Annotated in this window: 47 protein-coding genes and 2 pseudogenes (2 of these 49 cut by a window edge); 24 read left to right on the forward strand and 25 right to left on the reverse strand. The window is 65.2% G+C overall.

Going from position 1 to position 56,615, the window contains the following annotated elements; translation table 11 throughout:
* Positions 1-473, reverse strand: the 5' portion of a protein-coding gene (locus ACYOEI_RS13170) for a Uma2 family endonuclease (RefSeq protein ID WP_462849961.1). Its footprint begins 169 nt before the window's first position; only the first 473 of its 642 coding nucleotides appear in the window; the start codon lies at positions 471-473; the stop codon falls past the left edge of the window.
* Between the two features lie 133 nt (positions 474-606).
* The gene (locus ACYOEI_RS13175) at positions 607-1,059 is read right to left on the reverse strand and encodes a MaoC family dehydratase (RefSeq protein ID WP_462849962.1); all 453 of its coding nucleotides are present in this window, start codon (positions 1,057-1,059) and stop codon (positions 607-609) included.
* A 264-nt stretch (positions 1,060-1,323) separates the two neighbouring features.
* On the opposite strand from ACYOEI_RS13175, the gene ACYOEI_RS13180 reads away from it, so the two are divergent.
* On the forward strand, positions 1,324-2,319 hold the full coding sequence (locus tag ACYOEI_RS13180) for a plasmid pRiA4b ORF-3 family protein (protein ID WP_462849963.1): 996 nt from the start codon (positions 1,324-1,326) through the stop codon (positions 2,317-2,319).
* 48 nt (positions 2,320-2,367) lie between these two features.
* A complete protein-coding gene (locus ACYOEI_RS13185) occupies positions 2,368-3,525 on the forward strand; it encodes a DUF6398 domain-containing protein (RefSeq protein ID WP_462849964.1) in 1,158 nt (385 codons plus the stop codon).
* Between the two features lie 6 nt (positions 3,526-3,531).
* Here ACYOEI_RS13185 and ACYOEI_RS13190 read toward each other — a convergent pair whose 3' ends face one another.
* Positions 3,532-4,353, reverse strand: coding sequence for a hypothetical protein (locus ACYOEI_RS13190; protein ID WP_462849965.1), 822 nt, complete (start codon positions 4,351-4,353; stop codon positions 3,532-3,534).
* A 582-nt stretch (positions 4,354-4,935) separates the two neighbouring features.
* On the opposite strand from ACYOEI_RS13190, the gene ACYOEI_RS13195 reads away from it, so the two are divergent.
* The 6 genes from ACYOEI_RS13195 to ACYOEI_RS13220 all read left to right on the forward strand — a co-directional run bounded on the left by ACYOEI_RS13195 (position 4,936) and on the right by ACYOEI_RS13220 (position 9,467).
* On the forward strand, positions 4,936-5,742 hold the full coding sequence (locus tag ACYOEI_RS13195; protein ID WP_462849966.1) for a plasmid pRiA4b ORF-3 family protein: 807 nt from the start codon (positions 4,936-4,938) through the stop codon (positions 5,740-5,742).
* Positions 5,743-5,921: 179 nt separating this feature from the next.
* On the forward strand, positions 5,922-6,461 hold the full coding sequence (locus ACYOEI_RS13200) for a rhodanese-like domain-containing protein (RefSeq protein WP_462850208.1): 540 nt from the start codon (positions 5,922-5,924) through the stop codon (positions 6,459-6,461).
* Positions 6,462-6,578: 117 nt separating this feature from the next.
* The gene (locus tag ACYOEI_RS13205) at positions 6,579-6,980 is read left to right on the forward strand and encodes a rhodanese-like domain-containing protein (RefSeq protein WP_462849967.1); all 402 of its coding nucleotides are present in this window, start codon (positions 6,579-6,581) and stop codon (positions 6,978-6,980) included.
* Between the two features lie 63 nt (positions 6,981-7,043).
* Positions 7,044-7,424: an IS1096 element passenger TnpR family protein gene (locus ACYOEI_RS13210; RefSeq protein ID WP_462850209.1), complete on the forward strand. Its 381-nt coding sequence runs from the start codon at positions 7,044-7,046 to the stop codon at positions 7,422-7,424.
* Between the two features lie 61 nt (positions 7,425-7,485).
* The gene (locus tag ACYOEI_RS13215; protein WP_462849968.1) at positions 7,486-8,544 is read left to right on the forward strand and encodes a DUF6398 domain-containing protein; all 1,059 of its coding nucleotides are present in this window, start codon (positions 7,486-7,488) and stop codon (positions 8,542-8,544) included.
* Positions 8,545-8,921: 377 nt separating this feature from the next.
* A complete protein-coding gene (locus tag ACYOEI_RS13220) occupies positions 8,922-9,467 on the forward strand; it encodes an NIF family HAD-type phosphatase (protein ID WP_462849969.1) in 546 nt (181 codons plus the stop codon).
* 255 nt (positions 9,468-9,722) lie between these two features.
* Here the strand turns inward: ACYOEI_RS13220 and ACYOEI_RS13225 are convergent, their stop codons facing one another.
* Both ACYOEI_RS13225 and ACYOEI_RS13230 read right to left on the reverse strand, forming a co-directional pair.
* Positions 9,723-10,043 (reverse strand): hypothetical protein, encoded by a 321-nt coding sequence (locus ACYOEI_RS13225; protein WP_462849970.1) that lies wholly within the window; start codon positions 10,041-10,043, stop codon positions 9,723-9,725.
* A gap of 39 nt (positions 10,044-10,082) precedes the next feature.
* The gene (locus ACYOEI_RS13230; protein WP_462849971.1) at positions 10,083-10,826 is read right to left on the reverse strand and encodes a hypothetical protein; all 744 of its coding nucleotides are present in this window, start codon (positions 10,824-10,826) and stop codon (positions 10,083-10,085) included.
* 268 nt (positions 10,827-11,094) lie between these two features.
* Between ACYOEI_RS13230 and ACYOEI_RS13235 the strand changes: the two genes are divergently transcribed.
* Positions 11,095-11,715, forward strand: a complete 621-nt coding sequence (locus ACYOEI_RS13235; protein WP_462849972.1) for a DUF4304 domain-containing protein — start codon at positions 11,095-11,097, stop codon at positions 11,713-11,715.
* A 183-nt stretch (positions 11,716-11,898) separates the two neighbouring features.
* On the opposite strand, the gene ACYOEI_RS13240 is transcribed toward ACYOEI_RS13235, so the two are convergent.
* The 4 genes from ACYOEI_RS13240 to ACYOEI_RS13255 all read right to left on the reverse strand — a co-directional run bounded on the left by ACYOEI_RS13240 (position 11,899) and on the right by ACYOEI_RS13255 (position 18,966).
* Complete coding sequence (locus tag ACYOEI_RS13240; RefSeq protein WP_462849973.1) at positions 11,899-13,134, reverse strand: DUF4419 domain-containing protein; 1,236 nt, start codon at positions 13,132-13,134, stop codon at positions 11,899-11,901.
* 284 nt (positions 13,135-13,418) lie between these two features.
* Positions 13,419-16,505: an efflux RND transporter permease subunit gene (locus tag ACYOEI_RS13245; protein ID WP_462849974.1), complete on the reverse strand. Its 3,087-nt coding sequence runs from the start codon at positions 16,503-16,505 to the stop codon at positions 13,419-13,421.
* Positions 16,506-16,712: 207 nt separating this feature from the next.
* Positions 16,713-18,266 carry an efflux RND transporter periplasmic adaptor subunit gene (locus ACYOEI_RS13250; RefSeq protein WP_462849975.1) on the reverse strand — a complete coding sequence of 518 codons (1,554 nt, stop codon included), beginning with the start codon at positions 18,264-18,266 and terminating at the stop codon, positions 16,713-16,715.
* A gap of 187 nt (positions 18,267-18,453) precedes the next feature.
* Positions 18,454-18,966, reverse strand: coding sequence for a hypothetical protein (locus tag ACYOEI_RS13255; RefSeq protein WP_462849976.1), 513 nt, complete (start codon positions 18,964-18,966; stop codon positions 18,454-18,456).
* Between the two features lie 317 nt (positions 18,967-19,283).
* Here ACYOEI_RS13255 and ACYOEI_RS13260 point away from each other — a divergent pair, with 317 nt between their 5' ends.
* A complete protein-coding gene (locus ACYOEI_RS13260) occupies positions 19,284-20,402 on the forward strand; it encodes a DUF1559 family PulG-like putative transporter (protein WP_462849977.1) in 1,119 nt (372 codons plus the stop codon).
* Positions 20,403-20,519: 117 nt separating this feature from the next.
* On the forward strand, positions 20,520-20,906 hold the full coding sequence (locus ACYOEI_RS13265) for a hypothetical protein (RefSeq protein ID WP_462849978.1): 387 nt from the start codon (positions 20,520-20,522) through the stop codon (positions 20,904-20,906).
* Between the two features lie 1,115 nt (positions 20,907-22,021).
* Here the strand turns inward: ACYOEI_RS13265 and ACYOEI_RS13270 are convergent.
* The 4 genes and pseudogenes from ACYOEI_RS13270 to ACYOEI_RS13285 form a co-directional block, all read right to left on the reverse strand.
* Positions 22,022-23,254 (reverse strand): annotated as a pseudogene (locus ACYOEI_RS13270) (IS701 family transposase); the annotation flags it as partial.
* A 245-nt stretch (positions 23,255-23,499) separates the two neighbouring features.
* On the reverse strand, positions 23,500-23,820 hold the full coding sequence (locus tag ACYOEI_RS13275) for a hypothetical protein (protein WP_462849979.1): 321 nt from the start codon (positions 23,818-23,820) through the stop codon (positions 23,500-23,502).
* Positions 23,821-23,853: 33 nt separating this feature from the next.
* A pseudogene (locus ACYOEI_RS13280) lies at positions 23,854-24,953 on the reverse strand (IS630 family transposase).
* Positions 24,954-25,044: 91 nt separating this feature from the next.
* A complete protein-coding gene (locus ACYOEI_RS13285) occupies positions 25,045-27,789 on the reverse strand; it encodes a sigma-70 family RNA polymerase sigma factor (protein WP_462849980.1) in 2,745 nt (914 codons plus the stop codon).
* Between ACYOEI_RS13285 and ACYOEI_RS13290 the strand changes: the two genes are divergently transcribed.
* A complete protein-coding gene (locus ACYOEI_RS13290) occupies positions 27,778-27,912 on the forward strand; it encodes a hypothetical protein (protein ID WP_462849981.1) in 135 nt (44 codons plus the stop codon). The genes ACYOEI_RS13285 and ACYOEI_RS13290 overlap by 12 nt on opposite strands.
* A gap of 410 nt (positions 27,913-28,322) precedes the next feature.
* On the opposite strand, the gene ACYOEI_RS13295 is transcribed toward ACYOEI_RS13290, so the two are convergent.
* Positions 28,323-29,435 carry a dienelactone hydrolase family protein gene (locus ACYOEI_RS13295; RefSeq protein WP_462849982.1) on the reverse strand — a complete coding sequence of 371 codons (1,113 nt, stop codon included), beginning with the start codon at positions 29,433-29,435 and terminating at the stop codon, positions 28,323-28,325.
* Positions 29,436-29,536: 101 nt separating this feature from the next.
* Positions 29,537-30,415, reverse strand: a complete 879-nt coding sequence (locus ACYOEI_RS13300) for a YiiX/YebB-like N1pC/P60 family cysteine hydrolase (protein WP_462849983.1) — start codon at positions 30,413-30,415, stop codon at positions 29,537-29,539.
* A gap of 733 nt (positions 30,416-31,148) precedes the next feature.
* Between ACYOEI_RS13300 and ACYOEI_RS13305 the strand changes: the two genes are divergently transcribed.
* Together ACYOEI_RS13305 and ACYOEI_RS13310 are read left to right on the forward strand one after the other, a co-directional pair.
* Positions 31,149-34,919 (forward strand): hypothetical protein, encoded by a 3,771-nt coding sequence (locus tag ACYOEI_RS13305; RefSeq protein ID WP_462849984.1) that lies wholly within the window; start codon positions 31,149-31,151, stop codon positions 34,917-34,919.
* Positions 34,920-35,016: 97 nt separating this feature from the next.
* Entirely contained in the window at positions 35,017-35,787 is a 771-nt protein-coding gene (locus tag ACYOEI_RS13310; RefSeq protein WP_462849985.1) for a sugar phosphate isomerase/epimerase family protein, read from the forward strand.
* 410 nt (positions 35,788-36,197) lie between these two features.
* Here ACYOEI_RS13310 and ACYOEI_RS13315 read toward each other — a convergent pair whose 3' ends face one another.
* Entirely contained in the window at positions 36,198-36,572 is a 375-nt protein-coding gene (locus ACYOEI_RS13315; RefSeq protein WP_462849986.1) for a VapC50 family PIN domain-containing toxin, read from the reverse strand.
* Between the two features lie 194 nt (positions 36,573-36,766).
* Positions 36,767-37,156, reverse strand: coding sequence for a helix-turn-helix domain-containing protein (locus ACYOEI_RS13320; RefSeq protein ID WP_462849987.1), 390 nt, complete (start codon positions 37,154-37,156; stop codon positions 36,767-36,769).
* A 398-nt stretch (positions 37,157-37,554) separates the two neighbouring features.
* Between ACYOEI_RS13320 and ACYOEI_RS13325 the strand changes: the two genes are divergently transcribed.
* Positions 37,555-38,889, forward strand: coding sequence for a DNA ligase (locus tag ACYOEI_RS13325; protein ID WP_462849988.1), 1,335 nt, complete (start codon positions 37,555-37,557; stop codon positions 38,887-38,889).
* A gap of 490 nt (positions 38,890-39,379) precedes the next feature.
* Here the strand turns inward: ACYOEI_RS13325 and ychF are convergent, their stop codons facing one another.
* Complete coding sequence (gene ychF, locus ACYOEI_RS13330) at positions 39,380-40,468, reverse strand: redox-regulated ATPase YchF (RefSeq protein WP_462849989.1); 1,089 nt, start codon at positions 40,466-40,468, stop codon at positions 39,380-39,382.
* 360 nt (positions 40,469-40,828) lie between these two features.
* Here ychF and ACYOEI_RS13335 point away from each other — a divergent pair, with 360 nt between their 5' ends.
* Positions 40,829-41,722: an alpha/beta hydrolase fold domain-containing protein gene (locus ACYOEI_RS13335; protein ID WP_462849990.1), complete on the forward strand. Its 894-nt coding sequence runs from the start codon at positions 40,829-40,831 to the stop codon at positions 41,720-41,722.
* A gap of 136 nt (positions 41,723-41,858) precedes the next feature.
* Here the strand turns inward: ACYOEI_RS13335 and ACYOEI_RS13340 are convergent, their stop codons facing one another.
* A complete protein-coding gene (locus ACYOEI_RS13340) occupies positions 41,859-42,551 on the reverse strand; it encodes a 3-keto-disaccharide hydrolase (protein WP_462849991.1) in 693 nt (230 codons plus the stop codon).
* A gap of 234 nt (positions 42,552-42,785) precedes the next feature.
* Positions 42,786-44,174 carry a Gfo/Idh/MocA family protein gene (locus tag ACYOEI_RS13345; protein ID WP_462849992.1) on the reverse strand — a complete coding sequence of 463 codons (1,389 nt, stop codon included), beginning with the start codon at positions 44,172-44,174 and terminating at the stop codon, positions 42,786-42,788.
* Positions 44,175-44,535: 361 nt separating this feature from the next.
* On the opposite strand from ACYOEI_RS13345, the gene ACYOEI_RS13350 reads away from it, so the two are divergent.
* Positions 44,536-45,231: a DUF4488 domain-containing protein gene (locus ACYOEI_RS13350; RefSeq protein ID WP_462849993.1), complete on the forward strand. Its 696-nt coding sequence runs from the start codon at positions 44,536-44,538 to the stop codon at positions 45,229-45,231.
* 159 nt (positions 45,232-45,390) lie between these two features.
* Positions 45,391-46,122 carry a 3-keto-disaccharide hydrolase gene (locus ACYOEI_RS13355; protein WP_462849994.1) on the forward strand — a complete coding sequence of 244 codons (732 nt, stop codon included), beginning with the start codon at positions 45,391-45,393 and terminating at the stop codon, positions 46,120-46,122.
* Between the two features lie 200 nt (positions 46,123-46,322).
* On the opposite strand, the gene ACYOEI_RS13360 is transcribed toward ACYOEI_RS13355, so the two are convergent.
* Positions 46,323-47,954: a sigma-54-dependent Fis family transcriptional regulator gene (locus ACYOEI_RS13360; RefSeq protein ID WP_462849995.1), complete on the reverse strand. Its 1,632-nt coding sequence runs from the start codon at positions 47,952-47,954 to the stop codon at positions 46,323-46,325.
* A gap of 215 nt (positions 47,955-48,169) precedes the next feature.
* Between ACYOEI_RS13360 and ACYOEI_RS13365 the strand changes: the two genes are divergently transcribed.
* The 3 genes from ACYOEI_RS13365 to ACYOEI_RS13375 all read left to right on the forward strand — a co-directional run bounded on the left by ACYOEI_RS13365 (position 48,170) and on the right by ACYOEI_RS13375 (position 50,015).
* A complete protein-coding gene (locus ACYOEI_RS13365) occupies positions 48,170-48,736 on the forward strand; it encodes a carboxymuconolactone decarboxylase family protein (protein WP_462849996.1) in 567 nt (188 codons plus the stop codon).
* A gap of 144 nt (positions 48,737-48,880) precedes the next feature.
* On the forward strand, positions 48,881-49,348 hold the full coding sequence (locus ACYOEI_RS13370; RefSeq protein ID WP_462849997.1) for a nuclear transport factor 2 family protein: 468 nt from the start codon (positions 48,881-48,883) through the stop codon (positions 49,346-49,348).
* A 46-nt stretch (positions 49,349-49,394) separates the two neighbouring features.
* Positions 49,395-50,015, forward strand: coding sequence for a pyridoxamine 5'-phosphate oxidase family protein (locus ACYOEI_RS13375; protein WP_462849998.1), 621 nt, complete (start codon positions 49,395-49,397; stop codon positions 50,013-50,015).
* A 173-nt stretch (positions 50,016-50,188) separates the two neighbouring features.
* Here ACYOEI_RS13375 and serC read toward each other — a convergent pair whose 3' ends face one another.
* The gene (serC, locus tag ACYOEI_RS13380) at positions 50,189-51,274 is read right to left on the reverse strand and encodes a 3-phosphoserine/phosphohydroxythreonine transaminase (protein ID WP_462849999.1); all 1,086 of its coding nucleotides are present in this window, start codon (positions 51,272-51,274) and stop codon (positions 50,189-50,191) included.
* Between the two features lie 226 nt (positions 51,275-51,500).
* On the opposite strand from serC, the gene ACYOEI_RS13385 reads away from it, so the two are divergent.
* Both ACYOEI_RS13385 and ACYOEI_RS13390 read left to right on the forward strand, forming a co-directional pair.
* On the forward strand, positions 51,501-52,052 hold the full coding sequence (locus ACYOEI_RS13385) for a DNA-3-methyladenine glycosylase (protein WP_462850000.1): 552 nt from the start codon (positions 51,501-51,503) through the stop codon (positions 52,050-52,052).
* 255 nt (positions 52,053-52,307) lie between these two features.
* Positions 52,308-52,514 (forward strand): hypothetical protein, encoded by a 207-nt coding sequence (locus tag ACYOEI_RS13390; protein ID WP_462850001.1) that lies wholly within the window; start codon positions 52,308-52,310, stop codon positions 52,512-52,514.
* Between the two features lie 213 nt (positions 52,515-52,727).
* On the opposite strand, the gene ACYOEI_RS13395 is transcribed toward ACYOEI_RS13390, so the two are convergent.
* The 3 genes from ACYOEI_RS13395 to ACYOEI_RS13405 all read right to left on the reverse strand — a co-directional run bounded on the left by ACYOEI_RS13395 (position 52,728) and on the right by ACYOEI_RS13405 (position 54,625).
* Positions 52,728-52,898 carry a DUF1328 domain-containing protein gene (locus ACYOEI_RS13395; protein ID WP_462850002.1) on the reverse strand — a complete coding sequence of 57 codons (171 nt, stop codon included), beginning with the start codon at positions 52,896-52,898 and terminating at the stop codon, positions 52,728-52,730.
* Between the two features lie 84 nt (positions 52,899-52,982).
* The gene (locus tag ACYOEI_RS13400; protein WP_462850003.1) at positions 52,983-53,144 is read right to left on the reverse strand and encodes a hypothetical protein; all 162 of its coding nucleotides are present in this window, start codon (positions 53,142-53,144) and stop codon (positions 52,983-52,985) included.
* A 221-nt stretch (positions 53,145-53,365) separates the two neighbouring features.
* The gene (locus ACYOEI_RS13405) at positions 53,366-54,625 is read right to left on the reverse strand and encodes an ankyrin repeat domain-containing protein (RefSeq protein WP_462850004.1); all 1,260 of its coding nucleotides are present in this window, start codon (positions 54,623-54,625) and stop codon (positions 53,366-53,368) included.
* Between the two features lie 469 nt (positions 54,626-55,094).
* Here ACYOEI_RS13405 and ACYOEI_RS13410 point away from each other — a divergent pair, with 469 nt between their 5' ends.
* On the forward strand, positions 55,095-56,615 hold the 5' portion of the coding sequence (locus tag ACYOEI_RS13410) for a tetratricopeptide repeat protein (RefSeq protein WP_462850005.1). Its footprint extends 1,470 nt past the window's final position; the window shows 1,521 of its 2,991 coding nt (coding positions 1-1,521); its start codon is at positions 55,095-55,097; its stop codon lies off the right edge, out of view.

A 56,615-nucleotide genomic window follows, 5' to 3' on the forward strand; every position in this document is an offset into this window, starting at 1 on the left:
GCGAAATAGTCGTCGAGCTTTCGGGTCATCTCCCGAGCCGTATTGCCCTTGCTGAGCACCTCGACGGCCAGGTCGGGGACGAGCGTCGGGATCGGCTCGGAGGGGATCCGGCGTCCGGGGAGGCGATCCCAGGAGACGAAGGAAACGTCCGGGATGCGCACCAGGCCGGGCGCGAGGCCGAGCATCCCGTCAGCACCGGCGACGATCCCCATGTCGTGTTCCCGGTTGAATCCGACCAGGAAGTAGGTCAGGAGGGCGGCAAGCGTGGATTCGGTGAATCTCATCGCTTTCTCCACGAGGACCCCGTCGATTAACTCGCAGAGACGTTTGTTTCGCACACTGATGTCAATCACGTCGTGTTCTGTGGCGGTCCCGGGGGCGGGGCGGAGCATCACCCGGCGAGGGGAGATGTCGCCGAGTTGCTCGAGCAGATCGGCCAGGGTCTGGGGCGCGGCGGTCGGAGACGTGGCCATGAGGAGATTCCCCCGGGTTTGTTGGGAGACTGCTCCTCTTATTGTCGTCCGGAGTGGATCGGAGGACAAGCCGAGGAATGTCGCCGACCCGGCGTGAGAGCTGGGAGAGTAGCCCGGAATTAGGATCTCGTCTTCAGGCCGGTCGACGTGGGGCGACTGCGCGGATCAAGGCCGACATGACGGGCTGATCGTCCTGGTTGAGGGTCGTGGTGCGGAGCATGATGATGCCGCGGTCGGGCCGAGACTGCGACGGGCGAACCTCCTCGACCGCGACATGGAGGTGGAGCGTATCCCCTGGGTGCACGGGGCGAGGCCACTTCAATTCCTCGACCCCGGCGCCGATGAGGCCGCCGACGACATTGAGCTCCGACCCGACAAGCAGCTTCATGGTGAGTGCGGCGGTGTGCCAGCCGCTCGCCACGAGCCCGCCGAAGAAGCTCGAGGCGGCAGCCTCCTCGTCGATGTGGAACGGCTGCGGGTCGAACTCGCCGGCGAAGTCCTTCATCCGCCCGGCCTCGACCTCGACCGTGGCCGACTCGAACGTCTGGCCGGGGGCGAAGTCTTCGAGATAGCGCCCGTTGGTCATCCTTCCTCGGCTCCACGATGATGTGGGGGATTCGCCGTCCCTCGCGGCTTTGCCTCTCCTGGTCTACCGCGAGCGGCGAACCAGGGATAGATTCTACGTAGATTACCATGTAACCCTCTGGGCATCCCCTGGCTCCTACCCGCACTCGTGTTCTTTCCCCTTCAGCCAAGCATCCAGCGGGTTGCTGCCCACGACCACGTATTCCTGGACCCTTGAGGTTCATGCGGATCTCGACGATTGGTAAGCCGAACCAGGAGAGACGCCATGGCCCGGAAGAAGTCAGGCCAACCCGAGGACGTGCCCCCTCCGGGCAAGTCCGATGCTGCCGGCATGCTGGCGACCTTCGCAAAGGGGGCCCTGAAGCACCCGGCAAGTCGAGCCCATGAGGTCTGTCTCGAGTTGAGCCGCTCCGAGCGTGCGATCCTGATCGACAGGCCTGGGTTGGACGGGGAATTGAAAGTTCGGCTCGACATTCCCTCGACCGGCGTCAAAACGTTCCCGTTCATGATGGACGAGCTGGCCCGCATCTGCCTGGCGTTGTCCGAGGCGCTGCTTGACGCCGAGGGCAGGCACGTCGTGACTCTGTTGAAGGTGACGGGCAAGGTCGCCGACCTGCTGGACCAGGCGATCGCCGAAGTAGAACGGGGCGATGAACCCAGGCGGCCCGCACCGAAGGGCGCGAGGAATACGGCAAGGACGGACGCGACGAAGTTGAAAGCGACGGGCACCGTCTACCAACTGAAGGTCAAGCTCAAGCACATCAGGCCGCCGATCTGGCGGCGGCTGCTGGTCCCCGACTGTTCGCTGGCGAAGCTGCACGAGATTATTCAGATAGCGATGGGTTGGGAAAGCCACCACCTGTACGACTTCGAGGTTGGCGGCTCGCATTACTCTGACTCCAGCGATATGTTCGACTCCGACAGGAAGGACGCCAGAAGGGCGAAGCTCGGACGGTTCGCCCCCGAGGGAAAGGTGAAGATCCACTACACCTACGACTTCGGCGACAACTGGCAGCACGATGTGCTCGTCGAGAAGGTCGTGCCGCCGGAGGAGGGGATGACCTACCCGGTGTGCATCGGCGGAAAGCGGGCCTGCCCTCCGGAGGACGTGGGCGGGCCGTGGGGCTACATGGAGTTCGCCGAGGCCATCCGAGACCCGGAGCACGAGCGGCACGAGGAGTATCTGGAGTGGGAGGACGAATTCGACCCGGAGGCGTTCTCCATCGAAGAGGTCAATGTGGAACTACGCCGGCACCAGTAACCGCATCGCCCGTGCCGGGGCGGTGAGCGGCCGGATGGGAGGCTCGGGATGCAGCTCCCGCTCGATGAAGTCAATCTCTTCTTTCGGCTCCACCGGTTGCTGATGTTCTTCGTGAACCGGCAACTTAAGTTGGTCCCCGAGGAGGTCGCCACGCCCGAAGCCTACGCGGGCCTCCCCCCGGAGGCCCGGCTCGAGGTCCACAAGGCACTCCTGGAGCACCTCGACCTGATCGACGCCTTCGTCGCCGAGAACCCGTTCGGCCTCGACGACGGCGACCTGGACGTCATCCGGTCGTGGAAGCACGCCGTCGCCGGAACCTTCTACGCCTTCCGCCCACTCCGGGACTACATGGTCTTCCTGACCTCGGCGGAACCGGTCGTGGCCTACGGAGTCGTCGCCCTTTTCGACCCGTTCGAGGTCGTGATCGGGCCGGACCTACCTCGGATGATCAAGACGACCCTCTTGCCGTTCAGAGGCCGGATCGTCTACGACGGGCTCGTCACGGCGTACAACGTCAGATTCGGCGGCGGGATCAAGCGGAGGCTCAACGAGAGCTACAAGGCGGCCAAGGAGCGGTCCGGGATCGTGACCCGGCTGCCGTTCGACGCCGGAAGCGCACGGGAGATCGAGGAGGAGTCGAAACCCAGGAAGCGGGCGACGACGGCCGGGAAATCCGGGGGCGAGTCCTCGACCAAGGAGAAGGCCCGACGGGCTCATGACGTGATCGTGGGGCTGACCGACGCCTTCTGCCGGGAGCACCTCGACGACGAGTACGGGGAATTGTGCCGAAGGCTGGCCGGGAAGCTGGCGCGCAAGCGTCCCTCGCCGCTGGCCGGCGGCAAGCCCGAGTCGTGGGCCAGCGGAATCGTGCGGGTCATCGGCTGGGTGAACTTCCTGGGCGACCCAAGCCAGCCGCACCACTTGAAGATGACCGACGTCGACGAGGGGTTCGGGGTCTCGGAGGCGACCGGATCGGCCAAGTCCAAAGCGATCCGGGATCACCTGAAAGTCCATCGCCTCGACCCCGATTGGACGCTGCCCGGCCGCATGGACGACAACCCGATGGCCTGGATGTTGGAAGTCAACGGGCTGATCGTCGATGTCCGGCAGATGCCCAGGGAGTTCCAGGAGGCGGCGTACCGGGAGGGCCTGATCCCTTACGTCCCCGGCGGACGGGAGGCGAGACAGACCCGACCTCGGGCATGAGCGCCGTCACTTGTGGAAGTAGGCCGGTCGGCTCCAGAGGCGCAGCTCCGTCGGCGACAGGATCGATCCGGCGAACTCGATGCTGATGCTCCCCATATCGAACAACGGATACTGGACCAGGGCGAACGCCGGGTGGGCCAGTTGCTCCTCCGGTACGGCCGTGTAGCAATTGCGGATGTAATTCTCGCAGTCGCTCGAATCGCCACCGATACGCTCCAACTCGCCCCGCATGAATCGGGCCAGCCGGGTCGTCAGCCCCCCCGGGGCAGAGTCGGATGGGATCCATCCCAGTCGCCCATCGTCGGTCGCCTGCGGCTCCGATCCGGTCACTACGGCCCTGATGCCGCGGAAGTAGCCGTCCTCGATCGGCCGGTCGGTCGATGCCTCCCAGAGCGAGAACGCCCGGTCGGCCGACCAGCCGAACCGTCCCAGCCACTCGCACAGGGCCGCCTCGCCCCCGTCCGGGACGAGCAGGGGCAGCGCCCGGCCTAGCAGCACCACGTTGTCCCCGTGCAGCCGGACCGGCGGGGAGGGAGGCGCATCGAGGTGGTGATACTTCCTCGCCCATCCGAGGCAACGGCTGGACCAGGCGATGTTGGCCGGCGAATCCCCGAGCCTCGTCTGATCGATCGTCAGGGGCACGTCATATCCGGTCAACAGGAGAGCATCCCTGTCAGCGAATCTCTCGACCTTGAGGTTCTGCAAGCCGGCAGGGGCAGTCGGCATCTGGTCGAACCGGAAATCGTAGTCCTGCTCCGGTGGCCGCTCGGGCGGCCCTCCGACGGGACGGGAGAGCAGGGAGCGGAGCTTCGAGAGGATGTACTGCACGTGAACACTCTCTCCGGGGCACATCCGGAGGCCCTTGCGTGACGACCTGGGAGACACCGCCGCCCCGTCCGGGACGGCGGTGCATCTGGCTCCGTTTCGGCCAGAAAATGGAGAGGCAAATCATCCGCAAGTGTACCACCTCGTCAATCGTTGCAGGGCTGGCCCGACAGTTCCTCGAACCCGCCATTGGTGAGCGACCTGGCATGCCTGGCTGCCTCGCCCATCGTGGGGAACTCGGCTACCCTCTTGCCATCCACGAAGACGTAGGCGAGCCGCCCGGCGTGGCGGACTCGCAATGGCGAGGACGGCGATCAGGTCAGGTTTCGCAGTGACACGTGTCATGCCGAGTACGACTTCTTTGGCACTTGCGGTCCATGCGGACCTCGTCGATCGCGAAAAGGTGACGGGCAAGGTCGCCGACCTGCTGAACCAGGTGGTCGCCGAAGCGGACAATCGATGCGATGACGGCGAAAGCAGCCGGGGCGTGGAGCCTGGCACGCCGAGGCATGGCTTGTGCCGCGGAAGTGGCGACAATGGGGACGTTAACGACCTCGTGGGACTGAATTGAATCGGGAGGGACTTGTGGCGAAGAAGAAAGGTGAGAAGAAGGAAACCAAATCGGAGTTCCTCCGCAGAGTCCTGGGCAGAAACCCGAACCTCGACTATTCGCAGGTCAATCGGCGATGGGCGAAGGCGGGGCATCCGGGAGAGATCAGCAACCCGCTGTACTACAAGGTCAGGGCCGAGTTGGGGATCAAGACGGAGTGGGTCTGGGTCAGGATGCCGGAGCCGGCATCCGCCTCTGTTCACGCCGAAGTCTACCAATTCAAGATCACGCTGCTGGACACCGACCCACCGATCTGGCGACGTATCCAGGTGGCTGACTGTACGCTGGACAAGCTCCACGAGCACATCCAGACGGCGATGGGCTGGACCAACTCGCACTTGCACCACTTCCGGATCGCCGAATCGCACTATGGCGACCCGATGCTGATGCAGGAAAATTTTGGGGAATTCCAGTACAAGGATTCTACTCGGACGCGGCTGAGCGACATCTTACCCAAAAGCGACCAGCCGTTTCGGTTCGAGTACGAGTACGACTTCGGGGACGGCTGGATGCACGAGATCCTCTTCGAGGGCCGCCCGGGGACCGAGTCGGGAAAGCGGTATCCGATCTGTCTGGAGGGAGCCCGGGCCTGCCCGCCGGAGGACGTGGGCGGCGTCTGGGGGTACGTGGACTTCCTCGAAGCTATCCTCGACCCCAAACACGAGCAGCACCGAGAGATGCGGTCGTGGATCGGCCGGAAGTTCGACCCAGAGGCGTTCAACCCGGCGGCTGCGACGAGGAGGATGAAGGGCGGCCTACCGGACTGGAGGGATTTGCGGTGAAGTTCGCCGAGATTCGATCGCGATCCCCCATCTCTGGAGACGGCCCCAGGCAGGGACCGGAAAACCGCATCGGATGGACGAGTTAGCTTATGAAGCCAATCCCCGGTGATCATCGCTATAAGGCAATGATCACCGACGAGGAGTTGCAGGGGCTTCCGGGGGACCTGGAGGACGGAGAGATGAGCGTCCGGACGATCACGCCGCAGGAGCTTGAGGACTTGCGGCGGCAAGGGCGAGGCGTCGATCTGATCGACGTGCGGACCCCCGTGGAGTATAGAGAAGTCCACGCCGAGGCCGCACGGTCGGTGCCGCTGGATCGGCTCGACCCCGGGGAGGTGATGGAAGCCCGCAACGGCTCGAGGGACGAACCTCTCTACACGATCTGTCGATCGGGGAGTCGGGGGCGGCAGGCGTGCGAGGCGTTCCACGCCGCCGGGTACACCAATGTGATCAACGTCGAGGGGGGCACGCTCGCCTGGGAACAGGCTGGGCTTTCCGTGGTGCGGGGCAAGAAAGTGGTGTCCCTGGAACGGCAGGTGCGGATCGCCGCCGGCTCGCTGGTGGCGCTCGGCACGATGCTGGGGGCGTTCGTCCACCCGGCCTTCCTCGGCCTGTCGGCGTTCGTCGGGGTGGGCTTGGTCTTCGCCGGGGTCACGGACACGTGCGGGATGGGGATGCTCCTGGCCCGCATGCCCTGGAATCGGACCGCTGCCGGCTAACCGAGCGGCCACGAACCTGGCGCATCGGCCGCTCCAGTCTGGCCAGGCATGGTTGGCACGACGTCTCGCGCGGCTCTTGGGCCGTGGAACACTCTCTTGAATACGGAGGATGAATTTATGAAGAAGGCATTTCCAATTATGGTGGCAATCTTCGGGCTGACGGCCGCCCCGTCTTTTGCTCGGGCGGCCGAGCACACCAAGGATACGCCGCAAGACGTCAAGACGGCGGTCGCAGACGACAAGGCCGTTCTTCTCGACGTGCGGGAGCAGGAGGAGTGGGACGCCGGCCACCTCAAGGATGCCCGCCTGCTCCCCCTGAGCGAGTTGGAAGCCGGCATCAAGCCCGACGACCTGGCCAAGAAGGTACCGAAGGACAAGGTCGTTTATTGTCACTGTGCGGCAGGCGTGCGGTCCCTCGATGCCGCCGAGCTCCTCAAGAAACTCGGCTACGACGCCAGGCCCCTGAAGCCCGGCTATAAGGCCCTGCTCAAGGCCGGGTTCAAAGCCGCTCCCAGCTGACGGCACGCGAGGCCGTGCGTGACCGACCGCTCGCCGGTTTCGCGTCGAGCTGCCTTCTTTGTGGTGACCATCCACAAGTCGACATCGAATCCACCCTCGTCCCATCGCCAGGTAGGCGACCACTGGCCTCACGAGGTGATCGTCGAGTCGGTGGTGTCGCCGGAGAAGGGGAGGGGCTACCTGGTCGATATTATCGGAAAGCGGGCTTGCCCGCCGGAGGACGTGGGTGGCTCGTGGGATTGCAATCCGTTCGCCGAAGTCCATCCGAGACTTGGCGCACGAGCCGCACGAGGAGTTCTTGGAGTGGTAGGGCGAATTCGATTCGGAGGCGTTCTCCATCGAAGAGATCAACGAGGAACTACGCCGGCACCAGTGATCGTGTCGTCCATGCCGGGGCGGTGGGCGGCCGGATGGGAGGCTCGGGATGCAGCTCGCGCTCGATGAAGTCAATCTCTTCTTTCGGCTCCACCGGTTGCTGATGTTCTTCGTGAATTAGCAACTCAAATTGGTTCCTGGGGATATCGCCACGCCCGAAGCCTACTCGGGCCTCCCCCCGGAGGCCCGGCTCGAGGTCCACAAGGCACTCCTGGAGCACCTCGACCTGATTGACGCCTTCGTCGCCGAGAACCCGTTCGGCCTCGACGACGGCGACCTGGACGTCATCCGGTCGTGGAAGCACGCCGTCGCCGGAACCTTCTACGCCTTCCGCCCACTCCGGGACTACATGGTCTTCCTGACCTCGGCGGAACCGGTCGTGGCCTACGGAGTCGTCGCCCTTTTCGACCCGTTCGAGGTCGTGATCGGGCCGGACCTACCTCGGAAGATCAAGACGACCCTTTTGCCGTTCAGAGGCCGGATCGTCTACGACGGGCTCGTCACGGCGTACAACGTCAGATTCGGCGGCGGGATCAAGCGGAGGCTCAACGAGAGCTACAAGGAGGCTAAAGAGCGGTCCGGGATCGTGACCCGGCTGCCGTTCGACCCCGGAAGCGCAGGGGAGATCGAGGAGGAGTCGAAACCCAGGAAGCGGGCGACGTCGGCCGTCAAATCCGGGGGCGAGTCCTCGGCCAAGGAGAAGGTCCGACGGGCTCATGACGTGATCGTGGGGCTGACCGACGCCTTCTGCCGGGAGCACCTCGACGACGAGTACGGGGAATTGTGCCGAAGGCTGGCGCGCAAGCGTCCCTCGCCGCTGGCCGGCGGCAAGCCCGAGTCGTGGGCCAGCGGAATCGTGCGGGTCATCGGCTGGGTGAACTTCCTGGGCGACCCAAGCCAGCCGCACCACATGAAGATGACTGACATCGACGAGGGGTTCGGGGTCTCGGAGGCGACCGGATCGGCCAAGTTGAGAGCGATCCGGGATCTCCTGAAGGTCCATCGCCTCGACCCCGATTGGACGCTTACCGGCCGCATGGACGATAACCCATTAATCTGGATGCTGGAGGTTAATGGCTTGCTGACGGACATCCGACTATGCCCGAGAGAGGCCCAGGTGGCGGCCTTCGAGAAGGGCCTGATCCCCTACATTCCAGCCGACCAGTCGGGCGATCCCGCCGAGGGATGATCCATGTCTCAAAGGTCCGATCGGGGCAGCGAGGCTCCCCCTGGTCGATCCCCCACTCCTGCCAGACGAACTCGAGGAGCACATAGAGGCTCGCCAGGCAGCCGGCCCGACGGATCGTCTCGGGCTGCTTCGCCGCCTCGATGCAGAGGTGGCTTGGTTGCGGGGTTTTCTCGACCCGCCTGAGGTCTGGCCGGTTGGGGCCGGGGCGGGCCCGGTGGGGTTGCCTTAACTCGTGGTTAGGCAGGCCGAACCGGGATGCGTGAACGGGTGTCATACGGATCTCCGGACCTCGATGATCGAGCGTTGAGGTGCCGATTGTGCGTAGATGTAGTGATCATCCGATAGGATCGACATCGCAGACCGGGGCTTGATGCATCATGGGGCCGGGTAACCCGATCCTTCTGATCCTGGATCTGGACGAGACGCTGATCCATGCCACGGAGCAGCCGCTCGGACACGACCACGACTTCGTCGTCGGCCCCTACGCCGTCTACCACCGCCCCCACCTGGCCGAGTTCCTCGACGCCTGTTCGACCTGCTTCAGCCTGGCCGTCTGGTCATCGGCGAGCGACGACTACGTCCAGGAGGTTGTGGGGCAGATTCTCCCTCCTGACTTCGCTTTAGCGTTCGTCTGGGGAAACAGTAAGTGCGTCGGGCGATTCGATTCCGAGACGTACGACACGGAATATCTCAAGGATCTGAAGAAGGTGAAGCGGCAGGGCTACGACCTCCGACGGGTGCTCATAGCCGACGACACACCCTGCAAGGTCCGGCGCCACTACGGCAACGCTATCTATGTGCCGGCCTTTATGGGTGATCCGAAGGACGAAGTTCTGCCCCGCCTGGCCTCTTACTTGATCTCGTTGCGTGACGTTCCCAATGTGCGTACCGTTGAGAAGCGGACCTGGTTGGCTCAAACCTAACTGGCGATCCACGGCCTACCTTCTGAAGGCTGGACGTCAACATCCTGAGCTTGCTGGAATCCTGGCTTTGGTAGCATCTTACATGAGTTGACGATTCGGTATCGGTAATAAATCTGATGAATCAATGAACCGGGAAACGCTTGTCGTCGATGAGAGGTTGATTGGGGTCAGGACGAGTCGGTAGCTACGGGCCAGGTCGAGGAGCCGCTTTTGCATCTCTCGATGCGACAACGAGAGGGGCGTTGGCTCTCGGCCTTAACGTGCGGTCATCACTCTAATGGCGAACACGATGGCCAGGAGGATCCCGAAACCCGAGGCGAATGCGACGAGGATCAGGGTGACGCGTTTAGCGGGATCGATCGCCAGACCCCGGCGGGACCGCCTGCGGAGCACGAGGAGCATGACCCAGACCGGGGTGAAGCTCACGAGCAGGATGGTCGTGATGAAGCCGAGCACCTCGAAGAACAGCAAGGTGCTGCGGTCCCAGGCCCGGAGTTCCGGGGCGAACAGGCCCACGAACAACGCCACCAGGGCCGTGACGAGCAGGATGTCCCTGATCTTGAACCGGAGCGTCATGCCATCGTCCGTCGCGTAGGTCCTCGAAGTCCGGGATGGTCAACACAAGCCCAAAGCCAGGTCCACCACCCAGCAGCCCCGGACGTGCGGGTGCGTGCTGCGGCAGTGCTCGATCATATCCCGGTTCAGGCAGCCTGCCTCGTCCAGAGCTTTGCCGAGGAGAGGCATACGGTCGAAGGCTCGGTCGTCGTAGATCATGCGGGCGAGATCGACGACCTCCGGGGTCAGCCAGGTGGGGCTGAAGAAGACGTACGGGAGGAAGGGGTCGCCGAAGACGCACCGCATCATCCAGGTTCCCGGCCAGGGGACTCTGGGGATGTAACAATGCCACCAGTCGTAGTCGAACGGGCTGCGACTGGCCGCCTCCTCCGCAAGACTGGCCGCCGCCAGCAGTCGGTTCCGCACCGCAGGATCGACCTCGGGCTTGTCCTCACTCAGTTGCGCCGTCGTGAGCGCACCCATCTCGACCAGGCGTCGGACGCTCTGGGGTACGGTCCCGTCGGGGTGCCAGCGCCGCCAGACTCCCGGCTCGAAGTCGTACCCGAAGGCCGTCCCCTCTGCCGAGTAATTCGCCATGTGCAGTTCTTCCGGAGTGGCAAGGCCGTCAGCGAATCGCTCGGCCACCTCAACCGCTCGGAGGCTGAGTTCGTCGAACCAGAGGTGTCCGATGGCCCGACAGCCTCCGCAGAGGTAGAGTCGGCCCTTGCGATCACCGGCCACGCCCTTCATCGCCTGGATCATCGTGGCCACGTCCTCGCAACGACACCACTGCCTGCTCGTCATGATTTGCTCATGCTGGGTTGGTGGAAGCGAAAGGTAATTCACGAGGATTGTCTATCATGCGAGTGAAGCGTTCGTTGTTCACCAGGTTTCAGATCGCAAATCACACGGGCCGACGCCACCGCCAAATAAGCGATCCATCGATCGCCGAGTTTCGGCTCCGAGTCGAGTAGTTCCTTTGGACCGCACGTCCAGCTTGCCAGGACACCGATTGACCGGACCCGCAGACTCGCCCGGTTTTGCCTCCAGGTTTCAGTGATGGGGAGATCCCATGGGGATTCGTGCCAAGGATATTATCGTCGATGCGATCGGCCGGGCCGTGGTCCCACTCCTGAAGGACGCCGGATTCCGCAAGACTGGGCTGCGTTTCCAACGAGCCATGGGAGGGATCGTCCAGGTCATCGACTTCCAGCTTTCGCAGTCCAACTTCGCCGATACGGGCCGGTTCTACGTCAACGTCGCCCTCGGGTTTGATCTCCTGTGGGGACTTGAGGCAAAGCCACGCCCGGTCCGCCCCAAACCCCACGAATGCCAGGTTTCCAAGCGCATGGAAGAACTCGTGGCCGGGACTCCCGACCGCTGGGATGTATCGGCTTCGACCGAAATTGACAAACTGGCGGAAAGGCTGTCGGTCTCGATCTCCACGCTGTTGATCGACCTGAACGGAATCACTTCGATCGGCTCCCTGCTAGGCAAGGGCTGGCAGGAAATCGGGGCGGACCTGATCACGAGATCGAGATTGCATTACGTGACCGGTGATTACGAAGCGGCCCTGGCTGACCTGCGACGGGCGTCCGAGTTCTTCTCCGATCGGCGGGGGATGTCGCTCAGAGAGCTGATCCGGCGGAATGGAATGAGCGAGCTTGCTGGCAGGATCGGTGATGCCGGATGATCGATCGCCCCTCGGCGTCTTGCGACGGTCAACTTCCGAGCTCCGCCTCTTCGTCGTGGGGAAGGCCGGTCCCGAAGCGGCAAGTATCGGACTTCCTTCGATAGACGACACGCTTTTGCACAAGGCCGAGACCGTCGATGCGATCGAGCCACTCCTCGACGTCTATTGTCGTCAACCGATGGATTACGATATGGATCGAAATCCAGGGTCATTCCCGGCAAGGTCTATCTCCTCCTCCGTTCCCTCCGCAACCTCACGTACAGCCCAGCCGATCTCTGGTCGCAAGGCCATCGTCTCCTGGTCCTGAGCCACCCCCACGAAGCCACCCAGGAACTCCATGTCGAACGTCTGTTGGAAGTAATGCCAGCGGAATGGAGCCCTGGAAAGGCCGCCGGGAATGCTCTCCATGGATAGGCCGTGGACGAAGCCCCAACGTTCCGAATCCTCGACAGGATAGAGCCTCCTCTCCAATCGCTTCCCCTCGCCACCGAAGAACCCTTCAACCGGATGGCTAGCTTGGCCGGTTTCATGATCCTTGAGGTAGGGGAAAAAGGCCGTGATCCATCCGGTAATCACAGGCCCACCGCTCTGGTCGTTGACCTTGTAGAGCGACCGCCAGAACGACGAGTCCACGTCCCCCTGTGAGGCCCGGACGAACTGTCGTAGGATTGGCCTTAGCGTCTCAATCCATCGGTCCAGTCCGAACCCGGCGAACGCATCGGCTTGCCTGGCGAGGGCCAACCAGTCCTCAGTTGTTCCCTCCAGCGTGATCGCCGGGATGCCGCAGCGGGTGTGGAGGACGTACTGGAAATACGATCGCATGGCGTCGAGCAGCACGACCTCCGAAACAATCCGTTCCACCGGCCCGGTGGTCGAGAAGGAGGGCGTGAGCAGGTCGATCTTCGGGCCGACGTGATCCCGCACCTTGGCCGAGAACTCGGAAAAGACCTCCGGCCACGGATTCTCGGGCGAGCCCTTCACGAAATCGTCCCGACGCACGTCGATGCGGACCTGGTCCTCGTGGCGGACGAACCGGGGCCTCAGTTCCTCGGCGTTGGTGTTAACGTGATTCGCCACCGCCTGGCAGATCATTAGCCAGATCATGTCGGGTGAGAGCCGCAGAGGGCGGTGGTCCATGAAGGCCGTGTGGGCGGCGGCCATGATGGGGTGGAAGTTCACGCCGCCCACAAGCAGGCCGTAGTAGCGGGTGCAGGCTTCGACCGGCCGACCGGGTGGACCCTGGGGAAGTTTGACTGAAGATCCCCGACTCGCCATCCGCTCGACTCTTTTGCGATCCGACTCGGGGATGGCGATCGTGAGTAGGGACTCGACGGCCTGCTTGTAGGGCACTTCCGGCAGTGGGGCGACGGCCCGCACGACTTCCGAGACTTCGAAGGTGGTTGCCGTGGCAACGTCCATGAACCCTCTCCCTTAACGTCTCGTACTCGGGAGGATCGATGCTGTCGGCGTCAGTATTGCTCCAGGATGGCCCTGCGGTTCTTGACGAAGCACCGGGGCCGGGCAAGGAGATCATAACCTCGGCTCGCCGGACGGACCACCTTCGCTCAGGGAGCGTCCTGATGCGATCCGCATGCGGGTGGTTGTTATCCGTAGTGAGGATGGGGAACGTTCAGTGGACTTCCAGGCTTTCTCTTACCGAAACCCCACCCTGTTCCGTTTCGTTGCCCGATCCACGAAGCCGATCAAAAGTCCGGCTCCCGTGACAACCTCTGCGCGAACCAGGGATAGATGGCGGGGAGGACGAGGGTCGTCAGCAGGGTGGAGGTGACGAGGCCGCCGATGACGACGGTGGCCAGGGGTCGTTGGATCTCGGCGCCGGGGGTGGTGGAGGTGGCCATGGGGATGAAGCCGAAGCCGGCGACGAGGGCCGTCATCAGGATCGGGCGGAGGCGGACGACGGCGGCCTCTCGTGCGGCGTCGTGCGGCTCGCGTCCTTCGAGTCGCATCTGCTCGACGGCGCTGACCCAGACGAGGCCGTTGAGGACGGCGACGCCGAAGAGGGCGATGAAGCCGACGCCCGCGGAGATCGAGAACGGCAGGTCGCGCCAGGCGAGGGCGAAGACGCCGCCGGTCGCCGCCGTCGGCACGGCGAGGTAGATGAGCGCGGCCAGGCGGAGCGAGCCGAAGCTGCTGAAGAGGAGGAGGAAGATCAGCGCCAGGGCGATCGGGACGACGATCAGGAGCCGTTGCGAGGCCGACTTCAGGTGCTCGAACTGGCCCCCCCAGCGGAGAATGTAGCCGGGAGGGAGCGTCACCTTGGAGGCGATGGCCGCCTGGGCTTCGGTGACGAACCCGGCGATGTCGCGGCCCCGGACGTTGACTCCGACGACCGCCCGGCGCTGGACGTTCTCGCGCTCGACCTCGCTCGGGCCTTCCTCGGCGATGACGTCCGCGAGCTCGCCCAGGGCGATGGGACGCCCCTTTGGGTCGACGACCCGGATCGTGCGGATCTTCTCGGCGTCGTTCCGCCAGGCCTCGGGCAGTCGGACCTGGATCGGGTGCCGGCGCTGGCCTTCGAAGACCGTGCCGACGGTCGTGCCGCCGAGCGCCGAGACGGCCTCGAGGACATCGGCGGCCTTGATCCCGTATCGGGCGAGTTGGTCGCGGCGGACCGAGACGCGGAGCATCGGCAGGCGGCCGGAGGTCGGCGTCTTCAGGTCCTGCGCCCCGTCGATCCGGCCCAGGACGCGCTCGATCTCGCCGGCCTTCTCGCGCAGGACGTCGAGGTCGGGGCCGTAGAGCAGGGCGGCCACGTCGCTCTTGACCCCGGCGACCAGCTCGTTGACGCGCATCTCGATCGGCTGGCTGAAGCCGAATTTGACGCCCGGGACGTTCTCGGTCAACGCCTTGTCCATCTGCTCGATCAGGGCGTCGCGGGTCAGGCCGGGCCGCCACTCGGCTTGCGGCTTCAGGAGGGTCCAGACGTCGGTCTGGTGGACCCCCATGACGTCGTTGGCGATCTCGGGACGGCCGGTCTTGCAGTAGACCATCCGCACCTCGGGGAAGGTCCTCACGATCTCCTCGATTTGGGTCGAGGCCGGCACCGCCCCCTCGAGCGAGGCGGAGGGGATCCGTACGGCCTCGATGAGGAGGTCACCTTCGTTGAGGCGGGGCATGAACTCGCCCCCGAGGCCGAGGGCGACGGGGACGCTCGAGGCGAGCAGGGCGATCGCCAGGGCGGTCGCGAGGAACGGACGTCGGATCACGGCGTCGAGCAACGGCTCGTAGATCCGCTTGAACCCCCGGACGAGCCAGACCTCCTTCTCCTGCGGCTTCGACCCGAGGCCGAGCGACGCGAGGACCGGCATCAGGGTGAGCGACAGCACCATCGAGCCGGCCAACGCGAAGATGACGGTCAGGGCCATCGGCCGGAAGAGCTTCCCCTCGGTCCCCTGGAGCGCGAGGATCGGCAAGTAAACGATGGCGATGATCAACTCGCCGAACATCGTCGGCTTGCGGACCTCGACGGCCGCGTCGCGGACGATCTCGAGTTTGGGACGGGTCCCCCCCTCGTGCGCGAGCCTCCGGACGCAATTCTCGATCATGATCACGCTCGAGTCGACGATCAGCCCGAAGTCGATCGCCCCGAGGCTCATCAGGCTGGCCGTGACCCCCGAGGCGAGCATGATGTTGGCCGCGAAGAGCATCGACAGCGGGATCGCGAGCGCGACGATCAGGCCCCCCCGGACGTTCCCGAGCAATGCCAGGAGGATCACGATCACCAGTATGCCCCCTTCGAGGAGGTTGTGGATCACCGTGTCCAGCGTCTGGTCGATCAGGTGGGTCCGGTCGTAGAGCGGCTCGATCGAGACGCCCGGCGGGAGGCTCTTCTGGAGCTTGGCGATCTCCTCCTTGACGTGCTCGACGACCCTCCGGGAGTTCTCCCCGATGAGCATCATCACGAGCCCGGTGACGATCTCCCCCCGGCCGTCCCGGGTCACCAGCCCGGCGCGGATCATCGGGGCCTTGCGGACCTCGGCGACGTCGGCGATCGTCACGGGGACGCCGTCGCGCTCGTCGATCACGATCGCCGCGATGTCGGCGAGGTTGTGCGCCTGGCTCTCGCCCCGGATGTACCGTGCCTCCCCTTCGTGCACGAGGTAGCCGCCGCCGGCGTTCGCGTTGTTCGCACGCAACGAGTTGAAGACGTCGGTCATCGAAAGGCGATAAGCCCCGAGCCTGTCGGGGTCGAGGGCGACCTGGTACGTCTTCAACTCGCCGCCGTGCGAGTTGATCTCGGTCACCCCGGGCACCCCGCGCAACTGATAGGCGATGAACCAGTCGAGGATGGTGCGCAACTCCATCGGCGAGATGCCCGACTCCGGGGTTGCTTTCACCTCGAACTGGTAGACTTCGCCCAAGGCGGTCGCGATCGGCCCGAGTGTCGGGGTCCCGTAACCGTTCGGGATCGCCCCGGCCGCCCGGGGGAGCCGCTCGCCGACGAGCTGCCGGGCGCGGTAGATGTCGGTCCCTTCGTGGAAGACGATCGTCACCACGGAAATCCCGAACTTCGAGATCGAGCGGATCTGCTCGACGTTCGGAAGGCCGCTCATCGCCCCTTCGACCGGGAACGAGAGCAGGGTCTCGACCTCGACCGGGCTGAGGGCGGGGGCCTCGGTGATGACCTGGACCTGGACGTTGGTCATGTCGGGCACGGCGTCGATCGGCAGGTTGAGCGCCGAGTAGACGCCCATCGCCGCGATGAGCAAGGTCCCCATCAGGACCATGAAGCGATTATTGAGGGCCGATTCGATGAGTGCGTTGAGCATATCGTGTGGGGGCGATCGGGGCGTCGGAGGATGACTTGGGGGCTAACTAATAAATTGTTGTAATAATTGCATGATTTGAAACCTGTTTTCTTCTTAGACAACGGGTTTCTGACGCGGTCGATGTCGCCGACCCCTCACGGGAACGCCGACGCCTTCCCCTCTCAGAAACCCGTTTTCTAAGAAGGAAACGTGTTTCGGGGAAGACACTCAGTCATCCCCCGACTCGTTCTGGAGGATCAGCTCGCTCTTGAGGAAGAACGCGCCCGAGGCGACGACGAGGTCCCCTTTGGCGAGCCCGTGGTCGATGACGCGGCGGCCGCCGGCGAGCCGGCCGAGCGTGACGGGGTGGAAGGCGAAACAGTGGCCGCCTTTGCTCTCGGGGAGGAAGAGGCCGTCCTTGCCTTCGATCTCGACGACGGCGCCCGAGGGGACGGTGAGCGCCTCCTGGGTGTTCGGGGTATCGAGGGCGATGTGGACGAACATGCCGAGCTTGAGGATGTCGTCGGGGTTCTTCGCCTCCGCCATGATCGGGACCGTCCTCGAGGCGGGGTCGACCGACGCGCCCACGGACAGGAGCTTCGCCTCGAAGGTCCGGCCGGGATAGGCGACGGCCGAGAGCCGGATCGTCCCTCGCTTGAGGACGGGGAGGATGGCGAAGTCCGACTCGGGGACGTTGGCCATGACCCAGACGGTGCCGAGGTCGGCGAGGGTGAAGAGGATGTCGTTGAGCTCGGCTTTCTGGCTCGGGACGACCGACTTCGTGAGGATCGTCCCGTCGAAGGGGGCGACGATCGGGTAGGCCGTGACATCCTCGCCCTTCGAGGCGGTGTTGTCCGCGGCGACCTCGGAGGCCTGCGCGAGCAACTGGGGGACGTCGACCGGGATCCCGAGGATGCGGAGGCGTTGAGCGGCGTCGACGACGGCCGCCTCGGCGAGCTTGAGCTTCTGCTCGGCCAGGGTCAGCTCGTGCGCGGCGTCGAACCGGACCTGCTCGAGTTGGGCCTCGAACTTCGCCTGGGCCCCCTCGCGTGTGTGGGCGGCCAGGAACGCCGGGTGCTCGCCCACGATCTGCTCGCGACGCAGGTCGCCGGTCTTCTCCGCTTCGTGCGCGGCGATCTCGAAATCGGTGTAGGCCTGGATCAGCAACGCCCGATTGGAGCCGAGCGGCCGGTCGGCATACGTCTTCTGGATCGCCGCGGCGGTGACGCCCTTGCGGAGCTCGGGGATCAGGGCGGCGACGTTCGCGGCGACCTGCGACTTCCATTGCCGCTCATTCCTCGCGGTCGCCAGCTCGATCTGCCGCCCGCGCAGGTTCAGCCGGGCGGTGCCGAGGTCGGGGCTCTCGAGGACGACCAGGACGTCCCCCTTCTTGACCTCCTGCCCGAGCGCGACCCGGACCTCGCGGACGACCCCCGAGGCTCGAGGGCGGATCTCGACCCGGAGGTCGGGGTTCGCCTCGATCTTCCCCGGCACGCCGACCTCGGAGGCGAGGACGTCGCTCCGCGCCGGCTCGAGCTTAATCCCCGCGGCCTTCCATTTCCCCTCGGTGAGGGTGATCGACCTCGCCGAGCCAGGGGCCGGCTCGGGGGCCGTCGCCACTTCCGCCGCCGGCTTGGTGGCCGTGAGTGACCTGGTGTGGAAGAGCCGGTCGTGCAACAGCAGGCTCGCCCCCAGCAGGATCAGGCAGGTCCCCAGGGCGAGCCAGGGGAAGTATTCTTTCAACGACCGCGAATGCAACGATTTCGATAAGGCCATCGACATGGGGATCGACCTCCCGCGCACCCGAACATCAAGGCGACGAGGTCCTCCCGGCGTTGGCGATGCAAGCCGGGGAACGGGTCGGGCGCGTTCGTCTTGGGATCAACTCGGCCACGCTGTTTTGACGGTGAGTCGGTGAGACCCGCGAGCTCGAAGGGGGGCCTCGGTCGCTCGAGGGGGCGTGGCCGGTTCAGCAGGTCCAGCGCTGGAGCTGGATCTGGAGGGACGCGCAAGGCGCAATGGTGGCGCAGGGCGTCGGTCCTCGGCTCAATCCGGGGTCGAGGAGGATCGCCAGACGGCCCGAGGGGAGGTCGAGCGGCGACAGGGGGGCGGGGAAGATCTGGCGGCCGTTGAAGCGCGAGGAGTCGTCTTCGAGGATCCGGGGGCCGTCATCCAGGGTCGAGGCGAAATCGTCCGAGACGTGCGCGTGCAAGGCAGGGCCGTCCGGCGCCCCCGAGTTGGATCGCTCCGACTGCGGGAGGAACCAGTGCCAGTGCAGGACCGCGACGTCATCGGCCAGGCTGGCGTTGGGATGCCAGCGGAGGAGGTGGTCGTGATGCTCGCAGACCTCGCCAGGCGCATCCTTGTGGCGGATGTTGTGGAAGTCCGGCTCCGGCAACGGAGTATGGACGAGGCTGAAGATCAGGAGGATGATCCCCAGGCGACGGCCATCTCGTGGTTGTGCCGGGCTTCGGACGCGCATGCAAGGGCCCCATCGCATCGAAGGGGGGAGGATATTAAAAAAGATTATCGGTCCCGCTTCGATCCGAGTCAAGCGAGGCATGAATCGCGTTCTCTCCACGCAAGTCCGTGGGATGCCCGCCGGACATGACATTTCACCTCCGGGGAAGTCGTTCGGAGAGGGGGATGCGGAGTCTCACGCCCGAGAATCCGCGAACTCTGTGCGCTTCTTAGAATTTTCGCAAAAGGTTCACACGGACCTCCGTCTCGACTTGCCAGAATCGCCGGACACTCCGGACAGGCCGGTGCGTGCCCCGATTTTCCACCGTTGAGGCTTTAATGAGACGACACGGTTTCACTCTGATCGAATTGCTGGTCGTGATCGCAATCATCGCGGTATTAATCGCCCTCCTCCTCCCCGCCGTCCAGTCCGCGCGTGAAGCCGCCCGCCGCAGCCAGTGCGTCAACAACCTGAAGCAGATCGGCCTGGCGTTCCACAACTACGAGAGCGCCAACAGCGTGTTTTCCCCCACGACGATCCTCGTGCCGAGCGCCAGCGGCGCCCCGGGCACCTGGAAGTTCCAGTCGTCCTGGAGCGCGTTCGCCCGGTCGGCCCCGTTCCTCGAGCAGGCGGCCTTCTACAACGCGATCAACTTCAGCCTGACCTACAGCGACCCGCCCAACACGACGGTCTCGAACACGCCGCTCGCGTTCCTGTTCTGCCCGAGCGACCCCGGCTCGCACATCGACGACGCCACGCTGGGCAAGACCCTGGCCGCCACGACGAGCTACGGCACGTGCGACGGCGACTGGTACGTCTGGTCGGTCAACTGGGGCGCGTCGAACTCGGTCGGCCCGATGAACCGCTCGATGTTCGGCCCGAACTACTCCCGAAGCATTGCCATGGTGACCGACGGCCTGAGCAACTCGCTGATGGCTTCGGAAGGCTACATCGGCCACGCCCAGATGCGGAGCTGCATCACCACCCCGACGGCGCCTTCGGATCCGATCACCGGGTCGTGGACCCCGACGAACGTGCCGGCCCCCGGCCCGGCCTCGGTCGCGGCGCTGACCTCGCTCATCGCCTCCTGCGGCACGGCCAGCAGCAAGATCAAGGCGGGCGGCCCGATCGGCCACACCCGTTGGTGCAACGGCGGCGTCTACTACTCCGGCTTCACCACCGCCATGACCCCGAACTCCAACGTCTCGGCCGTCAGCCGGTACACCGGCAGCGCCCTCGCCGGCCGGACCGTCCCCATGGATTGGGACTCGACCGACGAGAATGACGGCGGGCCGACCTACATGTCGCTCGCGGCGAGCAGCAACCACCCGGGCGGGGTCAACACCCTGTTCGGCGACGGCAGCGTCCGCTACGTCAAGAACACGGTCAGCCCGATTGTCTGGCGGGCCCTCGGCACCATCGCCGGCGGCGAAGTCGTCTCCGCCGACCAGTATTGATCGGCCCTCCTGACCTCTCCATCGATCCGTTTCTATCCAGGCACAAGCTTCACAACAAGAATCCCGCCTTCCCCCTCCTTCGGGGAAGGCGGGGTTTGTGCATCAAAGGGAGTCGCCATGAGATTCGGCACCGCCGCGACGATGACCGTCGCCCTGTCCCTGCTCCCGCTCTGCGCGGGTTGCAGCTCGTCATCGGCGAGCCAGGGTGCATCGACCCTGCCGGTCAAGGGTAAAGTGATGTTCAAAGGGCAACCATTGAAGAAGGGGACGATCACGTTCGAACCTGACGGCGCCGGGAAGGACGCCAGCGGCCAGATCCAGCCGGACGGCACGTTCGTGATGACGACCTATACCAAGGACGACGGTGCCGTCGTCGGCACCCATCGGGTTGCGATCGCCCACGCGGGCCGGTCCGTCCCCTTGAAATTCGCGAGCGTGTCGGCCTCGAAGATCGAGGTCGAGGTCACCGAGGGGAAGACCGACTACACGATCGAGTTGAAGTAAGGGCCGAGGGCCCCTCGCAGACGACCCCCGGGGCTCTTGAATCCGCGTTCGCCTTCGGGTGCGACCCGCGTGAAGGGTGGCGTCGCTGCTCGATTCGCTCGGATACTTCCCCGAGCTCGGCGGCTTCCTCGTCGTCACCGCGGCTGAGGACGCGAACAACGTCTTACACGGCAATACCCCCGGGTTCGTCGCCGACGGAATGGCCCGGCGCACCCGCAAGGTCAGGCTCTTCGAGGTGGCGATGAAGGCCGAGGGCCTGGCCATGCTCGGCGTCGAGAGGGGCGGCCGCCGTAACTCGGCCCGGCGGCTGATCCAATTACTTACGACGACGTCGCGCATACGACCAAGATACCGGGCCGGTATCAGCTCCGGATGCTCGTGCGAGAAACACTTTGAGCGAGCTCCTCCGGACCAACTCACCTCTGGCCCTGGTGTGTCACCCCGGGCCTTCTCGACGTTGCTGCCGTCGGGATTAGGTCACACAGCCGGTAGATACGAATGGTCCGGCCGACTCGTTCCCACGGCTGAAGGCGCAGGAGAACCTTGGCCAAGTTGTGGTCCAGCGTGGGGTAGGTCTCTCCGATCTTGACATCGTTCGTATTGATCTGATCCGCGTACAAAATCGCTTCGCTGACGGCGAGATAGGTGGCTTGAGGCCCCGGTCCTTGGCTGGAGAGAGCGTCCGGCTGTCTTAAACCGTAAGGATCTCCCCCTCCCGGGCCGTAGACGCAGACCCGCGTGCTCCCCCCGCCCCGGTGCCGGGAAACCCATGCGCCGAGCCGCGCCAAATCTTGCCCCCAATCGAGGCTGTCGCCAATCAAGGAGGGTTGCTCGCTGACGCGGCTCCAGATCCAGGCAACCTCGTTTTGTGCACCCAAGTGATCGGGGGCGGCAATCATCGCGTCTAGTTCTACTGTAACCGATGCAATAATCGCATGTCTTTTTAGCTGGAATTGAGTTGCGTGCGTCGTGGCGGATAAGTTTCGGTTTTTGCGTACCAATGGTAAATCCGCGATTCTTCGTTACGCCGCAACACTTGCGAGATTTTCGCTGAGATTTCCTCGGCACTCGGAGCTGGATGAATCAGTAATTTTGTGAACACCTGTCGAATCTGTGGCACTGTGATTGCTGCGGTTTTTCCCCCCGACTCGCCGTCGTTCCAGGCACAAAAACCACAACGCTACAAATGATAAAGTTATATGATGATGCCATCCAACCCATCCACCCGCCTCGTAATGATCGAGGCCCGCCTCGCCATTGCCCACCTCGAACATCTCCTCGATCCGATGCCGTTGCCGCTGGGCGCGGATTATCTCCGCCAGGGGGATCTCCGCACGGGCGTTGGTCAACGCGTAGTCGGTCCGCGACTCACCGACCGACCGGATCACGACCAATCGCTCTTCGGCGCCGATCCGATTCTCTTGCTTGGCACGGACCGGCACGATTGACGCGTCGACCACGAGCGGTCCCTTCTCACCGTCACGTACGGTGATCCGCTCCCAACGTGATTCCGGCTGGCTCGCGGCCCAATGGTCGGCCCTCACGAACGGGACCTCACGCCGACGGCCACGCCCGGCATGAGCACTGAGAGGGCGGCGTTGCTCGAGGTCACGCACCGTCGTATTGCAGGGCACGTCCAGGACGTAACGCTCATTCCGAGGCCGCAGTGCAGCCCGAAATTCCGCGGGTCGGCCCAATTCGTCATCGCCGGTAATCCAACCGTGGGGTAAGCCGGGCAGGCTTCGATCCAAGAGATCGAGCGCAATCCGCCACTTCTCCTGGAACTTGACCTCCGGTGGGACGTGGCATTTCTCGCGACGGATCTTGTCCGCGGCCCACTCCTTGGGGAGGTAAAGTTGCCGATCCAAGGGCGCATAGCCATTCGAGGCGGCGTAAGCCAGGAAAACACCGATTTGGCAGTTGTCGACCTTGCCCAACCGGCCGCACCACTGGCGATCAACGCCACAGGACTCGGTCCCTTTCTTGGGGAAGGCGCTAGGATCAATGACAACGACACCTTCGGATTCGGCAAGCTATTCAGTTATATGCTTACGTAATTCACTCATCACGGATTCGTCGTCCCACTTGCCAGAGCCGACGAAGAACTGGATCGGCTTTCGTGGCAGACCGGCCTGGATGGCAATGGGCTCGCTGGTCTTACGTTCGAGGCCACTGAGGTGACCGCGAATGACGAGAGTCGCGTTCTCGCGTTGTTCGGAGCGATGGAATTTCGGGAGATAACGTTGGAGAAAGCCGGTCAAACGGTCGGTACAGTCGAGGACGGTCTCAGGAGTGAGGATCGCGTCGTTCAAGAGCGCTTGGGCTTCGGGGTGATCCAAGATTGACATGCGGGGGTCTCGGTTCGGAATCCATCTCCTTGCCGAATAACAGGATATCGAATCTCAACTCAGTTGAAAAGCCATCGGTTACAGTAGAATTAGATTCGATCGAGATGCTGCATGCTTGATAAAACTTGTCCGCGATAAGCACTCGGGCCGAAGCAGGCTGGCATCCTCCGTATCGGATCGAGGCCACCTTTCGGCCGCCACCCCAGAATCCATCGTGAGCGTTTTACCATTGCCGACATCCTGGTTCAAGGAGATTGCATTTCGATCATCAAGATCGCATCTCGCGGAATGAAATAGTCCATTTTGCCCACCCGGACCGTGATCCAATCCCCCGTAGCTTTGACGAGGATCCCCTTCATGAAGACTTGGACCTCACCAATGGTGTCTGCGGTGGGCGAGGCAGGTGAATCCGCTCCCAACCCTAGCACATCTCGGCTGAAATAGACCTTGCACTGATTGCCAACTCCGAACGCGACGACGGGGTCTTCTGCCGGACGGCTGCCGGAACAACCCCAAGTTAGCATGGAGAGCGTGATGAGCCCGACGAGACGGTATTCTAATTTCATGATCGTTTGTCCAATCGTGCGTATCGCTTGTTGCTATCGATCGTCATGCTCGTGTCCCGAGTTGGAAATCCGCTCGCATACCCTCTTCACCCGATCCAGGATCAGATCCGCCGAGGCGGTCCACTTGAACGACGAGGGATTCTCATCGCTATGGGCCAAAAAGTCCATGGTGGCCTTCTCCAACGCCGCCACGCTCCGGAACGCCCCGCGTCGGATCCGCTTCTCCGTGGTCTCGGGGAAGAATCGTTCGATCTGGCTCAGCCACGAGGCGCCGGTCGGAGTGAAGCGGAGGCGATACTCCGGATGCCGCTCGAACCATCGCCTCGCCGCGGCCGTCTTGTGGGGCCCATAATTGTCCATGATGATGTGGATCTCGACCCCCGGCTCGCGCTCCTCTGTCTCGTCGATCTCCTTGAGGAACTTGAAGTACTCCTGGGGACGATGCCGTCGGAACCCTTGCCGATCACCCGGCCGGTCGCCACGTTCAACGCCGCGAACAGCGAGGTCGTGCCGTTGCGGACATAATCATGGGTGCCTCGCTCGGCCTCCCCGGGGGCCATCTTCAGGAGTGGCTGGGTGCAGTCCAGGGCCTGCACCTGGCCCTTCTCATCGACCGGCAAGACGATCGCGTTCTCCAGCGGGCTCAGATACAGGCCGACCGCGTCGCGGAGCGTCTCGACGAAATAGGGGTCGGTCGAGAGCTTTAAGGCCTCGCTCAGGTGGGGCTTGAGCCCGAATGCGTGCCAGACGCGGACGATGGCGCTCTGGGACAGGCCGACCGTCTCGGCCATCCCTCGGGTACTCCCGTGGGCGGCGGCCTTGGGCTTCTCCTCGAGGGTCTTGGTGACGACCTCCTCGACTTTGGCATCGGTGATGGTCCGAGGGGCACCCGGCCTGGGTTCATCGGCGAGGTCCCGGAGCAACCGCTGCCGCCACTTGCCGACGGTGACCGGGTTGACGTGGAGCCGGGCGGCGACGGCCTTATTCTCGAGACCCTCGGCGCAGGCGAGGATGATCTCGGCCCGCAGGCCCAGGCGTTGTGTGCTCTTGGGCCGGGAGGCCCAGTTCTCGAGCTTTTGCCGCTCGTCTTCGGTGAGGATCAGAAGGGCTTTGGGGCGACCGCCTTTGATCATCACGTGCCTCTTTTATAAGAGTCTATGATGAAAATTGCGATCGCGCAAGGTTGTTTTGCGAATTTCTAACTCGGGACACTAGGGAGACTCGTCATTGCGGCGGGACCAGCCGCACGTCACCCAGGTCTTTCGACAGGCCCGAGGGGGGGCCGTCGAAGGAGAGCTCGTCGATCCCGTTGGTGTCGTTGATGAGCCGGAACTCGTAGCCGGGCAGGAGGGATTCGACACGGAACTTGCCGTCCCGGTCGGTCTTGATCTGCTCGGGAGGGAAGTAGCGAAGGAGCCAATTGGGGCCGGCCTTCGGTTTGATCGAGAGCCGCAACGCGAAGCCGGCCCTCGGCCGCCCTTCTTCGTCGACCAGGCGGCCCGTGATGGTCGCGCCGGGCTGCAACTTGACGGTGATGGCGTCGCCCTTGGCCTTGGGCAACTTCGGGACGCCGACGAGCCCCGTCGCCGGGTGCTGGAAGAGGATTTCTCGAGGCCGGTTTGGGTTGAATCGGCGGACGGTGAACTCGGGGGTCTTCAACGTCTCGCGGGCCTTCCAGGCGCCGTTCCAACTGTCGAGGCCGATCCCCCAGGCCCCGGCCAGGGGCTTGCCGTCCGGGCCCAAGACGATGCCCTGGAACGACCAGCCCGGGTTGAGTGTCAGGTTCTGGGTGAACGGCCCGGCATCCAGGCTCGGGTCGATCCGGGCGAAGGCCCCGTAATTCATCAGGGGGAGGAACACGGTCGGGAAGAAAACGTCCTTCACGCCGAGTTCGTCGTCCCGTTCCGTCGACCGGAGGTAGTTTGGGATCGAGCCCGCGGTCAAGAATCCCGGCCCGGGCATGCCGGCAAGCCGGTACGTCCCGTCGTCGTTCGTTTGGACGTTGCTGGAGACGCTGCCCTTAAGCGCGTACTCGTTGATGTGCGGGTTGCCGGGCTGGGCGAAGTAGCTGATGTCGCTTCGCAAAGGTTCACCCGACTCCTTGTCGGTGAGCCTGCCCTCGATCCACAGGCCTCGCTTCAACTCGATGTCGAGCGTGACCGGGTCCAGGCCCCGGCTATCGGGGACCAACTCGAGACCGATGAGGTAGGGTTGGTCCCGCGCCGGGTAGATGCGGATCGAGTTGCCCTGGCCTTTGGGCATCCCCAAGAGGCGATAGCGTCCCTGGGCGTCGGTCGTGGTCCCGAGGAACTCGGTGCCGAACAAGGGGCGTGTGGCGATGGAATCGCTGCGGATCACGACACCCGGGAGCGGCGCCTTCGTGTCCTTGTCGCGGACGACCCCGACGACCGGCTTCGTCGGCGCGGCCGCGTGCCGGAATTCGGAACCGTAGCAGACGGTGACGAACCGAGGCCCGGACGTGACTTCCTGCACCTTGAAGGCCTCGCCCGGCCGCGTCAGGATATCGAGATATTCGCTGGCGATCCCCGGGCCGTCGAGCTGCGCGAAGACGAACCGGTCGCGTCCGAGGCCGGCGAGGCGGAACCGGCCCAGGGCGTCGGTCGTGACCTTCTCGGGCATCGCGATGGTCAGGCGGGGGAAATACTGGCGATCGATCGTCTGCCGGAGGACCTCCTTGCCTTTGGGGACCTCGAGCCAGGGGCGGAGATCCTCGCCGACGGCCGCCCGGATCTCCAGGGTCTGGAGCGTGGCGCCGACGATTGGCCTCCCTTCGAGGTCGACGACCTGCCCGGTGACCGGTTGGTCGGCCACGAGCCGGAGCGTCAGGTCGTCGGCCTTTCCCTTCGCGGGCACGTCGACCCAGGCGATCCCGAACCCCGGCGCCACCGCGGCGACGACGGTCTCGGCCATGCGGACCTTCAGATTCCTGAAGACGAACTCGATGGTCCGATCCGCGACGAACGCGAAGCGGCCGTCGGGCCCGGTCGTCGCGCACTCGGGCGACGCGTAGGGCATTCGGAGGTTCCCGGTCGCGGGCGTCCGGTAGATCTTCGCGCCGGCGACGGGCCTGTCATCCGGCCCGATCACTCGACCGGCGATGCGCACCTTTTCGGAGGCCTCGGCTGCGGTGTTCGGCGCGACCGGCTTTGTTCGGGGGGCGGTTCCTTCATCCTTGCTGCGCGTTGGGGCGGCGGGCTTCGCAACCACGGTTCTCGGGGGCTCGTCCCCCGCAGCGACCAGGGCAGCCGAGGCTCCCCAGGCGATCAGGCCGGCGGACAGGAGGATTGCTGTGGTGTAGGCGAGTTTCTGGATGAGCAGCATCCTGAGGACCTCATGGGTGAATTCCAGGGCCGCCGCCGACGCGACCCCGCGTCCCGACGCGGCGAGGGCCGCACGGACGGTCGCCTCGCTCCATGCCGAAGGCACCGCGCCCTGGGCCTCACGGAGCAAGATCGCCCCCAGGATCGCGCCCGTCGGGGCGAGCCCTCGGCGCGTCAGGCGGGCCTTGAGGCGTTGACGGGCCTGGCCGAGACGTCGCTGGAGCGTGCGCTCGGTCAGGCGGAGCTCATCGGCGGCCTGGCCTTGGGAGATACGCTGGAGGTCGCAGAGGATGAGCACGCTTCGGAATTTCTCGGGCAGCCGGGCGATCTCCTCGTGGAGGGCCTGGACCTGTTCGCCCAGGTCGCCCGGCCCCGACGTCGTATGCGTCTCGGCCATCTGTCCCGCCCGCCTTTCGCAATCCCGCCGTCGGGCGGCGGCGGCGTTGGCCTGGATCGCCACGCGATGGGCCACCCGGTACAGCCAGGGCCCCAGGGCATTCTGGTTGCGGAGCGTCCTCGATTTCTTGACCAGGATCAGGAAGGTCGCCTGGAAGGCGTCCTCCGCGTCGTTCGGATCTTTCAGGATCCCCCGGCAGACGCTCAGGACCATCGGCCCATGCCGAGCCACAAGGCCCTCGATCGCCCCAGCCTCCTGCCCCGAGGCGAAACGTTCGAGGAGCTCCGCGTCGGAGCAACCCGCGACGGTCCCCCTCCCGAACAGCCGGTTGATTTGCCGGATTGCGGCCCCTAACGACTCGATGGCCGTGCCTCCCGTTCACCTCTACGGTTGTCTCTCAACGCTTAAGAGACCCGGGCACGAGCGAGGCCGCCAACTTTTTTCGAGATGATTCCGAAGGGGAGTGAGGGGACACTGCGATTGGGCGTGGGACTAAGGCTGTGTCATCGCTAGAGGTTGGAGCTGTGAGTACAGATTTATGAAAAAAAGGACGAAGTGCTCCGCCTCGGCAACCCAAATCCGGGCTTGAAGGGGGTACTTGTTGTACGCCAACAGTCCCCCGATGGGTGGGGCGCTGTTGCCCCGCGGTATTCGCCTCGGCCCGCAGCAAGGACGGGGCAAGAGTGCCCCACACACCGGGGGACTCGTGCTTCCTCAACCAAAACGGGGAAATGGGGCAGGGGCCCGAACGGGTCGCGCCTGGGTTATCGCCGAGCCGCGGGGACGACGGCCGGGTCTTCTTTCATGGACCACTTGATAAGGCGGATGCCGTTGGTGGGGAAGACGCGTGGGATGGCGGAGAGGTCGTCGCCGACGATGGGGCGTTCGACGGGGCGGCCGTCGCTCCAGTAGCCGAGGTGGCGGAAGATTTCGCCACGGTCGGTGGCCTGGTCCAGGGTCATGCCTCGGAAGGCGGCCTCGATGGTGATGTCGGCGATTCGCCAGAAGCCGGCGAAGTCGAAGGCGTTGAGCTCGGCGCGACTCATCTGGAAGCCGCGGAAGACGCCGTCGCCGGTGTCGAACCCCCGGAAGGCGGCGGTCGGGGAGAGGTGGTCGGCGATCAAGGCGGGGAAGCCGTGGAGGTCGGTCCGGTAGAGGACGTACTTCTTCCGCTCCTTGGGGATCGCCGAGGCCTCGAGGAAGATCTGCCGGGCCCGGACGTCGCCCACCACCCGGTCGTCCTCGGCGGCGGCGACGACGAGCAACGTCGAGGCCGGGATCCGGGAGAGGCTCGGCTCCTTGGCCGGCTGGACCTCGCCCGGCATCAAGGCCACGACGGCCTTGGGCTCGGGGAGCTGGTACTGCCGCGCCAGGGCCGCCAGTTGCGCCGCCAGGTTGCCGCCGGCCGAGTGGCCGATCAGCGCGAAGCGATGGAGGTCGGGCCGGACGTGCGTTCCCGAGGTCGCGAGGACCTCGAGGGCGTCGTGGATGGCCACCACGGCATTGGGCAAGAATTCGGTCGGACGGGTCGAGACGTCCGTCTGATAGCGCGGGAAGATCACGATCTGGCCGCGACGGACCAGGTGGTCGATCCAGGCCCCATAGGCACCCGGATTGACGCCGAACCAGCCGTGATTGAAGACGATAACCGGCGCGGATTCGGGTTTCGGGTCGGCGGGTTCGAACAGCCAGTACGAACGCGCACCGACCCCGAATTCCTGGCGACGCACCGTTTTGTGAGGAAGGTTGGATTTGGCCGAGGGATCCCTGTCTGGCTCGTCGGCGCCCGAGGCGGAGGGCGGCGTCCAGGTCAGGCAGGCGAGCAGGACGACGATTCCGAGGCCGAAATGATTGCCGATCCGTGGCAAGCGTGACATGGGAGGCGGGCTCTCAAAAGACCAAGGCGCGATCCCAGCCAATCCATTAAGCTGGAAACGGCGATAGTCTGATCAAGTCCCGCCGAAAGTCAATCCCAGGTTCAGCTCGGGTTCGACGTGCGTCGCGTCGCGGTCTTCGACCCGGTCGTGGGCCGCTTCGGCTTCGGCCGGGCGCCCGCACCGTTGGCCGCCGAGGACGAGGACGAGGACGAGGATGGCGCCGGCGGGTAGACGGTCACCAGGTTGGGGGAGGACCAGATCCCGTGCCGATCGTTGCCGGGGAAGAACACCGCCTGGTCGAGCTTCAGCTTCGAGAGCTTCGCGAAGGCGAACATGCAAACCGGGAACTGGCTGGCATTCTCCATGTTGCCGAGCTGGACCGGCTCGGAGAGGGGCAAGCCGCTGGCGCGATAAGCCTTCTCGGTCATCTCCACGCAGTAGAACTTACTGTCGTCGAGGCCGAGGTCGAAGTCGAACGGGACCTGTTTCTCGAACGCCTCCTCGCAGAACTTGACCGCCTTGGCGGCGCGGTCCTTCAGGTCCGGCCGAAGGCGCTTCACGCCCAAGGGACCGACGTTATCGAGGATCCAGACCGCGAACGGCTGCCGGCGCACGCCCGACTTGGTCGTGTCGTAGACCTCCGGCTTGCCGTCGACGATCGTCACGATCCCGGTGTGCGAGTACTTGCTCCCGCTGACGTTCGCCGTGAACCGGCTGAACGGGAACCGGCCGAAGAGGACCCGGGCGTCGGCGCGTCGGAACACGATGTCGCCGTTGCGGAGGACTTGCGTCCCCCAGCGATCCCATTCCTTCATCAGTGGACTCATAATGATCGGCGGGAGTTCTCCGGTCGCCCGGGCCTTGGTCGCCTCGGGACCCCAGGGATTCCCCTTCCAGTTCGCGGGGACGAGCCGGTCGGTCGGTTCGAGTCCGTCGTGCCCGTTGAACAGCACCGTCATGTACCAAACGAAAGTCCACATGGACGCTTTCCTCTATGAAACATGGGAACGCAACTTTCCCCGGTCGTCCCATTTTTCGCCCGGGATCCGGGCCGACTGCCGCCCGGGCCGACTCGCCCTCGCAGGGCAAGGGTCCAATTCCTTTTGGAAGAACTCGGGGGAAACCGATGCGGTTGAAACGCTATTCGCCGCGCAGGCAGGTCGTGCAAGGTCAACGACGATTATGATCCGGATGAGGAGGGTCTTGCAATTCGAAATACCAACGGATGCGGGAGCCTCCTGTGTCGTTAGGGGGGCTTTGGCCGCTTCAGATTGACCTAATCCTTCCTGTCTGTGAAATAAGTCGCCCGGAAGTGGGCCTGCTCTTGGACGTTTTCGGAAAAAACTTGCGTGTCGGTCGGATTGATTCGGAACTTGAGCCGATCCGTAACTCCCGATTGCGCGGCGAGGTTCGCGGCGCGTTCGACCGGGAGGTCACGGTGATCTACGTCAGGGTTGGGGGTCTTTGGATTATTAGGCGGCCTTGGGGTTTTGGGTAGGGTGTTTGTTTTGGTGTAATCTGAAAGAGAGGCGTGACCTTTCGTTTTTTTGGGATTCGGCTTCAGTTTTGGGGCGACATCGCCGATATCTACCTGTCAGTACGGGAATGACGACTTCAGCGGCGAAATCTTTGTGACCGGCTGCTGGGCGTTGGCCGACAAGGATCGTGGGCCTGCGTCACGTCCGGCGAACTTCGGGGATTATGGTTTTCCGCATGCGCAATGGAAGGCGCAAGCTGTTGCTGGGCCTGACGGCGTTCCTCCTCGGAGCGTCCGCCATGGGCGCGCCTCCTAACGTCCCGCCCAAGACCGGGGGAGCTCCCGTCCGCTTGACGGTCGAGCTCACGTGGAAGGCGGTCGCCGTAGGGCAGGCTCCCGGTGCCGAAGACCCTTCGTTCGATCTCGAGCTCAGCGAAGGGCGAGTGCTCGACGCGGTCGCTGTGCCGGCTGCGACGGGCAAAGGCGGTCCTGAAAAGCAGGGGAAAGGCTGGAAGCTTGGCGTCGGGCCGTCGGGCCGAGTCCGGGCACGCGTCGAAGCTCCCCTCGCCGCGGTCATGACCTTCCGCTCGGGTGGAAAGCTTGTCCGGGTCCCGCTCCAGGCGGTTCTCGATGACCTGTCCAGGCCCGTGACGCAGGGGAATCTCGAGGTGACCGTCGAGCGGCTCGGGTGGGATGCACTCGAGGTCGACCTGGAGCGCGGCGACGGCACCGCCTTGCCTGGGGAAACGATCTCGGTGGCGGTCGGGTACAACGTCCTGACCCCTGATCCGACTGAAGTCTCGCTCCGCACGACGGCCGAGCTCCGCCCGATCGAGGGGGGAGAGCCGGTCTGGCGGCTCGAGCGCCGCGAGGTCGTGCGGACGAACGTCGTGGGGGCGCCCCGGAAGTCCTGGGACGTCGTCATGCCCCGCACCGAAGGGACGTACGTCCTGGAGCTCCATTCGACCTGGGAGCCGCTCGCGGGGCTGGAGGGTTCGAGGCTCGGGCGTTGGCTCCGAAGGCGTTGGAACCCGACGGTCACGTCCTCGATCCGGCGCCTGGCGCTATCGGTCGTGGGGACCAAGCCGATCGCCGCCGAGGGGGGAGCGGGGGCCGGCGCGGGCGGCGAAGAGGTGATGGAGACGATCGACTTCGCGAGGCTACGGGGCCAGCGTCCCTCAGCCTCGGGCCGCGCCCCATTGCTGACTCAAGGAGGGACACGTTGGTCCGTCCCCGAGGCGGCCCTGGTCGAGGCGACCCGTCGAGACCGGCTCCGAGGGTGGATCACGCACGCCGGCTCCGAGACGGCCGTTCTCGCCCCCTCCGACGCAACCGGCCTGGCCTGGTCGGCCTTGGGGCTCAGGGTGCCGAACCCGGGTCGTCCGCACCGACTGTCGCTCTCCGTCGTCGGCGGCCAGCCTTCCGCGCTCGGTGTGGCCCTGGTCGACTCCGGAGGCCCCGCGGGGCGCCCTCGCGTCCTGCTCGACGCCTGCGCGTCGGGTCCCCCGATCCTCGAAGGGGGGCCCGCGACCTCGTTCTCGTGGCTGGTCTGGCCCGACTCCCCCGACCCGGTCCTCGTTCTCGTCAATCGCGACACGCTCGCCCCGGTCCACCTCGGGACCGTGGTGCTCGCCGAGCTCGACGAGGTCCCCGCCGCACCGGCGATCGTCGAGCCGAAGGCCGAAGCCCGGAGCCTGGGCCTGACTCTCTCGACCCCCGACCTCCTCGACCGGTTCGGCGGCGTCGAGACGTCTCCCGCCGACCCGCTGGCCCTGGCCAAGAACGTGACCCGCTACCTGACCTACTGTGGCGCCTCGTCGCTGGTCGTCGGCGAAGGCCTGGCCGACCGAGGCCGCCGACGGGCGCTCGACGGGCAGGCGTTCGAGGACTCGACGGGCCCGGACCGCCTCGACCTGCTCTGCCGGATCCTGGGGCGTCAGAAGTATTCCTGGTGGCTCGAGCTGGCCCTCGACGGCGCTTTGCCGGGCCTCCCCGGCCCCGAGACCGACCGGGCGAAAGAGCGGGGGCTTCTTCGGGTCGACCGTCGAGGGCTTCCCGACGGCGTGGCGTATCACCCGCTCCACCCCGAGGTGCGGGACGCCCTGGTTCGTCGGGTGTCCGAGACTTCGGCGTCCCGGAAAGGGCGTGAAGGGTTCGCCGGACTCCTGATCCGGCTCGGCTCGGGCCCGACCTTGCTCGGCGGACCCGACACCGGTTTCGACGACGTCACGTTCGCCCGGTTCGTTCGCGAGGCGTTCGCGCCCGAGACCACGGCGAACATCCCCGGCGTCGGCTCGAGCCAACCGAACCGGATGGCCGCCCGGCTGCAATTCGTGGCGGGGCCGGGGCGGATGCCCTGGCTGACCTGGCGTTCGCGAGCGATCGGAGCCCTCTACGGCACGCTCGCCGAGGCCGCGCGACGAGGCGCTCCGGGGACGTCGCTGGCCGTGGCCACGCCTGGTCTCGACGCCGGCCCGGCCGGTCACGAGGCGAGACGCGTCGACCTCGCGGGCCTCGCCCCCGGCCATGCCTGGCGAGCGGTCGGGCTCGACCTCGAGACCTGGCCCGGCGGCGACGACGCGCCGATCGTCTTCCGAGGGGCCGGACTCTCGCCCGATGCCCTGGTCCATGACCTCGCCACCAGCCCCGAGCTAGATGCCCAGGTCGTCGCCCGGCCCCGCCGCGGCCTGCTGATCGACACGGCCGAGCCGGGCCCGCGGGCCGCCAACCGAGGCTCTCGATCGTCGACGGGCTGCGGGCTATACCTCGAAGCCTCGCCCTTGCCCGAAGGGGCGGCGGCCGACGAGCTCATGGGGCATGCGGTGGCCGCGCTCGACGCCCAATGGGTCATGCTGGCCTCGTCGTCGGTCGCGGGCCACGAGGAGCGGGTTCGCCGCTTCGCTCGGGTCTTCCGGGCCCTTCCTGGCCTGGCGAAGGTCTCCTCTCCCGTGGACCGGCAGCCCTTCGGAGTGGCCGTGCGGACCTTGCGCTCGGGGACGTCATCCTACGTCTCGCTGGCCAACGACACGCCCTATCCGATCCGACTCGAGACGATCCTCGGCTCCACCGAGTCGGCGGCGATCGACGACCTTGGCCGAGGCCTGCGCCTCGCCCCGGAATCGGTCGCCGGCGGGGGGAGTCGCCTGGTCCTCGACCTGCTCCCGTTCGGAGTTGCCGCGATCCGGGTCGGTTCGGCGAAGGTCCAGGTCGGTTCGGTCACGCCCTATCCGTCCGACGCGGTCCTCGCGGGGATGCAGGCGCGATACGAGGAGCTCTCCACCCAGCTCTCGAAGCTGAATCAGGATCCCGGCGGCGGCCTCGGCCCGGCCAATCCCGGCTTCGAGCCGACCACGTCCCCGCTCGTGCAGTTGGCCGTGGCCCGGGGCACCACGGCGCCCAACGGCTGGCAGGCCGCCGGGGGGATGGGGCACACGATCGAGATCGACCCGGTCCGTCCGCACTCGGGACGAGGGAGCTTGAAGCTCAACACACCGACGGGCCCGGCGTCGATCATCAGCGAGAGCTTCGTCGCCAAGGCGCACCCGACCTTGACCGTCCAGGCCTGGTTCCGCTCGGCCGCACCGGGGACCAAGGTCCGGACCTGGATCGAGGCGGAGGCGGCCGGTCAGCCCTATCTGCGCTGGTCGGAGTTCGCCGTGCCGGCCGAGTGGTCCCCCATGACGATCCGGGTCGGCGAGATCCCCGCGGCGGGCCTCGAAGGGGCGCGGCTCCGGTTCGAGCTCCTCGGCCCGGGGACCCTCTGGGTCGACGACGTGGCCGTGTCGGGGCCGTCGCTCACCGAGCCCGAACGGCTCAACTCCCGGAGGGTCCTGGTCGCCGCCCTCCATGCCTACCGCGAGAAGCGGTTCGCCGACTTCGCCCGGCTCGCCTCGTCGCACTGGGCGAAGCCCCCCGGGTCGGCCACGCTCGGCCTCGAGGATGAGGCCGAGGATGCGATCCGGACCGGCAAAGCGACTGCCCTACCGCCCAATCGAGTCCTTCGGTAAGATGATCACCCGACCGTGGTGACCCGGGGATCGGTCGACTCCAGGTCGGCTCGCACCGACCGCCCGGGCATCCCAGGGAGGGTGAGGAGGGGTTCGGGTGTTCGTCGCCTGCAACACGCTTTGTTTCTCGAAGGAGCCGTTGGAATCGGCCCTTCGCCACATCGCCGAGCTCGAATTCGATAAGATCGAGCTGGCGATCGTCGAAGACAGCGGCCACATGAAGCCGTCGGAGGTCGCCGGGAACACCGAGGCGGCCTTGCATCGGCTCCGCCGGGGGCCGAGCCTGACCCCTGCTGCGATCGGGCTCGACTTCGGGGACTTGACCCTCGACAGCCCGATCCTCAGGAAACGTTTCGAGGCGATGTGTCGCCTGGCGAAACCCTTGACCGTCGCCGTGCTGACCATCTCCGCCGCGCCCCTCGGCACGTCCTTCGACGACGAGGTCATGCGGCTCACCGGCCTGTCCAGCTACGCCATGCGCGAGGGCCTGGTCCTGGCCGTCGAGACCCACTCGGCGACCTTGACCGCCGACCCCGCCGCGGCCGTCGCCCTGTGCAAGGCCGTCCCGGGCCTCGGCCTGACTCTCGACCCGAGCCACTACATCCAGGGACCCCACAAGGGGGCCGACTTCGACGAGGTCTACCCCTTCGTCCAGAACATCCATCTCCGCGATACCGGCAAGAACCCCGGCGAATTCCAGGTCCGCGTCGGCCAGGGCGAGATCGAATACAACCGCGTCGTCAACCAACTCGCCCGCTACGGCTACGACCGCGCCCTAACCGTCTCGATCCTCGACCTCCCCGACAACACCTTCGACGTCGAGGTCGAAGTCCGAAAACTCAAGCTCCTCCTCGAGAGCTTGCTCTGACCGGCTGATCCGAACCCCGGCTTCCTCCTCAAGGCCGGGGTTCGGCCTTCAACGTCGACCCCTCTCCGAGAGCCGTGCCTTCGACCGCAGGATTCCGGGCCGGTATCCTAACCCGTCGGCAGTTCTCGACATCGGCCAGCTCCGAAGCCGTTAGCGTCCCTTCCTGGGCTTTGAGCGAGAGTTCCCGCACGCGCGCTTGATCCCGCTCGCTCAGATTGGAGGCTCAGAATCTCTCGCGCCAGTTCGGCCGAAAAGTCGCCGTCGTCAGGCTTCATGAGCCTGCCGACGATAGCGGCTTCGCTTGAGGGGATATGATTTTCTTGCATATTTGTATGATTTGTATTTCGGCTGTCCATTTGCTGAATTTTGCGGCCGCAAGGAACCCGGCGGCCGAACGGAATCCTGTTGAGCTATAGTTTCTCTTCGAAGGCCCGAAGCAGTGATACCGCCCGGTCGAGTCCGATTTTTTCTAATGTGGCCAAGTGTTGCGCCGTCGTCTTGGGCGGATTCCTGAGGAGCCCTCGCTGACGCTGTACGGCCAAGCACACCTCGTTCTCGAATTCGTTGAGCAACTGAACGAGGAATGCGTCAGGGTGAATGGCGAAGACTCCGTGCGGCTGGGTCTGTTTTTCGGGGAAATCCTTGAGGTTGAACGTGACGATGTTCTCGACGCCGGCGTGAATCGCCGCTGCCAGAACGTGCCGGTCATCCGGATCGGGAAGAGTGAGACCGGAGATGAGCGGCTCGTATCCGGTCACCAGACAATTCGGGACGGCGGCGTCCATCAGTTGACAACACCGGGTGAGACTCTCGGCTCTGACGTTGAACCGCGCGGCCAAGACGCTACGTGTCCATTCTTCGTGAACGGCGACGGTCCATCGCGGGCGGCACGCCCCGGTGATCCCCAGCTAAACCAGGAGATCTCGAAGTGAGGGTGGGAAGAGGACACACGAGTCGTAGATGACGGCAGGAGCTCGGCTCATTTCGGATCAGCGTCGTACAGACCGAGGTCTTCGGTCAGAGCCGCCAACTCCTCCATCGACTTCACCTGCTTGGCGTACATCGCGTCCTTGTAAGCCAGCACGTCGCTCAAGAGCAACCGGCGGTGAGGTCCGACTTTGCGGGCTGGCAGCGCGCCCTCGTCCACCAGCTTGGCGACATAAGGGCGGGAGACGTTGAGGATGTCCGCCGCTTGTTGCGTGGATAATTCGGCGGCGACCGTGGTGACCGCGACCGCTCGCCCTCGCCCCATCTCTTCCAACACCTGGAGCAATGCCCGCTCCGCCGATGGTGGGATGGCGAGCGTCTCACCCGTGTCCGCGTCTCGGACCTCGAGAGAAGATTGGCCCCGCTGGAGGCGCGAGGCCAATGCTCGACCCGTTTCCCGGGCGATTGGCACTTCCAAAAGCCCTGGTTCAATAATCTCGTGTTTGCCGTTTGGCATGGTTCGCCTTCCCTATAAACTCTCCATGGATTTTACCACTGGTTGCGAAGCCAACGCGACAGACGAAACAAACGAAACGCGGCTTGAACGGTGGTTCCGGTGGCATTGGGGGTAGCACTGGTATCCCGACGCGGCTCGGACTTCGAGTCTCCTTATCGGCGGTTTTGTCGATTGGTTAATCTATGTTTAATTGTAAATTATTTTGTTTCAATTTGTGTGTGCGCCCGCTCAGGTTCTCGCGTTGCATCGATCGTTGATCGGTGTTAGAACGTTCACGTTGTGAGGCGTGAGCTCCGGTGACGGGACGTTGAGGAGGCGAGCCGATGCCCGACTTGAATGACGGTGAGTCGGTGGAGATGAAGGGGTCGGGGGCCAAGCCGTACGTGCTGAAGAACGTCGGCGGGCTCTATTCGTGCTCCTGCCCGGCCTGGCGTAATCAATCGGTGGCGATCGAACGTCGTTCTTGCAAACACTTACGAAAGCTGCGTGGTGATGCCGCGGAGGATCTGCGGATCGGCCAGGACGCGACGGCGGCATCGACGTCGAGTGCGAAGGCCGAGTCGGGGGAAGAGGAGGGGCGTGAGGCGCCTCCGCTGCTCCTGGCGGAGCGCTGGGATAATGCGGCGGACCTCTCCGGCTGGTGGATGAGCGAGAAGCTCGACGGGGTCCGGGCCTACTGGGATGGTAAGGCGATCTTCTCGCGTCTGGGGAATATGTTTCACGCCCCGGACTGGTTCCTCGCCGGGCTGCCCGAGGTGCCGCTCGACGGCGAGCTCTGGATCGGCCGCAAGGCGTTCCAACGCACCGTCGGGATCGTCCGCCGCCAGGACAAGAGCGACCTGTGGAAGGAAGTGAGCTTCCTCGCCTTCGACGCCCCGGCGGCCGACGGACCCTTCGAGGATCGCCTCGCGCTGGTCCGTGACCATGTCACACGGCGGGGGGTGTCTTACGTCCGGGCCCATGAGCACGCGCCTTGCACGAGCCTGGCCCATCTCCGCGAGGAGCTTGCCCGGGTCGAGGCCCTCGGGGGCGAGGGCCTGATGATGCGCCAGCCCGGCTCGCGCTATGAGGTGGGGCGCTCGATGACCTTGCTCAAGATCAAGAGCTTCCGCGACGCCGAGGCCCGAGTCCTCGAGCACCAGAAAGGGGCGGGCCGGCACAAGGGACGCCTCGGGGCCCTCTTCGTCGAACTGGCCGATGGCACCCGGTTCTCGGTCGGCACGGGCTTCTCCGACGCCGAGCGAGGCGCGCCGCCCCCGATCGGCTCGATCATCACCTTCCGCTATCAAGAACTCTCCGACGGCGGCGTCCCCCGCTTCCCCTCGTACGTCGGCGTCCGCGAAGATGTCGCCGGTCCCTCCGGCACCCTGCCGGAGGCCGCGGAGGTCACAGCAACGGCTGTACCCTCCCCCCCACCTCCTTCGGAAGCCTCGTCGCCCGCCAGCCCTGCGGGAGTCCGCCGGTTCGAGATGGTCGAGGGGAGCTCCGAGAAGTTCTGGGAAATCGTCCGGGACGGCGTCCAGGTCACCGTCCGCTACGGCCGCATCGGCAGCAACGGGCAGGCGAAGACCAAAGCGTTCGCCGACGAGGCCGCGGCGCGGGTCTATGCCGACGGTCTCATCGAAGTGAAGGTCGGAAAGGGCTATCGCGAGGCCTGACCGCCTTGGTTGAGGACGGCCTGGCTCAGAACATGACCGAAACCCCGGTCTTTTCTTAAAAGGCGGGTTGGCTCAAGGGATGAGATCGGTGCTGTCACACACGTCGGCTGTGTGATGTCACTCCTGCGTTATCTGGGTAGCACCGGTTGGAACAACCGGTGTCGCGCAGCGACAAGAGGTCGTTGGCAAGTCGTCGAGATCTAAAGATTTTGCCAGGTAAGGACTTGCGTCTCGTTCTTGCCGGCTTGACTGTTCCGTCGACCGCATTGCCGGGGAGGCCGAGGTCATGATGCGGTATGCCTCTTGTCGCTGCGCGACACCGGTTGTGCCAACCGGTGCTACCCTTGATCCACCCTTCCCAGCACCGACTCCGCCCTATGATCCACCCGAGTTTCTGTGGGGGTAGACGATGACATCCAGGGAGGGTTGGCGGAGCCGAGCGCGTCAGAACCCCGGTTTTTAAGAAAAAACCGGGTTTCAGGACAAAGGCTCAATTGAAGAGGAAGTGACAGATGTCTCCGTCCTGCATGACGTAATTCTTCCCTTCGACCCGGAGCTTCCCGGCCTGGCGGATGTCTTTCTCGCTGTGGTAGGTCTCGAGGTCGTCAAGAGTGTAGACCTCGGCGCGGATGAAGCCCTTCTCGAAGTCGGTGTGGATGACTCCGGCGGCCTGGGGTGCGGTGGCGCCGATCGGGATCGGCCAGGCGCGGACTTCCTTCTCGCCGGCGGTGAAGTAGCTTTGCAGGCCGAGGACCCGGTAGGCCTCGCGGGCGAGCACCGTCAGCGCCGGCTCCGTGAGGCCGGCCGACTCGAGCATCTCGGCGCGATCGGCCTCGTCGAGCTCGACGATCTCGGCCTCGAGCTTGGCGCAGACGGGGACGACGGAGCCACCGACTTTCGCGGCGAACTCGCGGAGCTTCTGGACGAGCGGCCCCTTGCCTTCGAGGTCGCTCTCGTCGACGTTCGCGACATACAGGTTCGGCTTGGCCGTCATCAGCCCGAAGCTGGAGATCGTCTTGAGCTCGGCCTCGTCGAGCGTGAGCTTCCGCAGGGGCTCATCCTTGGCGAGGTGATCCATGCATTTCCGGATCGCGTCGGCCCGCAGCTTCGCCTCCTTGTCGCCGCTCTTGGCGGTCCGCTCCGCCTTCGGGAGCGCGTTCTCGAGCGTCTGGAGGTCGGCCAGCATCAGCTCGATCTCGATCGTCTCGATGTCGGCCAGCGGGTTGACCACGCCGGCGACGTGGACGACGTTCGGGTCCTCGAAGCAGCGGACGACCTGGAGGATGGCGTCCACCTCGCGGATGTGGCTGAGGAACTTGTTCCCGAGCCCCTCTCCCTCGCTCGCCCCCTTCACGATCCCGGCGATGTCCACGAGCTTCAGCGCCGTCGGGATGATCTTCTTGGGGACGATGTACTTGCAGATCCGCTGCAGCCGGTCGTCGGGGACGCTCACGATCCCCTCGTTCGGCTCGATCGTGCAGAACGGATAGTTCGCGCTCTGCGCCGCCTTGGAGCTGGTCAGGGCGTTGAACAGGGTGCTCTTGCCGACGTTAGGCAGACCGACGATGCCAGCTTTCATGGTGCCACTGATTACCTAGCCAAGGGGGCTTGCAGGAAAGACGTACGCCCGACGCTCGCTTTGAACCGTCGCAACCTGTTTTGTGGCAATGCGATGGATCAGTCGAGCCCGTCGACGTTTCGTCCCGGGCGACGAGCCTCTGTTCAAACACGGCCCACATTATACACGCCACACGACGTTTCGTCTTGCCGGGGCCCTCTCGCCCTCGCGACTCTCCCGCAATCGATGGGCATGGCAAGAGTCCGCGGAGGTGTCTCCGAAATCCCGAGCGAACGTGCAAGAATGGATTGCGAAGTCGGGTGTACGACTCTCTCCTCGACCCATTGTTGGATCTCGAGTCTAAAATCTGCAGAGTAATTCATGCCAAGATTGACGATTTTCGCCTCCCTTTCGATCCTCCTCCTCACACTCTCTCTTACGGCCCGTTCCGCCGATGAGCCCAAGGCGTTGGCCGCCGATGGGGCCGCTCGGGCGGCCTCCAAGGAGATCGTCCATCTCGAAGATGTGGTCTATGGCCAGGTCCACGGGGCGGGGTTGTTGGCGGACATCGCCTACCCGCAGTCGAGCGGGTTGCGGCCCGCGATCATCTCGGTGCATGGCGGCCGGTGGACTCGCGGGAATCGGCGGGATAGTTCCGCGATCAAGGTCGACCAGTGGGCCGGCTTTGGGTTCTTCGCCATGGCGATCGACTATCGCCTGACGGGATGCACGCCCGTGCCGGCCTGCTACCAGGACGTCCAGTGTGCGATCCGCTTCGTCCACGCCAATGCCGAGAAGTACAAGATCGACCCCAAGCAGGTCTTCCTCATCGGCCAGTCGGCCGGGGGGCACATGGTCTCCCTGGCCGCCACCCTGGGCGATGGGCCGTATCCGAGGACCGGCGGCTGGGAGAAGGCGAGCAACGACGTGAAGGCCGTCATCAGCGTGGCCGGCAACTACGACCTCCTGGGCAAAGACTGCTGGGGCGACCTCTGGAAGCCGAACGGCGTGGAGTCCGAGGAGGCGAGGAAACTTGCATCGCCGATCCAGCATGTCAAAAAATCAATGCCGCCGATTCTGATCTTCCACTCGGACAACGACAAGTCCGTCCCGATCGCGATCGGGCTCCGGATGGTCGAGACCTTGAAGAACGCCGGGGCCTCTCACGTGTTCCATCACTACCCGACGATGGGACACATGGGCATCAATGACGAGGTCATCACGAAGTCGCTCGAATTCATCAAGGCCCTGCCGGACGCGCCGAGGTTGGATTGAGCGAGCGGAGTGAATCTCCGATCAAAGCGGGGAGGATTCACCACAAAGGTACAAAGAGAAAACAATAAAAGTAGTTGTTTTTGAAATTATTTGTGTCCTTTGTGCCTTTGTGGTGAATCCTCCCCTCCTCCCTCCATCAAGGGAGCGGTCGGAGCTTGATGTTGCGGTACCAGCAGTCGGAGCCGTGGTCCTGGAGGCCGATGTAGCCTCGGCGCGGGTGGAGTTTGTAGGGGACGTCGAACTTGTGGTCGGATCCGTCGGGGCGCTTGTTGGGGGTGGTCCACTCGTCGAGGTCCATGTGGGAGACGCGCCGGCCGTTGACCTCGATGACGATGATGTTTCGGTCGCAGGTGATTTGGAGGTGGTTCCACTCGCCGACGGGCTTCATGGGGTTGGTCGTCGGCTTGACGAGGTCGTAGATCGCGCCGGTGTCGTGGAAGTCGGAGTCGCGGGTGTCGTCGATGGCGACCTCGATGCCGTTGAAGCCGACGTCCTTGCCCGGTCGGGGGGTCAAGGGGGCGGTCCGGATGAAGACGCCGCTGTTGCACTTCGGGGTGATCTTGAAGTCGAGCGCGAGGACGAAGTTGTCCTGGGGTTTGTCGTAGACCAGCATGTATGAGCACGGGTGTGGGTTCAGGCTGCCGTGCTGGACATGAGCCTGGGGCAGGGGCTTGCTGCCGGTCGTCATCCAGCCCTGGGTGGTCCGGCCGTCGAAGAGGAGTCGCCAGCCGTCCTTGCGCTCTTGCTCGCTCAGGATGTTGTCCTCGGCGATGGTCGCGAGTGGTGTGCAGGCGAAGAAGGTGATGGCCAGGATCAGGTATCGGGGCATGGTGTAGTCTCGAAGGTGGGGCGATTCATGAGGAAGTCGGAATTTTCTGATACAAGCCCGAAGCGCCAGCGAGTGAAGCTTTCTTGATTGTTTTGCGGAAAGATTCACTCGCTGGCGCTTCGGGCTTGTAAAGACTGCTGGGCGAGGTGACTGATGTGCCTCATGAGGGCGGGTCGGCGATGTCGGTGTCAGAAACCCGTTATTTAAGAAAATAACGGGTTTCAGGAGAAGTGGTCAGAGAGCCCAGCCTTTGCGGTATTCGGTGTGGAGGTGGCGGTTGAGTTCGGAGGCGTTCTTGATCCGGAAGTTGGCGGCGTCCCACTCGAGGCGGGTCCCGGGGGCGCGGAGGGCCAGGACGCCGAGGAGGACGACCTCGGTCAGGGGGCCGGCGTAGTCGAAGTTCGAGACGGGGGCAGGGCCCCCTTTGCAGGCCTGGATCCACTCTTCGTAGTGGCCGGGCGAGCGTTTGAAGGTCTGGGGGATGGCCTTCGCCTGCTCGTGGAGGGAGGCCGGGAGCAGTGTGGGCATGCCGCCGTGGGAACTGTGGTGCATCTTCCCTTTTGAGCCGACATAAAGGACGCCGTTGGAGGGCAACTCGTCTCCCCTGGGCATCTCCGAAGGGGTGGGCGGCATCAGGCCCCCTTCGTACCAGGTCATCCGAACCGGCGGGAGTTTGCCCCTGGCGGGGAACTCGAAGGTGATGATCGACGCGATCGGGTAGGTCTCGAGGTTGGGCCGGTTCCCTTCGAGGAAGGACCCGTCGAGCGTCGAGCGGGCCTCCACGGACGTCGGGGCCCCCAGGCCGAGCGCCCAGACGGGGTGGTCGATGATGTGGCAGCCCATGTCCCCGAGGGCCCCGGTGCCGAAATCCCGCCAGCCTCGCCAGTTCGCCGGGACATAGGCCGGGTGGTAGGGACGCTCCTGGATCGGCCCCAGCCAGAGGTCCCAGTCGAGGGTCGGGGGGACGGGCGGGGTGTCCTTCGGCCGGCCGACCCCTTGCTTCCAGAGGTTCCCCGCGCGGTCGGACCAGACGTGGACTTCGCGGACCTCGCCGATCACCCCGGCCTGGATCCACTCGTTGGTCAGCCTCGCTCCCTCGGTGGCGTGCCCCTGGTTGCCCATCTGGGTCGCCACGCCGGCGGCCTTCGCGGCCCTGGTCAACTCGCGGCACTCGTGGAGCGTGTGGGTGAGCGGCTTCTGGCAGTAGACGTGCTTGCCCGCGCGGATGGCCGCCATCGAGGCGACGGCGTGCACGTGGTCGGGGGTGCCGACCGAGACCGCGTCGATGGACTTGCCCATCTCGTCGAGCATCCGGCGGAAATCTTTGAACCGACGCGCCTTGGGGAAGGCCTTGAACGAGCCGGCGGCGCGGACCTCGTCGACGTCGCAGAGGGCGACGATGTTCGCGCCGTTCCTGGCGTGCGTGGCGATGTCGCCGCCCCCCATGCCGCCGACGCCGATGCCCGCGACGTTCACCCGATCGCTCGGCGCGACGAACCCCGGGCCGCCCAGCACGTGGCGGGGGACGATCGTGAAGCCCAGGGCCATCCCGCCGGCCGCCGCCAGGAACCCTCGCCTCGAGTGATCCGCCGACGAAGTCCCGTCATCGATCACGCGCGTCATGGCCGCTCCTTCGTTGGCACGTCCTGCGCCCGAGGAATCGCCGACGCCTTGGCGGGAACCCCGTCAGGTTCGTGGCGGACGATGTCGCCGGACGGCTCGATTGTCTTTGCCCTTTGAGACCCCGGGCTGTGAGATCCGCATCGTAGCCCTCCCGAAGGCCGGGGACAAGGTCCCGGACCGTGTCGTCCTCGAGGGATGATGGGGCTGCTTTCGAGGTTGCGACCGGGTCGACATTTGTCATTGGAACGGCGGGGCGGGGACGGATAGACTCGAGGGACGAGACGGCGGTCGCGAGAACCGTTATGGAGAGGGCGTCTCTCCGCATCGACCGCCTCGAAGCTTGAGATTCGGAGGACGGGCGATGCGGAACGTCAACTTCGCCGAGAGGCGTTGGCTGTGGTCGGGGGCGTTGGCGGTCACGGGGCTCGCCGCGGCGCTGGTCGCCGGAGGAGCCCCGAGGGCACGCGCCACCGCGACCGAGGGCAAGACAGACGAAGTGGAGGCGACCGCCCGGGTCCTCGTTTCGCAATTGGAGGCCCGACTCCGGGCGACCGAGGCGAGCCTCGAGAAGGCCCGAGCCGTGGTGGCCGAGCTCGAGGGGAAGACCTCTCGCCCGGCCCCGATCACGCCGCCGGCCCCGGCCCCGGCCCCGCAACTGCGGCCCGGCGACGGCAAGGACCTCGAAGGGGTCTGGCGGCTCGTCGGCATCCGGAACGGCGAGGGCGAGACCTTCACCAAGGCGCCCTATGAACAATACAAGATCATGACCGTCGATCATTACCTCTGGATGTCATTCGAACCCGAGACCGGGAAGGTCCTCCGCTCGGGCGGCGGGTCGTACACCGTCAAGGACGGGACCTACTCGGCCCACGTCGATTACTCGAACAGCGAAGACCTCCGCGCGATCGCCGGGCAGGATTACACCTTCACGTGTAAGGTCGACGGCAACCTCTGGTACCACGCCGGCCCGATGCCGAACGGGGCCAGGGTGGATGACCTCTGGGAACGGATCAACGTCAACAAGGTGCCTGTGGCGGTCCTGGAACAGCCGCGCTGAACGGCGTCTCCGAGGCCCGGGGAAGCCCGGTCGGTGCAGGCTCGCCGACCCCTCGGGCCCGTGGTATAACCCACGACGTGTGCGGAACCCCCCCGGGCGTCCCCGAGGGGTTCCTTCGACCCGTCGGGACGACTGATCCACGTTCGGAAGGCGACATCCATGAGAATGACGTCGAGTGTTCGCGTTTTGATGTTGAGCGGTTGGCTGGTAGGCCTGGCGACGACGGTCGCCCCCGCCGCCCCGCCCGAGCATGGCCGGGCCTTCCTGGACGGCACCGGGCCGGGCTGGAAGCCGCTCGGGGAGGGGGATTTCGTCAACGTCAACCTCGACCCCGGCACCTGGACCTGGAAGGACGGCGTCGCGCACTGCACCGGCCAGCCGGTCGGCGTGATCCGCTCCAAGGCCCCGGTCGGCAACTTCGAGCTCGTCGCCCAGTGGCGGCACCTGCGCTCCGGCGGGAACTCGGGGATCTTCGTCTGGGCCTCCGAGTCGTCCCTGAACGCCCTGAAGCACAACGGGCTCCCCCACGGGGTCGAGGTCCAGGTCCTCGACCACGGCTACGCCGAGAAATATGAGAAAGAAACCGGGAAGAAGCCCGACTGGTTCACCACCCACGGCGACGTCTTCCCCGTCGGCGACACCAAGATGAAGCCCTTCCCCCCCGTCGCCCCCGACGGCCGCCGCAGTTTCCCCTCGAAGCACCTCAGCAAGGGGCTCAACGAGTGGAACCACTACTACGTGCGCGCCATCAACGGCGAGGTCCGCCTCTGGGTCAACGGCGAGGAAGTCTCCGGCGGTACCGGCATCGAGCCCCGCTCCGGCTACCTCTGCCTCGAATCCGAAGGCTCCCCCGTCGAATTCAGGCACCTCCGCATCCGCGAACTCCCCTGATCTGAAGGGTACGAAAGTACGAAAGACTATCCGCAGATGACGCAGATTGACGCAGATGGATCTAGAAAATTTTAGAGATCTTATCTGCGCCAATCTGCGTCATCTGTGGATCAGATTGTCTTTTCTCTTCTGTCTCCTTTGCGCGGTCGTTGTCAGTCCGAGGTTTGTTTGTTGGACATGATCTGCCCTTTCCATCACACCTACGTGCCCTGCTCAATCCCTAGTGCCTTGATGCGAGACGTCAGTGTCGTCGGCTTGATCCCGATCAGCTCCGCGGCACCTCCCGGCCCGGAGATCTTTCCTCTGGTTCTCCGCAGCGCCGCTCGGATGTTGTCCGCCTCCAGACTACGAAGATCGGCATCCGTCAAGATCCGCTCGGCCGATTCGGACACGCCTCGGAATGGTGATGGCCCCGCCTGCTTTGTGGCCGATGATGGCGTTAGGGTGCTTGGGATTTCCAAGTTCAGGCGGGCTCCATCCGCGGTGATGACGGCCCGCTCGATGACGTGCTGGAGCTCGCGGACGTTTCCGGGCCAGTGGTAGCGTTGGAGCTGCTGGGCGTTGGCGAGGGTGAGCCGGGGTGTGATTCGTCCGAGCTTGCGGGCCGAGGCGGCGAGGAAGTGCTCGGCGAGCATGGGGATGTCTTCCGTGCGCTTGCGCAGCGGCGGGAGCTCGACCGGGAAGACGCTCAAGCGGAAGAAGAGGTCCTGGCGGAATCGCCCGGCCTCGGCTTCGGTCCTGAGGTCGCGGTTGGTGGCCGCGATGATGCGGACGTCGACCTTGCGGGTCCGTTCTTCGCCGACGCGTTCGAGCTCTCCTTCCTGGAGCACGCGGAGGAGCTTGGCCTGGAGCTCGAGGGGGATCTCGCCGACCTCGTCGAGGAACAAGGTCCCGCCGTCGGCCAGCTCGAACCGGCCGGCGCGGTCGCGCAGGGCGCCGGTGAACGACCCTCGGGCGTGGCCGAAGAACTCGCTCTCGTAGAGCTCGCGAGGGACCGCCGCGCAGTTTACCTTGATGAGGGGCTTGTCGGAGCGTCGACTCCGCCGGTGGAGCTCTCGGGCGACCAGCTCCTTGCCGGTGCCGCTCTCGCCGAGGATCAGGACGGATGCATCCGTCGGGGCCACGAGGTCGATCTGCCGGGCGAGCGCCTCGAGCGCGGGGCCGCCGCCGATCAACTCGCCGAAGGCGCCGGCGTGGGTCACTTCCTCGCGCAGGTATTCGTTCTCCAACTCCAGCTTGCGCTTCAAGACTTCGATGCGTTCGAAGGCGCGGGCGGTCGCGATGGCGGCGGCGGCGTGGTCGGAGATGGTCCGCAGCCAGCCCAGGCAGTCGGGGCTGACGGGGCCTCGCGCGAAGACGGCGAGCACGCCGAGGGTCGTGCCGCGGTGGACGAGCGGCTGGCCGCCGAACCACGCGACCCCTTCCGCACGCGCCCAGGACGGGACCGCCACCCAGTCGGGAGGGTCGGAGGCCGGGATCGCGGCCTCGATCGGCTCGCCACTCTCGGCGATCCGCCCGACCTTCCGCACCCCGAACGGGAATCGGCGGAATGCCCCGTCGAGCCGCGTCCACTCGACCCGAGGGTCCACCGCCGACCGGCCGGCACTCGCGACCAGGTGCAAGCACTCCGGGCGTCCCTGGCATTCCGTCTTGTGGAGGCAACCCGAGCAGTCCTCGGTGGGCTGGGCCAGCCAGATTCGCGCCAGGGCAACCCGGGACGAGTCCGCCAGTCGGCCGACGACCAGCCGGAGCAGATCCGGCAGCGCGGGCTCCCGAGCCATGTCGAGCAGCAGCCCCTTGGGATCGATCAACAACGGCGACAACGTGGTCATTCGATCGCCTCACGAAATCTCAAGAAGCCTCGACGAAATCTCGGGAGCTCACGGAATATCGTGAGGCTCGTTTGGTGAGGGTAATCTCGCAACGCTTGCATTGTCAAGGACTTGTGGAGTGCTTGTGGCCGTGGCACGGGACTTGGAATCACTTCCATGAGAATCGCCATCGGACTCGTTGTGAAGGCCGATGTTGAGAGTGAGGATCTTGAACCATGGCACGCATCCTCCAGACTGACCCCGCGGAAGCGACCGGACGGGCGAAGGCCCTGCTCGGCGAGGTGCAGGAGACGCTCGGTCTCGTCCCGAACATGACGCGGGCGATGGCCACTGCCCCGGTCGTGCTCGAGGGTTATCTCCGTCTGAGTGCGGCCTTGGCCGGAGGGGGGCTCTCGGCCAGGGATCGCGAGCGAATCGCCCTGGCGGTCGCCCAGGCGATGGGTTGCGATTACGGTCTCGCGACCCACTCGGCCCTGGGCCGAATGGCCGGGTTGACGGCCGACCAGATCCGCGACAGCCGGCTCGGCACGGCGGTCGACCCGAGGTCCGAAGCCCTCGTCCGGTTCGCCCTCAGGGTCCTGGACGCCCGAGGTCACGTCGAAGACGACGATCTCGACGACGTCCGCGCCGCCGGGTTCGACGACGGGGCCATCGCCGAGGTCGTCGCCAACGTCTCGCTCGGCGTCTTCACGAACTACTTCAACCTCGTCGCGGCCACGGACGTTGATCTGCCCAGGGTCCCGGCGCTGGATGGAACAAGGGGAATTTTTAGCCACGGATGAAACACGGATAAGAGAGTAGATGAAATTTAAACAATTGTAAATATATTATTTGATCTGTTAATTTGATTTTGTTTGTTGGATTTCAATCTGTGACTATATGCGTCATCTGTTGATCGATTCTCCGATCCCTTGGAGGAAATCATCATGGGCTCGATCGTGATCGCCCCGCCGTTCACCCTGGAGACGGCGACCCGCAAGGTGCGGGCCGCCGAGGACGCCTGGAATAGTCGGGACCCGGCGCGTGTTGCCTTGGCCTACACCGAGGACTCGGTCTGGCGGAATCGAGATCGTTTCGTGACCGGGCGCGATGAGATTCGCGACTTCCTGGCCGCGAAGTGGGCCCGGGAACTCGATTACCGACTGGTCAAGGCGCTCTGGGCGTTTACCGACGACCGGATCGCGGTGCGCTTTCGTTATGAGTGCCACGACGCCAGCGGCCAGTGGTTCCGCAGCTACGGGAACGAGCTTTGGGAGTTCGACGACCGTGGTTCGATGCGTCGACGCGAAGCAAGTATCAACGACGTGCCGATCCGCGAGGACGAGCGGACCTTCCACTGGCCGGCCCCCGGCCCCAGGCCTGCCGATCATCCCGGTATGCCCGATGTGAAGTGACCAATGGCCGTACGACGGCCCGGACGAGGGTCGTCGGGAGGGTGAGATGCGAGGGTTTCCGAGCGACGTCGCCTTCACGCCCGCCGTGAAGGCGATCCAGCAGCAGAACGGTTCGCGGAAGAGCTACGCGAAGGTGGAGCAGGGCGGGGGGTGGCCGACGACCATCACGCCCGACCTTGAGGGCTTCCTCGCCGAGCTCGACATGTTCTACCTGGCCACGGCGACCGCCGAGGGACAGCCGTACGTCCAGCACCGCGGCGGCCCGCCGGGCTTCCTCAAGGTGGTCGACGAACACACGCTGGGGTTCGCCGACTTCGGGGGCAACCGCCAGTACATCACCCTGGGGAACCTCTCGGAGAATCCCCGGGCTTTCCTCTTCTTGATGGACTATGAAAACCGCAGGCGCGTGAAGATCTGGGGGACGGCGCGGGTCGTCGAAGGGGACACGGCATTGCTCGAGACGCTCCGCGATCCGTCCTACCCCGGCAAGGTCGAACGGGCGATCCTGTTCACCGTCGAGGCCTGGGACGTGAACTGTCCCCAGCATATCCACAGGCGATTCCCCGAGCGGGACGTCGTCCCGGCGTTTCGCGCGTTGCAGGCGAGGATCGCCGAGCTGGAAGCGGAAGTCGAGGCCCTGAGAGCCGGAGCTCGATCCGAATCTTGAGAGGACGACGCGACCCCGCCTCGCGAAAGGAGGCGGGGTCTCGGGATGGAGCGGTGATCGCTCGGGTTGCATCACGCCGATACAAGCCCGAAGCGCCAGCGAGTGAATCCCCTTTGATTTTTCGCGGCAAGACTCACTCGCTGGCGCTTCGGGCTTGCAAGGGGGCGTTCGGGTCAGCCGTTGCGCTTGGCGAAGTCGCCCATGAAGGACGCGAGGGCCTGGCACCCTTCGACATCCATGGCGTTGTAGATCGAGGCGCGGATGCCGCCGACCGAGCGGTGGCCGGCGAGGCCGACCATGCCGACGGCCTGGGCCTCGGTCACGAACTGTTTCTCGAGGGCCTCGCTGGGGAGGCGGAACGTGACGTTCATCCGGGAGCGCGATCCCGCCTCGGCGTGTCCCTTGTAATACCCTGCGCTGTTGTCGATCGCCTGGTACAGGGTGTCCGCCTTCTTGCCGTTCCGCTCGGCCATCGCCCCGAGGCCGCCGAGCGACTCGATCCACTGCAGGACCAGGCCCAGGGCGTAGACGCCGAAGCTCGGGGGGGTATTGTACAGGGAGTTGTTCTTGACGTGCGTCGCGTAGCGAAGCATCGTCGGCACCCCCTTGTTCGCCTTCTCCAGCCACGACTCGCGGAGCAGGACGACCGTCACGCCGGACGGCCCGAGGTTCTTCTGCGCACCGGCGTAGATGAGCGAGAACTTGCTCGCGTCGAACGGGTACGAGAGGATGTCGCTGCTCATGTCCGCGACGACGGGGCGGTCGCCGAAGTCGGGGAACTCGTGGAACTGGACCCCCTGGATCGTCTCGTTCGAGGTGAAGTGGGCGTACGACGAGTCGGGCGTGAGCGTGATCTCGTCGGCCCGGGGCACGCGGCGATAGGCGTCGGCCTTGGTCGAGGCCGCGAGGTTGGCCTTGCCCAGCGCCGAGACCTCTTCGAACGCCTTCTCACCCCAGGAGCCGGTGACCAGATAATCCGCGGTCGCCCCGGGCGCGAGGAAGTTCATCGGGACCATCGCGAACTGGGTCGACGCCCCCCCCTGGAGGAAGAGGACGCGGTAGCCGTCGCCCACGCCGAGGAGCTTCTTGAAGGTTGCTTCCGCCCCGGAGTTGACCGCCTCGAACTCCTTGGAGCGGTGGCTCATTTCCATGATCGACATGCCGCGGCCCTGGTAATCCCGGAGCTCGGACTGGACCTTCTCCAGGACCGACGGCGGGAGCATGGCGGGACCCGCGTTGAAATTAAGGACGGTGCTCATCGCGTACATCCACTAGAAAACCGAGAGTCGATCGACCGGCAAAGATTGGCCACTATACCATAACCGAGCCGCGATTTTGCACGAGCCGTCGCCCTGCTCAGCGACCGGCAAGGGCAGAACCCGTTCATGAATCCGCCCGAGCGACCCCTGGCGGAGCGACGGGCCGCACCCCAGGGAAGAAACGTCGCGCTCGCCCCAAGTGCCCAGGTTCCCGTAGACTGGTCCCATGCATCCTCTGCCGAGAACCTTTTACGACCGGGATCCGGAGACGGTGGCCAGGGAACTCCTGGGGAAACTCCTCGTGCGCCGGGTCGATGGCGTTGAACGGGTCGGGCGGATCGTGGAGACCGAGGCGTACCTCGGGCCCCACGACCTCGCGTCGCACTCGTCGCGAGGGAGGACACCGCGCACCGAGGTGATGTTCGGTCCCCCCGGCCACGCCTACGTCTACCTGATTTACGGGATCCATCACTGCCTGAACGTCGTGACCGAGGCCGAAGGGGAAGCCTCGGCCGTCCTGCTCCGCGCCCTCGAACCGATCCGCAACCTCGAGGGGAAGACGAACGGCCCCGGGCTCCTTTGCCGGGCGCTGGGGATCGATCGTGGCCTCAACGGCAAGGACCTGGTAGGCGAAGAACTCTTCGTCGCCTCGCCCGATCGGCCCGAGCCGTTCGAGATCGTCGCCCGTCCCCGCGTCGGCGTGGACTATGCGGGCGACTGGGCGGCATGCGAGTTGCGATTCTATGTGCGCGGGAACGCCTATGTCTCACGGAAGTGATGCGCTTAGGCGTGCTCTTGGGTCGAGAAGTGCGTTGCCCATACAAGAGCGGAAAACAATCGAATGGCGACCCTCCCATACGAGTCCCGGGAGTCCCTGAGTGAAGACTTTCCCAGGTTTTTGAGGGGAAATTCACACGCGGAGGCTTCGGGCTCGTATAGATTCTTTCGGGGGAGCGGCCTGATGGATGCCATCCGGGCGTGATCCGCTCCAGGAATCGGAAGACCTACGACGACACTCGGAAGGATGATTCCCATGAAGACGACTTTTGGAAAGACCGGGCCTCTCGCACTCCTCCTCGTCGGCGCCTTGGCGTTCGGGGCCGGCTGTGAAGAGAAGGGCCCCGCCGAGAAGGCCGGCGAGAGCATCGATAAGGGCGTCCAGGATGCGAAGGACGCGGTCAATCCCGCCGGGCCCGTCGAGAAGGCCGGCCGATCGGTCGACAAGGCCCTCGAGAAGTGATCTCGAGCCCCGGTGGGATCCCTATGCGTCCCACGACGCAGGAATACCATCGGGGCGTTTTTATTTTAGAGTTCGATTTTGCAAATACGATTGATTTGTAAAATAAATTCTAAGATGTTGACATGAAGTAAGGGGCCAGGGCCGGGTCGACAGTTCGACCCGGCCCTGGCCCCTTCGCTTCGATCGGGTAATTCCGATCCATCGAAGGCCCGTCTATGCGACGGGCCCGCTTCTGCGTCCCAGGACGGCGGAGACGACGACGAGAACCAGGAAGACGAAGAGGAGAATCTTGGCGATATAAGCGAAGTCGCCCGAGAGGCCGCCGAAACCGAGCACACCGGCAACCAGAGCGAGGATGGCGAAGATGACTGCCCAGCGGATCATGGTAGAGTCTGCCTTTCCGGAAGAGTGAGGGGAATATCGAAGTCGACCAATTGCGATGGTGACGTCCCGGGGACGAGGGCCTCGTTATCGGCCCGCGTCCTTGATGTGCTCGCCGGCTTCCTTGACCTTCTCGCCGGCCTTATAGGCGGCGTCTTTGACCGAGTCCGCGACTTTCTCCGTGGCATGCTTCGCGGCGTGGGCGGTGTCGTCGATCGCGTCTTTGACCTTGTCTTTGGCGTCCGACATGGCGAGTTCTCCTCTGGCGATTGAGTCTGGGATCGTTGTTCGATCACACGATCTCTTCCTGAAGCAAACGTGGGGCCAATCCCCGCGAAATCGTGGAATTGCGAAATCAAGATGGGTCCCGAGGCCGAGCGGCCGTCCACCCTCGGCGATGTCATCACGCCATTGGGGACGGGCTCGACCTTTGGGGCGGGTGGTGTAAGGACCGCGGCGGCTCCGTCGGCTCAGGGCCGTCCCCCGCGTTCTTCGATCAGGCGCAGCGCCGGGCGGCTCACGTAGCCCTGGTCGTGGAACCGCTCGCCCCACGACAGCGGGGAGACGTCGCGATACTCGTGCAGGGAATCGTCGTTGCCGCCTCGAAGCGCCTTCCGCAACGACGCGCGGACGTTCGGGTCGGCGCCGAGGTCGAGGAGGAGCCTGGCGAACGGTGCGTCCTCGAGCTTTCGGTGTTTCTGAGGCAGGTGGAGGACCGAGACGACGCTACCGAACAGGGGGGTGTGGCCGCCGAACCCGTCCGCGTCGATCGTGGCCCGGGCGTTGACGTCCGCCCCCCGCTCGATCAGCCATCGGGCGATCTCGAGCTCTCCATATTCAAGGCACATATGAAGGAGCGTTGTCCCGCCGAGCGGGGTGCCGTGGCTCGCGCACGGCTCGTCGAGGTGGCAGCCGACTTCGGGCGGGTAGATCTCGCGGTGGGCGAACGTCCGTGAGAGGAGATGCGGGTCGCGTTCCAGGTGTCGCTCGAGGAGGTCGATCCTCCCACGATGCAAGGCCATCGGGGGCGTATCCGGCAGCGCGATCCCGTGCGAGGCGAAGAGCTCGAGGCAGTGGTGCTTGCCCGTCGGGTTGCGGCTATAGGTCTCGAGCAGCAACCCGACCGGGGCGAGGCGGTCGCCTCGGCCGTCGCAGATCTCGGCCCCGAGCCCGAGGAGGTACTCCATCCCCGTCCCGTTCTGCGTCTCCGACGGCCCCATCACCGCCCCTCGAGGGGGCCGGGCGCCCATCGAGTGCAAGAGCTTCGCGGTCTCGACCTTGCCCTGGAGGACTGCCCGGATCAACGCCCGTACCGTGTCCGTCGCGCCGAGGCCTCGGAGCATCGTGATGACCCGGTCACGCCCGAGGTTCGCCGCGTACGACATCGGCGGCCCCCAGTTGCATTGCTCGGTCCCTCGCGCCATCTCGTGGAGCAACCGAGGGTGGCGCAGGATGAGCGTGCGGAGGCCTTCGGGGTCGTCGACCCAGATCGCTTCGACGACCTGACAGGCGAGGACGAGCCGGGGCCAACTCACGACGCCGTAGCCGCGGGCCAGGGCGAGTTGGGCGTCGGAGAGCTTGGCCACGCCCGGGTCGAGCGGGCCGGGATGATCTTGAACCAACTGGGCGATGGCGGCGGGCTCGCCGCGGCGGACCTGTCGGAGAAGGTCCTTCGCCTGGTGCCGGAGTTGCTCGAGGTCGGGGCGGACGGGGAGATCGCGAATGGCCATGACAAACCTCCAAGGGCATGCCCGATGTCCGCTGTGACGGGCGAAGTGGAGGTTCGCATGAACCGGATTGTCGGCGGTCGAGACAGGTGGACTCGGTCCTGCCCGCGGACGGGGTGCGTCCTGCCACGCACAGCTTGGGAATTTACCCGCCGGCCCAGGCGCGAGTCAACGGCCGCTTGCGATCGTCCCGCGATCGAGGTGTGTTGCTATGGATTCTTTCGGTGTTGGCCTCGGGGCGGCGACCTCGCCGAGTCCGATTCTCGGGCAGGTGCCTGCTGGGCAAGGGGCGGGCGGCCGAGTAGGTTAGAGGAGTGAAAGGACCATCGGCCCGGTACGAGGTGCCGAGCGGCTCCGTGAGTCGGCGACGACTCGAGCGATGCCGACGTGCCCCGCCCGCGGAGCCCGGGCCGGGGTCGCCGTTGCGCCGGGGCTTGCCCGCGCTCGCCCATCCCCATCTTCGGAGGTCGCCGTGTCCGGACCGGGGTCGCTCGGGGAACGTCGGGTCTTCTGGCTCTCCCTCGTCGTGCTGGTGGCGCTGGGGACGATCGGCGCGGGGATTACGCTCTCGAGGAGCCGGAAGGCCGTGCGGCAGTTCGCCGAGATGCCGATCCGCCCCGAGTCCGCCGACCTGCCGGATCCGACGATTCCTGGTGGCCCGGTGTCCAGTCGGCTGTCGATCGCGAGGATCGATCCGGGGCCCGAGGGGACGGTGGCTGGCAAGACGGGCCGACCCATCGCTCGGATGGGGCCCGCCGGCTATCACGACTCGGCCCCCAACCGGGTCGCCGAGTCGGTCCTGGCTCATGAGATCATCCGCCAGGCCGTGCTCAATACGGCCAGGGACGTCGGCTCCGTGGTCCGGGACTCGACCCTCGGCGACGCGATGTCGAACGCAGGCGAGACGGCGAATATCGAAGTGAGCTCGTTCTTCGCGCTGGGGCAGGTCCCGTTCGCGGTGCTGGCCCGGCAGGATGGGGGCGAGCGGAAGGTCCTGGCGAGCTTCGTGCTGGGTCGCACGATGGGGGCGGACATCGACTATTTGGGGCTGCTCGAGCAGGCCGAGATCCTCTCGAGGTCTCCGGACGGCTTCCTCAAGGTCCTCCGGATGGCCGGGCTGGGGGTCGTCTCCCGCGGCCCCAAGGCCGGAGGCGACCCGGACCCGGAGGTCGAGCGTCGGCTCGGCCGGCTCTCGTTCACGGAGCAGTTCGCCGCCGTGCGCCTCCTGAACGAGGAAATCCGCGAGCTCGGCGAGTCGCCGGCCCGGCTCGGGGCGCTCGCCAGGGGCTACGCCAATCTCGGGGTGCTGACCGAGTTCCACTGGGGCTCGTGCAACAAGGCACTGAAGGCCCGCGCCCTGCTCGCTGCACAGCGGCTGGTGTCCCGCGACCCCGGCTCGGCCCACGCCCACTGGCATCGGGCCTATGCCCGAGCGCTGTCGGGCTTCCAGAAGGGGGCGCTCGACGACCTCGCCAAAGCCCGGGTGCTCTCGGACCGGGAGCCGGAAGTCGGCCCGGCGCCGGCCTGGGTCCCGATGGTCGAGCAACTGTGCCGATTCCGCACCGGGCCGCTGCTCGAGGCTCGCCGGGGACCACTCGGCGAGCTCGCGATGTTCCTGGCGTTCCTGACGGTCGAGGACTCGCGAGCGGGGATCGTCCGCGCGCTCGGGCTTGGCCGCGAGGTGCTCGCCGAGAATCCCGAGTGTTTCCGGGTCCACGACAAGCTCTGCCAGGTCGGCGGGGCCGGTTCGTTCCGGACGACCACGCTCGCCGGACTTCAGGCGATGGATGAGGCCATCCCCCGACAGCTCAAGCAACTCCCCAGCCTGCCGGAGCAAACCCGCGCGAAGCTCGACGCCGGCGACCCCGAGGTCGCGGTCGTCAAGTCGCTGGTCGAGGCGGGCGAAAGCCGGCACGACCCGGGCGATCCCTCGTGGGCCTCGCTCGGCCGGATGGTCGCCGACACGAGATTCGCCCTGGTCTATCGCCGGGCC

The organism is Singulisphaera rosea (assembly GCF_054877945.1).

What these genes read in the sequence shown, in the direction of transcription:
- ACYOEI_RS13175 (WP_462849962.1), bottom strand. Translation starts at nt 1,059, where the DNA reads ATGACCAACGGGCGCTATCTCGAAGACTTCGCCCCCGGCCAGACGTTC.
- ACYOEI_RS13180 (WP_462849963.1), top strand. Translation starts at nt 1,324, where the DNA reads ATGGCCCGGAAGAAGTCAGGCCAACCCGAGGACGTGCCCCCTCCGGGC.
- ACYOEI_RS13185 (WP_462849964.1), top strand. Translation starts at nt 2,368, where the DNA reads ATGCAGCTCCCGCTCGATGAAGTCAATCTCTTCTTTCGGCTCCACCGG.
- ACYOEI_RS13200 (WP_462850208.1), top strand. Translation starts at nt 5,922, where the DNA reads ATGAGCGTCCGGACGATCACGCCGCAGGAGCTTGAGGACTTGCGGCGG.
- ACYOEI_RS13205 (WP_462849967.1), top strand. Translation starts at nt 6,579, where the DNA reads ATGAAGAAGGCATTTCCAATTATGGTGGCAATCTTCGGGCTGACGGCC.
- ACYOEI_RS13220 (WP_462849969.1), top strand. Translation starts at nt 8,922, where the DNA reads ATGGGGCCGGGTAACCCGATCCTTCTGATCCTGGATCTGGACGAGACG.
- ACYOEI_RS13225 (WP_462849970.1), bottom strand. Translation starts at nt 10,043, where the DNA reads ATGACGCTCCGGTTCAAGATCAGGGACATCCTGCTCGTCACGGCCCTG.
- ACYOEI_RS13230 (WP_462849971.1), bottom strand. Translation starts at nt 10,826, where the DNA reads ATGACGAGCAGGCAGTGGTGTCGTTGCGAGGACGTGGCCACGATGATC.
- ACYOEI_RS13235 (WP_462849972.1), top strand. Translation starts at nt 11,095, where the DNA reads ATGGGGATTCGTGCCAAGGATATTATCGTCGATGCGATCGGCCGGGCC.
- ACYOEI_RS13240 (WP_462849973.1), bottom strand. Translation starts at nt 13,134, where the DNA reads ATGGACGTTGCCACGGCAACCACCTTCGAAGTCTCGGAAGTCGTGCGG.
- ACYOEI_RS13245 (WP_462849974.1), bottom strand. Translation starts at nt 16,505, where the DNA reads ATGCTCAACGCACTCATCGAATCGGCCCTCAATAATCGCTTCATGGTC.
- ACYOEI_RS13250 (WP_462849975.1), bottom strand. Translation starts at nt 18,266, where the DNA reads ATGTCGATGGCCTTATCGAAATCGTTGCATTCGCGGTCGTTGAAAGAA.
- ACYOEI_RS13255 (WP_462849976.1), bottom strand. Translation starts at nt 18,966, where the DNA reads ATGCGCGTCCGAAGCCCGGCACAACCACGAGATGGCCGTCGCCTGGGG.
- ACYOEI_RS13260 (WP_462849977.1), top strand. Translation starts at nt 19,284, where the DNA reads ATGAGACGACACGGTTTCACTCTGATCGAATTGCTGGTCGTGATCGCA.
- ACYOEI_RS13265 (WP_462849978.1), top strand. Translation starts at nt 20,520, where the DNA reads ATGAGATTCGGCACCGCCGCGACGATGACCGTCGCCCTGTCCCTGCTC.
- ACYOEI_RS13275 (WP_462849979.1), bottom strand. Translation starts at nt 23,820, where the DNA reads ATGAAATTAGAATACCGTCTCGTCGGGCTCATCACGCTCTCCATGCTA.
- ACYOEI_RS13290 (WP_462849981.1), top strand. Translation starts at nt 27,778, where the DNA reads ATGCCGAGCCACAAGGCCCTCGATCGCCCCAGCCTCCTGCCCCGAGGC.
- ACYOEI_RS13295 (WP_462849982.1), bottom strand. Translation starts at nt 29,435, where the DNA reads ATGTCACGCTTGCCACGGATCGGCAATCATTTCGGCCTCGGAATCGTC.
- ACYOEI_RS13300 (WP_462849983.1), bottom strand. Translation starts at nt 30,415, where the DNA reads ATGTGGACTTTCGTTTGGTACATGACGGTGCTGTTCAACGGGCACGAC.
- ACYOEI_RS13305 (WP_462849984.1), top strand. Translation starts at nt 31,149, where the DNA reads ATGCGCAATGGAAGGCGCAAGCTGTTGCTGGGCCTGACGGCGTTCCTC.
- ACYOEI_RS13315 (WP_462849986.1), bottom strand. Translation starts at nt 36,572, where the DNA reads ATGGACGCCGCCGTCCCGAATTGTCTGGTGACCGGATACGAGCCGCTC.
- ACYOEI_RS13325 (WP_462849988.1), top strand. Translation starts at nt 37,555, where the DNA reads ATGCCCGACTTGAATGACGGTGAGTCGGTGGAGATGAAGGGGTCGGGG.
- ychF (WP_462849989.1), bottom strand. Translation starts at nt 40,468, where the DNA reads ATGAAAGCTGGCATCGTCGGTCTGCCTAACGTCGGCAAGAGCACCCTG.
- ACYOEI_RS13335 (WP_462849990.1), top strand. Translation starts at nt 40,829, where the DNA reads ATGCCAAGATTGACGATTTTCGCCTCCCTTTCGATCCTCCTCCTCACA.
- ACYOEI_RS13340 (WP_462849991.1), bottom strand. Translation starts at nt 42,551, where the DNA reads ATGCCCCGATACCTGATCCTGGCCATCACCTTCTTCGCCTGCACACCA.
- ACYOEI_RS13345 (WP_462849992.1), bottom strand. Translation starts at nt 44,174, where the DNA reads ATGACGCGCGTGATCGATGACGGGACTTCGTCGGCGGATCACTCGAGG.
- ACYOEI_RS13350 (WP_462849993.1), top strand. Translation starts at nt 44,536, where the DNA reads ATGCGGAACGTCAACTTCGCCGAGAGGCGTTGGCTGTGGTCGGGGGCG.
- ACYOEI_RS13355 (WP_462849994.1), top strand. Translation starts at nt 45,391, where the DNA reads ATGAGAATGACGTCGAGTGTTCGCGTTTTGATGTTGAGCGGTTGGCTG.
- ACYOEI_RS13360 (WP_462849995.1), bottom strand. Translation starts at nt 47,954, where the DNA reads ATGACCACGTTGTCGCCGTTGTTGATCGATCCCAAGGGGCTGCTGCTC.
- ACYOEI_RS13365 (WP_462849996.1), top strand. Translation starts at nt 48,170, where the DNA reads ATGGCACGCATCCTCCAGACTGACCCCGCGGAAGCGACCGGACGGGCG.
- ACYOEI_RS13370 (WP_462849997.1), top strand. Translation starts at nt 48,881, where the DNA reads ATGGGCTCGATCGTGATCGCCCCGCCGTTCACCCTGGAGACGGCGACC.
- ACYOEI_RS13375 (WP_462849998.1), top strand. Translation starts at nt 49,395, where the DNA reads ATGCGAGGGTTTCCGAGCGACGTCGCCTTCACGCCCGCCGTGAAGGCG.
- serC (WP_462849999.1), bottom strand. Translation starts at nt 51,274, where the DNA reads ATGAGCACCGTCCTTAATTTCAACGCGGGTCCCGCCATGCTCCCGCCG.
- ACYOEI_RS13385 (WP_462850000.1), top strand. Translation starts at nt 51,501, where the DNA reads ATGCATCCTCTGCCGAGAACCTTTTACGACCGGGATCCGGAGACGGTG.
- ACYOEI_RS13390 (WP_462850001.1), top strand. Translation starts at nt 52,308, where the DNA reads ATGAAGACGACTTTTGGAAAGACCGGGCCTCTCGCACTCCTCCTCGTC.
- ACYOEI_RS13395 (WP_462850002.1), bottom strand. Translation starts at nt 52,898, where the DNA reads ATGATCCGCTGGGCAGTCATCTTCGCCATCCTCGCTCTGGTTGCCGGT.
- ACYOEI_RS13400 (WP_462850003.1), bottom strand. Translation starts at nt 53,144, where the DNA reads ATGTCGGACGCCAAAGACAAGGTCAAAGACGCGATCGACGACACCGCC.
- ACYOEI_RS13405 (WP_462850004.1), bottom strand. Translation starts at nt 54,625, where the DNA reads ATGGCCATTCGCGATCTCCCCGTCCGCCCCGACCTCGAGCAACTCCGG.